We start from the raw sequence: 56779 nt of genomic DNA, 5'->3' as shown, positions 1-56779 counted from the left end.
GTTGGGCGCTGGGGGAAGAAATATGATCGTCACATCGTTGTTAGCTATTGCGTTATTATTTTCGCTAGCGGGTATCATCTATCCCTTCAAGCCTTTCAAGAGAAGGTGGCGCGCCTTGTTTTCTTCTATCCTTTGCTTTGTGCTTGTCGGTGTGTTTGCACCCAAACCAGATGAACCTGAAACACAGTCAGGAGAAGCCAAGAGAGAGCAATCGATAGGGCCTGAAAAGAATGAAAAATACTGGGTGGTCTCAAAGCGGTTGAACCGTAGAACATGTCCTTCAGTAGATTGCGGAGTAGTCGGTCAGTTCTATTTCCGTGAGGCAGCAATGGTTCTGGAAACGAAAAGTGGTTGGGCTCGAGTTACAGAACCTTATGATGCCTTCTGTGTTGATGGGCAGAGTAAGTATGTCGATGCGGGGAATGCTTTTTGCACTTCTTCAAATGGTATAACTGATGGTGCTTTCTCTGAATGGGTTTCTGCAGAATTCCTGTCTCAAGATCGCCCACCTGATCCTGCTGCGGATGCGTCGGGCGTCGAAAAGCTAGTTGCAGGTTCAGATGATTTTGCTCAGTACAGAACTATGTTCACAAAAGCTGCTCAATCCTTGATTGAGCAACGTCAATGCACGGAACAAGACTTTCAAGAAATGGGTGGATGGGTGAAGTCTTCAAACCATCGGGGAAAACCCATTTACTTCACTTATTGTGGGGGAGGTTCCGTCGCAAATCGGCTTTATCTCAATGCTACTTCGGGGGAAGTATTTCGCTAAACGAACCCCTCTGATCAACATAGCCTTGTAAATCCCTGCACCCGGCTCAAGAGGAGCTGGGTAGAGCCGGGTGCAGGTTGTCCTGATAAGGTGCGGGGGCTTATCAGGATTTAAGAGGAAGCCGCGCCGGGGTTCTTATATAGCCCGCGATGATCAATGGCCTTAGCAGCAAAATCATGCCGGGCCTTGAGCTCAATACCGTCGACCTCAAAGCCCGTTCGGGTTTCAGTAAAGACACCTTCCTGACCTTCCAGATAAGCGAATTCCACCGTATCAATGCGAGCTGGATCAGCTGTCAGGAACCAGGGATCCTGACCTGATGCCGGGATCAAACGGGGCTCTTCGATAGGCTCCAGGCGTCCAGCGTAAGCATTGACGTCTGAAGTGTTGGCCGGTGTGGTTGCGGTGATCTGCTTGCGCGCTTCTACCGAGCGGGGGCCAGGCGGGGTAATGATGTAGCGTGGCTGAACTGAGATCAGCCTGCCTTCCAGCCCCTTGTGCTGACCAAAGGCACGGTAGGCAGCGGTGAGGGAGGTTTCATCAATCTTGGCAGCAGCTCCCAGATTGTTATGCTTTGCATGGAACAACGCGGTGCCATCCTGCATGACCGGATTGTCCTTGAGGATGGCGTAAACGATATCGCTTTCAAGATCAGCAGCTGAGGCTCCAAAGGAGCGTGGGATGCGGGTGAAGGCATCCAGATCATCATTGATCAGAGCCTGCCGGGTGATGGCAATGATCTTGCCATAGGTGGCAAGCGCATAAATCTCTTTGCCTTCACCCATGGTGCCGTATTGGAATTCACCAGATTCCAACACTTTTTCAAGATCCGGCGCGCCGCCAAGCTGGGTGCGCTGTACCGGTTTAAAATCAACGATGGTCGTACGCCGTGCCCAGGGGCGGAAGGTGCGCGGGGTGCTGTCATAAGCATCACGCAAAGTTTTACCGGCTACATTGGCAAGGATCGCTGGGAAATCTGAGGTGGCGTGATAGCCGGCTGAACGCATGGCAAAGGCGGCGGTGGCCAGCTCCATCTTGCTCATGCCAAGCGTGCTTAGACCGCGTCGTTCCAAAGCATTGCGAGCCAACTCCAACAGCGTCATGCCGCGGAACTGTCTGGCCTCGTCACTGAGCTTGGTGAGATCGGGCGAGGCCCGGTGTTGCAAAGCATTGGTGAGTGCATCACGGTAAGAGACTTCGCGTGTGTCCTGACTGCGTGCCTCAGCAGGCGCAGGCTCCGTAGTTTTGCCTTTGAGGGGATCAGCCTCATAGATCTTGTCGAGGATTTCAGAACGGGCGGCTTCCAATGAGACACCGCGGGCAATCAGATCATCAGCAAAGCTATCTTCCAGTTTATGTCGCCGGCACAGTTGTGTGATGGTGCTGACACGGGTGCGTTCTTCAGTGCGCACTGCCTCCGCATTGGGCTCTTCCTCAGGAGGTGACGCTGATTGCTCTGGCGTTTTCGGAGGATCGGTTCTTACTGTATCTGTTGCAGGTTTGTCATTGGGCGTATCTGGCATCACGGACTCCTTGGAGGGCGACGAGAGGGTCAAGTTGCGAACAAGCGTGCAGGGACTGAACGAAGGCGCTATCTCATTTGAGCTTCGGGTTTGCGCACCCGGATCAGCGGGAATAGCAACTGCTGAGACTTCCAGAGGCTCCCAGTCGGTGGCACGCCAGAGTTCACGTTTGCCTTCTTGTGCTGTGATCTCATAAGTGTGGACGCGGTAGCCAACGGAAACACTGCGCACGGTGCCTTCCAGGATACGCTGGACAATGCCTGAGGCATCAGGTGCGTCTGTCAGCCGGATGGTGGCAAAGCCTTTCCCGTCTTGAAGACGCACGGAGCCTGGAACAACAGAACCCAGCACATTCTCCAGACGCCAGGCATTGTGGGAATTGAGGAACGGGGCACCGGCATCCAGCCTCCCCAGGCGAACGGACCTCTCATCCACCTGCAGCTCTTCATCGTATTCAACAAGCTCATCCCAACCTTCCCAGCGCATGCGCTGGACGGTGGCACCCGTGGTCCAGACAATCTCAATGGTGCGTGCCTCGCGGTCTACGCTATCTGCACGCACTTCTGCAGCCCGCCCCAAAAGCGGCAGGCCTAACGTTTGCTCTGGCATCAGGTTTCGTCTTTCGCTGTGCTGCTGGATGGTTCTGGTTTCGGACCCGTTTCGAGGTCAGCTTGTGCAAGGCCCGCGCGGGACATCTTGCGTGGATCGCTGTCGAGGACCAGACCGAGGTCATCGGTTTCCTTGAGGAACGCTGCTTGTTCTTCCACCACCTCGCGTGGATCATAGCCACGCTTGGCAATTTGCTGGGGCAGGGAGGTGAAGCCTGATCTGGTCTCGATAAGATCGGTTTCAGCATCCTGCTTGGGATTGACGCTTTCAAACTTAGGCGGTGCCCATTCAGCCGGGACGTCCGGGGTATCGATAAGACCTGCCGTGTAAGCGGCCTCAATAAACCAGGCCCAGATAGGCTCGCAGAACATCGGGATAATGATGTGCCATTGCACTTGATCCACCATACGGCGGAACTCGTTCAACCCGGCGCGGTTGGAGGAAAAGTTGGCCTGGCTTAAGTCTCCCGTCATCAGCGCATAAGGCACCCGAAAACCCGAGGCGATGATATGCATCTGCACCCGGTTCCATTCGGCAATGCCGCCTGAATGGCCTGGTGTGTTAAAGCGAATATCTTTGCCGCCCCGCGCATAGGCAATCATGCCGGGAGAGAACTGTTCGACTTGATTGCCGTCAGCATCTTCCACCGTGGGGGCAACAGAAGCCCCGCCATCACCATCTTCACCCAGTACCACACCCACAAGGCAGGCTTCGGTCTTCTTGCGCACCATTTCAGCAAGCTGCCAATCACCTAGATCTCGCAGCGCTGTCATGGCCGGCGTTCCCCAGGGCACGCCGCGAGACTGCACCCGCTGGCGCTCAAACAAGTGCGCTACCATGTCAGCAGGAATGCGAACCGATTCCAACCGGCGCGTGAAAGCTGAGGTGGTATCACCCGGATGATCTGGAAACATCCAGTAAGCGGTCCGCCTGCCGGATGTGTCGTATTCAATGCCCCGACGGATAGAATTGTCTTTGGCCTCGCTTAACCGGGCGGTATCCAGGTGATCGGCTTCTCGTAGCTCGATCTGCAACGGAACTTTGCCTTTGGAGCTACGCTGAGGGCGCTTGAGTGCAAAGACCTCACCGCCCTCAATCATCTCACGCACGGCCAGGCTCAAAAGCCCATGAAAGTCCGTGTGGCCATGAGCATCGCAAGCCTTTGCCCATTCGTTCCAAAGCTTGTCGATCTTCTTGTTGCGTGCCTTGCTCGCTGTTGCAGCCCGTGGCCGGATGCCGGGCCCAACCATGTTGTTGACCAGCACCTGAACCGCTTGCGCAGCCAGCGGGTTGTTGCGCACCAGATCCCGCATACGGTCGCGAAGAAGACCGCCTGCTCCTGCGATCTCGCTATCCGCAGCAGTGTTGCTGGAACGCCAGCCGTTGCTTAAGCGTCCTTTTTGCGCACCTTCATAAAGCCGGCGCAGATTGGCAAGGGTTGCCCGACTGGCATAACGCTTTGCAGCCCGCGTTGGAGAAAACAGTGCCAGCGCCCGATCACTCCAGGTGAAAGGAACGTGCACCGACTTCGTTCTCATCGGATCTCCCGGGTGAACCGAACAAAACCTGCCACTGGCTTTTTCTTACCATTTGAGGCGGAGATCTCAGCTTCAATGATGCGAATGCGGGTTAGCAGCTGGGCACCGCTGTCATACTCAACTGTCTTGCCTTCATAGGACACACGGGTGGCACCTGCTGCATAGGCCTTCTTCAGGGCAGCCAATTCTGCCGGTGTCCAGCTCATTTAAACCAGTTCCTTTGCTGTTTACCGAACCAGGTGCTTTGCTTGGCTTTGCGAAATCGTCTTTGTCGGCGTGGTTGGCCTGCTGGTTCTGGGGCAGCTTGCTGGGCCTGCTTGAGCTGCGCTTCCAGATCCTGCCAACGGCTTTCATCCCAGCGATCGATGCCCAGCAGCCAGGCCACAGCGCGGGCGTAGACCCGGCAATCCAATGCCTCGTTTCGTTCTCGGGTTTTGACCCATTCTGATTTGGCAAATCCGGTGCGTTTGTTCTTGCGCTGAACCAGCTGCTCGGCAGTTATCTGCTTGAACCATTCAGCGCTGACGCCCTGACCCACGTGGATGAAACCATCTGGATAGGTTTTGCCAAGAGCCAGATCCTCGTCGGTGGGCACATTCAAGCGGAAATAGCGATAGGTCTCCAGTTTGAAGACGGAAACCGCCACATTCCAAAGAGCCACTCCGCGGGAGATTTTGCGCCCGCCCTCAGTCACGTCCACATAGCTTGGCCCATCGACGGGCGCGATGCGATCAAACCCGCCACGGCCCTTCAAGGCGATCACCTGGCCGCGACCCATCTTGCGCACCCAGGCATAAACGGAATCCACCGTCATGCCATCGCCCGTATCAATGCCGACACGGGCAACGGACATGGGTACGCCGCTTGCATGCGGCCAGGTGCTGGCACAAAGCTCGGTAAGCTCAATCCAAACATCGTCTTTGCTGACATCACCATCCAGTGTGATGTGATCGATAAGCCAGCTTGTCCCACCTCGACCCCAGGCCCAGACATCCGCTTCCAACCGTCCAGCACGCTGAACATCAACGCCCATGGTGAGCACCAATCCGCCTTCCGGAACTGTGCCAAGCCTGAAGCTTTCGCGGCGCTCATAAAGCTTTTGCCAGTCGGGTGCTTCGCCTTGTTCTTCCCAGGTCTCGCCAAGGGTGGTGTTCTTGAACGCTTTGAGCAATGCGTCCTTGCCTTGCGCTGCTTCCCAGGAGCGGGCAATAGCCTCCCAGGACAGCCAGCCAATGGGAGAATAAAGCCCTGAGATATGAAACCCGACAATACCAGCCTCATGAGCTTTGTGGATCAGCTCCGGGTCTGCGGTTGGTTGCCAACACGCTCCGTTTTCAGGATCCATCATCCAGGTCTTAAAGCGTTCCTCGATTGGCTGGTCGCAATGCTCGCAAAGATATCGAACGGAACGCGGGGTGCCCCAATCCCATTTGAGGCGTTCGAATTTTAGAACCTGTAAGCCCAGACAATGGGGGCAGGGCACGAAGTAGCGGTTCTGGTCACTCAGCTCGAACTCTGCTTCGATGCGCGAGGCCCCTTTTATGGTTGGCGTAGACGAGATGTAGATCTTCTTGCGCCGGCCAAACGTATGGGTGCGTGCTTCAGCCAAGGTGACCGGATCGCCTTCCTCATCCAGATCATCTTTGTAAGCATCCACTTCATCCAGATGCACATAGCGGATTGGCATAGACCTGAGGCCTGCCGCTGAGTTGCCGCCGGCAATGAAGAGATGCCCGCCAGGATAGCTTTTCTCTAATTGTGTGTTGCCGCTGTCTCGCGACTTGGCCGGGGCCACAATCCCTCGTATCGTTGGTGTTGCCTCAATCATCGGATCCACCCGCTGACGGGAGAACCGCTTGGCAGTGGTCTCATTGGCTTGCACGGCTAAAAATGGAGCGGGCGCCACCTCCATGGTGTGCCCGATCCAGTTGATGCCGGCCTCCGTCGCGCCAACCTGAGCGGATTTGGCAAAGATGATCTTCTGAGCCCAGTGACTGGGCGAGAGCGCATCCATAATGGCGCGCATAAACGGGGTGCGGCTGCTTACATATTTGCCGGGCTCAGCTGCTCCTTTGGACGACAGGTAGCGTTTGGCATCCGCCCACTGGGTAACTGTAAGCGCCGGATCCGGGGCCAGTCCCGAAAGCCAGGCGGTTTGAATGTCACTTGTGCCCTGATACTCACCCACCGAGCTCTATCTTGATTTCAGAAAGCTGGGCTAAATGGTCGCGAATAACCTCATCAAGCAGCAACTCCATCTTATGGGCATCGACGCCCAGCTCAGCTGCCATATTGGCGGCAACACGAGCGGGTAGTTGCAGCCATGAATCTCGCTCTTTGCGGGCGAGGTCAAATACATGGTTTACAGCCGCACGACGATCAATGAGCTCACCCTTAAGCTGTTGCAGAAGCAGTTTGGAGCGCTGTGCCTTCAAAGCTTCATTGGCAGCCCGTGCCTTGGCGTAGGTGATGCCTTGGGAGGCACCTATGGGATCGGAACCTTCGGAAATGGCAGGAGCTGCCTTGGGTTCGGACGGACGTGTCCCTGAGCGCTTGGGCTGTCTGCGTTTCGCACTGTCTGTTGATGCTGCCCACTGCGCGTCTGCTTTGGCCGGATCGATACTGCCATCCGCTTCCAACGTGATCCTGCTGGACTGAATGGCTTTGCGAACGGCCATATCGGTCGCACCGGGTAAACCCAAAGCTTTGCGATGCTGCGCATATGCGCGCCGAGATAATCCCATGGGTCTGGTCCGTTGATTGGTCGTTTGGGCTGTATTGCTCACAGGCTTTAACCACTGACCAATGCTCTGATGTCATTAAAACAGCGGCCATCATCTGCAAGCGTTGCTTGTTTGCCGGTGTATTCCTGCCAGCGGGTGACGATCACATCGCAGTACTTGGGATCCAGTTCCATCAGACGCGCTTTTCGCCTTAGCTTCTCGCAGGCTATTAATGTGGAGCCGGAACCGCCAAACGGATCCAGCACGAGGTCACCTTGCTTGGTTGAATTCTCCAACATCTGCTGAATGAGGGAAACCGGCTTCATGGTTGGGTGCTCTGCGCTTCTGACCGGCTTGTCGTGATGGATAACCGTGCTATCGAGTGAGCGCATGGTCATGTTCTCACCTTCAACGACGACCACTTGATCACTCAGGTCGATCTGTAAGCTACCATCTGGCATCACCCGCAAGGATTTGCCATCGTCCTCGAATACAGTCGTGTTGGTGCGCCCGCCATACCAGCTATGAGAGGCTCCAAGTTTCCAGCCGTAGAGGATAGGTTCGTGGCGCCACTGATAGTCGGCGTGGCCAATAACGAGAGCAGGCTTAACCCAGATGAGGCAACTGGAGAGCTTGAAGCCGGCTTGGACAAAGGCTCGTCGGAAACTCAAGCCTTCAGTCTCTGAATGAGCTACATAGATGGGCGCTCCGGCACGCATGACCGAGGCAGTGCAGGAAAACGCATCCAGCAGGAACTTTCGAAAATCGCCACGGCTCAAATTGTCGTTCTTGATCTTTCCTGCGGCGCCTTCGTAATTGACGTTGTAGGGCGGGTCGGTCCAGACCGCATCGACCAGCTCTCCGTCGCACAGCGCGTTCATGTGGTCTGATGAGGTGCTGTCACTGCACATGAGGCGGTGCTCGCCCAAGAGCCAGATGGAACCGGGAACTGAAGCATGAACCGGTTCGGGAGAGGGAATATAGTCCACATCGCCAGGAGGAGGAGGAGGGGCGTTCTCACCTCCAAACCCCAGAATCTCGCCGAGTTCCTCATCAGAAAACCCGAGCACATCCAGATCGAAACTATCATCACTGAGCGCTGCCAGTTCCTCACGCAGCAAGGCTTCATCCCAACCTGCATTCTCGGCGATCTTATTATCGGTAATGATGAGTGCTCGGCGCTGCAGCTCGGATAGATGCGCAAGCCGGATGACGGGAACGTCAGGAAGTTCCAATCGCTGTGCTGCCAGTAAGCGCCCGTGGCCGGCGATGATGTCGTTGTCAGCACCAATCAGGATCGGGTTGGTAAATCCGAACTCAGCGATCGAGCTTGCAATCTGGGTAATCTGCCAATCGGGATGCGTTCTTGCATTGCCCGCATAAGGCACCAGTGCTGCGATAGACATCATCTCGACTTGCAAAGGTCAGCTCCTGTTGGCCTAGTGCGAACCATGGAATTCAGGGTGCGAACCCGCGAACCTTAAGTGCGAACCTAAGCTGCGAACCCAAAACTCTAGGTTCGCACCCTTGAGCTGATTTCGAAGTAAGAACGTCGTTGCAGAAATTCTTGATTCAACAGTGCCTTAATCAGGAATGTTGCAATGCAGCGCTTTCATTCGTTTCCGCCAGGTGCGAACCGCGAACCCAAAGTGCGAACCCAAATTTTTCCTCTGTAACTGGCGATCTGGTGCGCAAAGCCCCACCGCATACGATTGCGGCCCGGAAGGACCCAAAAGCCGGGGTAGGGGAAGCATGGTATGGGATTGCGAGGAGGATATTGCACGGCTTGACTGCGGCTGGAGGAGGAGACCACGGCACCGCCGAGCATAGCGATAAACTGCCCGAGAGAGCCCGATTCTGTCGCGCCAGAAGTACGGGGTCATTTGTAAGGGAGTGCGGCGCAATGCAGTTGAACCCAGATCAAAGTGGGTGCGAGACGATACCAGCCAGCAACAGGCGGCACGAGCACGTAAGACACCTCTTGTTTTAAAGCGCGCACCAGCCACACTTCGCAGGCGCCGATACACCCACAAAACCAACGGTATGGCACTTGTGAGCCCTTGATTGTACAGACTGGTATGGCATTGCGCGGTACCGGGAAAACCGAACTCAGGCCATGTGTAGGAGGCACAAGAGATAGAGAGGAGCAAGCGCCATGCACGTGAATTACATCTACATGGAACACCCCCAATGGGGTTCAGAAATCCTACGCTACACCAATGAAGAAATGCGTGAGGTTTTTGGCGACAAGAACGCCGAGGAGCTGTGGGCGGGTAAGATCATCCTACACCGCGGCGGTGCCTACTTGGACATGCTAGGCGCCGCCAGAGACAAGCTGGCAGCTGAACTGGAAAGCTAAGCCTATCACCTCACAAGAAGCCTGACCCCGCCAGTAGTGCGGGGTTGCGATCGTGAAGGCGGGCAGGGTGCCTGCTAAAGTGGAGGAAGTTCTATGAGAACCAGCACAATCAGAATTGCAGCACACGACATAGCCAAGGCAGGGTTTAACGCAAATCAGCCATATGAGGCCTGCGACCCGATTGCCCACGCACTCGACGACAAAGCCGCGGTCAAAGCGCGGGTCAATGCAGACAGCATGACACTCACGGTGGAAGTGAACACCAACCAGCTTCTTGATGCAGCAACCACACTGCGAGAACTCGGGCTGATTTGAGCCAGGCAGATTTCAGGATACGGATTGTACCCCGCCTCGTGCGGGGTTTGCCTTTTGGCAGGGTGGTTCAGCCAGAAGCCTGATCTGAGGCAATGGAGGCCAATACCCCTTCCGGGTCTCTAGTGATGCACCTTCCCGGTCTATGGATGAGCTTTCAAAACTCAGGTCAAACTCAAAAAGGCCTGAGAGGCACTGCGCCTCCCAAGCCAGAATATTCCATGAGAGGCAGAACCTCTCGGCATTCCAATGCTTTTTAGTCTTTTGAGACTTCCAGTGCGCAAGGTTCAAGCAGCTCGGATATCTTCTCGCTACTACCTTGTACGTCTTCAATGTGATTGCGCACAGTATCAAACAGCGTCAGCAACGCTTCATATTCCTGGGTATGCTCCATGCGTTCGCTCATCACCACGCTCATGGAATAGACTAGATTTTTGAGGTGGTTGGTTGATAATCGAAGCTGATCCACTTCATTGCGAAGGGACGTATGGGCACATTTCTCTTTACCAGTTTCAGTCATATCAAAGCCCTCTTCGTTGGCTTGTTGAACAAACCACTCAGCAGAAGACTTGTGACAACCCACTGGTGAGCGGGAGGTTCACAACCTGACGAAGACAGGCGGGTTTATTCCCCCGCGAAGGGGTATTGTATTCACCGCCCTCCCGCCCATAAGCGAGAGTTTGCGTAAGGAGAACTAACTCCAAACACAAAATGACCGACAATTAACGGCTGCGGTGACCGCTTCGTAGAGGTTGTGATGCCTCAAGATGACCATGCGATGAATGGCGCAAGGTGTCAATGCAAGGAAACTGAATTCCTCCACAAACCCATAGCATTAGCCGGTCCTGAGTACTGGTGGTAAGACAGGTTGGTCTATCAGCGTTGGCGACAAAGCGTGCGTTGTATCGTCAAAACAGCCGCCACAGCACGCCGGTGAGCGGTAGAACGGGTGAGCCCGACCTGAATGCAGATGGGTCGCCAGCGGAAACCTTCCGCCCGCATCCAAAGGATTTTCCGGTCATCAGGCTGAGGGACATATCGTAGCCAATCAATGGCGTCTTCCATGAGCTGAATGTCTTTGGCGCTGGGCACCGCCCGGATTTGGGTTTTGTTGTAGCCATAGGCTTCATGAACATCATGGATGACTTGTGGCCAGGTGTTGCCATCGCGCCGCGGTGTTGAGCGTGGTGGGTTGGGCAGCCGCCGTAACGTGCTGGCAGCAAGCTCCAGTCGGTCGACGATCTCTGTGGTGCTGAGTGTCATGAAACCTCCTCGGTAGTGGCCTCCTGCGCTTCCAGAACGCTGTGCAGCACGCGGATGTGGAAGTTGCGGGCTGCCATGATGGGCTCAGCCAGGGTGATCAGTTGGCCGGGTGTGGGAGCTATCGTTTTGCTGCTGCGTCGCCAAGCCTGACAGGCGGCAAAGATCACGTCTGTTGGATAGCTGCCCAAGTCCTGGATCCAGTCCTCGATGAGCTGAGTGATGGCCTCTGGTGAGAGCCGTTTCTGCGGGTAATGGTTGAGCAATTGTCCCACAGCGAGGCTCACCGGCTTTGCCCCTCCAGGAGCATTGGCCTGTGTGAGTGTGCTGAGGAGTTGCTCCAATTCCTCACTCTCCTGAGCTGTTCGTTGCGCCTGACGTCGTTCTGATCGCGTTGCTACCAGCTGCTGCAAGAGCCTCATCCCAGGCTCTCTGCCAAACATGGGAAATGGATTTTTTGCGCTGGGTGGGTTCATGGGATCGAACAGATTGCTCATGGGATTTCTCCTTGGCTGGCACTTTGGGTTTTGCCTGAAGTTGCTCACAGGCCGGGTTTTGGGGGATAGGGGGAAAAGGTTCTTTTGATGGTTCTAAGTGACGGTTCAAGGGGGGCACCACGTGCCGGTTGGTAGCGGCACCACATGCCGGTTGGTGCGGCACCACGTGCCGGTTGCTGGCAGGTCCTTCCGGCACACCATGCCGCTTGTGTGTTCTCGGTTTGGTCACCTCCAGATTTTCTAGCGCAGGATGGTCATTTTGATCGGGAATGGCCCTGCGTCCGTCAAAGCCAGTAAGGACGAAAATATCGGACCTGCGAGAGCCATTGGCACGGCGACGTTGGTAGCGGGTGATCAGCCCCAGCGCTTCCAGGTCATTCAGGCAGTTGCGCAGCTTGCGCTCCGAGCAGCAGCACGCCTCCTGCAGCGTGGCTTGCGAGGGCCAGCACAGGCCGTATTCATCTGCAAAGTTGGCGATGGTGATGAGTATAAACTTCTCGATTGGATCGGTGATGTCGCTCCGCCCATAAGCCCAGGTGATCGCTTGAACGCTCATAGGTTCGAAATCCTGTTCTCACGGATTTCCTTTTGCCTCAGCCACTCGGTGACAGAGGTGCGGCGATAAAATACCCGGCGCCCGGTACGCACACACGGTGGGCCAATGCGCATGGTCTGCCAGCGGCCCAGCGTATCAACACAAACGCCAAGCTCTTTGGCCAGCTCTGCGCGTGTCATCCAGCCATCAAGGATGGCCTTAGGTTCTGTTTGTTCAAGTTCCGGGGTAGGGACGTTGTCTTCCATGTGCTCCTCCAAAGCAGGACCGCTTGGGCTCAAACGGTTTGCGGAAAAGCTAAGCATGGAGAGCAAATGGGCGTATAGGCGTTCAAAGGCAGTGAAAGGCGTTCATAGGCGTTCAAACATTAAGGCAGCGCCTATTGAGGACAACTGGACTGTTTCTTAAGGCTGCTCCCCGGTAATCCAGCCGATGCATCGGAGGCCTCAAACCAAAGGCCGCAACTGCCCCTGTGAGTTCATGAAGATTTGGAATATCCCATAAATATCAATGGTCAATTTTAGAATTCGAGTTGCAGCAAAAACCTTCAGTATTTCAAACAGTTGATATTCTGGTCAAATCAACTCTGCTGGACGTGCTGATTTGAGAAACTGGCCTGTTGTAAGCCGGTAAAGGTATTAAGTTTTTCTGGAAATTGCCTGACCTAAACGGCAGGCTGGATGCGAACTACATGCGGTGATGTGTTCTTTGATGAGGCCCAATAGAAGCTGGATGCCACAGGAGTCTAAAACTGCCTAGGGCTTCACTAGCCAGTAGCAGGCCCGAGCGTTTGCCTCGTGCCTCAATTTTTCTTCATGATGTTTGGTGTGCGTGAGGAGGAAGACCAATGGCGCTGCCATCAAAGGAGTATTTTACAGTTTTTGAAGCTGAGGCGCGCTGGGGCGTGCCGCTTGCCACCATTGCAGGTTGGGCGGAAGCACGGCGGTTTCGCCTTGTCACCAGCACGCCATTGGTTGTGTGCGGGGCACAAAAAGTGTGTGGGATGGTGGAGCTGTGCGGATCGGACCTGTTCAAAATGCTGGGAACCGCGGGAGTGCCTGCACGCGCCTGCCTTGTGCACCGCGTGATCCCTTTGCGCAAGAAAGGTGCTGAACTGCTTTATGTCACCTGCCCAAGGCAAGGCCTGGCCGTGCAGCCCAATGAGCTATGGATTCCAGCGACTGATCTTTATCGGTTTGAAGAAAAGCATGGCCTTGGTCAGCGTGGTGGTCAAAGCGGTGATCGGGGTGGGCGTGAGCCCAAATATGACTGGGAAGGGATGTGGGCACCGCTGTGTGTCCATCTGTTTACACAAGGTGTTCCAAATACTTTGAATGAGCTCGCCAGTGCGATGCAGGACTGGTTTATTGAGGCCTCTGCAAGTGGAGAGGCGCCTGATATGAGTACCATCCGCCGCCGTATTCAGCCTCTTTGGCAGGCCCTGAAAACGGCGCGGGAGAACTAGCGTTTAAAGATGTTGCGGAAAGAACGGGCGGCGTTGAAGCAGGTAGTTGAGGTGGAAGCGAAGTAACCTGTTGTGTGTGTTGAGATGGTTTGGACTTTACATAGCCAGCGACTGCATTGACGCTTTCGCGTAAGGGAGACTCCATTAAGTGCGCATAGCGCTGAGTGGTGCTCATCTGAGTATGACCCAGAAGCTTGCCAATGACTTCCAATGAAGCTCCACCGGAGACAAGCAGGGAGGCAAAGGTGTGGCGCAGATCATGAATGCGCACATCACTGATATCTGCTTGCTTCAAGATACCTTGCCAGTAGCGGCGCATCTCATGAACAGGTTTGCCGGGCACATCACCTGGAAACAGCCAGAGGCAGTCCTTGGGCACAGCACTTTGACGGCGTCGTACAAGATCGGCCACCTCAAGTGATATGGGCAGGCGGTGCGTGCGGCGCTGTTTGGTGGCAGCAGCTGGTTTGAGCCATATGAGCAGGTCCAGGTTGAACTGTTCAAAGCGGGCATGGCGCACCTCGCCCAAGCGTGCCCCGGTGAGCAGACACAGACGGATGACATCAGCTCCGCGCGTATCCGTGCTGTTCTCCAACGCCGCAGACAGACGGTTGATCTCGTCCAAAGACAAGAACCGTTCACGAGCATTTTCTGGACGCTTGTGGAACCCATCTGCTGGATTGTCTTCCCGCATCTTCCACTGCACCGAAAGATTGAACATCTTGCGCAGGATCTCGCCCAGCCGATTGGCGCGGATCGGGGTAGGCTTGGGTTTGTCCTGGTGCTTTTGTTTACTTCGCTGCTTGTTCGTCCTGGCAGGCCGATGACGCCCGCTTGCCACCTGACACAGCAGCTTGTTGACATCTGCTGAACAGATGTCCCGTACGGGCCGGTTGCCCCATGTCGGCAGCACCAGCTTGGTCAGCATGGAGATCTGGTCTGCCTGATTACGTTCTGCCAGCTTGGGCAGATGCTCGTCCTTATAGCGCTCAATAAGATCGCTCACATGAGGGATAACCCGCTCTGCTTGCCGGTTGCCCAGCGGATCGCAGCTGAGTTCAATCTCCCGGCGAATGGTCTTGGCCCGTTCGCGGGCTGCCACAACACTCCAGGCAGGCCACTGGCCAATGGTGTAACGGCGCTGGCGGCCTCCCACCCGATAGGACACGTTAAACGCCTTGGTGCCGGATTTGTAAATCACCAGTGCAAAGCCGGGGACCACGCTGTCAAACAGTTGGTATTGGCGCACCGTGGGCTTTGCGTTGCGAGCAATCTTTTCTGTAAGGCGCTGACGACCTGGCACAATCCATTCCCCCTCACATGACATCCAAGTAATGCGTAGTGTGTCAGCCCTTGCAAGATCCAAGTCTCATGGTATGGCGCGCACACTTGCAGGAAGCGTAAGAGGAATAGGCTCTGGGCGTATAGGCGTTCATAGGCGCTCAAAGGCAATGAAAGGCGTTCAAAGGCAGTGAAAAATAGAAGGGGTGCACGCAGGACGCCAAATCAGGAGAAAAATAACCCCTGTGAAAGAACTGGAAGATGAGCGGCGATAGGCTGAGTTGCCAGCTCCAGTACAGATTGCATGTCAGGCATTACTCCTGAGCAGTATTCATCTGAAAGCAATTCCTCGCTGTCAAAGGTCACTATCTACTCTCCCAAGAGGAGCCGTTTGGGAGGTCATTTGAGGCCTGAAGCCCCCAAATTCAGCTCAAAAAGGACTTTGTCTTTGAGGTCTTATTCCGATTTTCCCTTATATTTCAGGGGTAAGCCAAAAACGGCTCGGGCTGGGCCAAAAATGGCCCGCTGATTTCTCATATTTTTCAATAGCATAACCGCCTTTTGGGGGCTTGTTAACTTTCTGGGCCAGAAGTGGCTCAAGTTTGCGCTGCGGCACTAAATTTGCAGTGCTGCGCCGCAAGGCAGCTTTGCGCGTGTTCTAAAATAAATTTCTCTTGTTATTTCAATAGGTAAATCCGATCAGGTGTGTTCTCTTCTTCTATTTTCTCTTTCTGGCATGCAAGTTGCAATTGTGTTGGCACGCTGTCGCAGACTGGGGTCTGGGGCTGTGGCCCATTCTCATCAAATGGGGTTCATTTATTTGTTTTGCTGCGTCTGTCCGCACACGGAGGGCGCTCACCAGGAGCATACTATGCCAACACCCGCTTATATCACCATTGAAGGGTCAACTCAGGGTCCAATCACTCAAGGCGCGTTTACTGAAGATTCCGTCGGTAACGTGTGGCAGGAAGGCCATGAAGACGAGATCATGGTGCAGGCCATTGATCACACGGTCATCATTCCTCGTGATATCCAGTCCGGCCAGCCAGCTGGTCAGCGCGTGCACACTCCGTTCAAGTTCACCTGCTCCATGAACAAGTCCATCCCGCTGCTTTATAATGCGCTGGTCTCTGGTGAGATGCTGCCGAAGTGTGAAGTCAAATGGTACCGCACCAATTCTTCCGGCAAGCAGGAGCATTTCTTCACCACCTCCTTTGAAGATGCGCTGATCACCAACATCGAGTGTGGCCTGCCACATTGTCAGGATCCGAAGAACGCTGACTTCACTCAGCTGATCACCATTGAACTGTCTTACCGCAAGATCATGTGGGAGCACACAGTCTCCGGCACGTCTGGTGCTGATGACTGGCGCGCGCCTGCAGCTTAAGTCTCCATTCTCAATAAGAATGGAAGTCAGATCCGGGCCAGCTTTGGCCCGGACACTGCCTATGGGCGAGTTAAACGATAGGCAGCATTTGATTTGGGCCTGATCTGCGGAGTTGGAATATGCAACCTGTCTCTGGCAAAGCCTCAGAGAAGCGCGGTTACTTGCGCAGCTTCTTTCGCGCCCTGTTGTGGCGGCGGCGCAAGGTAGAGGCGATTGCAGAAGCTGCACCGAAAGAGTGCGATCCGGCAGGAACTGCGCATGTGGTCTTGCAAGGCCGTGACCGGCCTGAACGCTCGTCAGATGCACTGCACGAAGATCTGTCGGAAGAGCTGGAGATCCGGGGCTTTCTGGATCAGTTTCCCGGCCACCGCTTGATGGTCAAACCCGGGGAACAGCCGCACAAGGAGATATTCTGATGGTCTATCCGCTGGCGGAACAACGCATGGCAGCAGAGCTTATCAATCCACGCCAGGAAGAAGCTGTCGTGATGGATATGGAGCTCTTTGCGCAAGCCGTAGTAGACGCCCATCAAAGCCTTGGCGCAACAACCGGCGGGGCTCTGGATCTGGCGAGCCTTCCAGTGCTGCTACGCGATATGAAGGGTGGTCAAACACTCCTAAAGGAAATCGGCCTGCAGGGGCGCTATTACACAAAGGTAGTGAACGGCAAGACATACGTGGTGTTTAAGGGATACTCCGCCTTGCGTGAGACCTTAAAGGGCACACGGTATCTGTCCACATCTCCCAAAGTCGTTGCCTTTGGCATAGGCCCGGAGGCACTTAAGTCAGCTGGACGCTCCAACGCAGTCATCATGATCACCTGTTATGTAGTGCTCAATGTGATGCAGTTCATCATGAGTGATGAGAAGCTCTATCATGAGCTGTTTGCTAACATCATTACAGATGTTGCCATTGGCACCGTGGCTTTGGCTGCAGGGACGCTGGCGGCTGGTTTGCTGGCTGGACTAACTGTGATCGCGCTTCCCGCCCTTGCAGTTGCTGGAGGAGCCATAGCCGTTGGAATGATCGCAGGTATAGCTTTAGCCGAACTCGACAAGGCATTTGGTATCCGGGAAAAACTTGGTCAAGCTTTGTACTGGACGGGTAAGGCAATTGCCCATGGAATTCAGGAGACTGGGCAGATTATTCGTGAAGCACAAGTTTCCATGCGCCAGAAAGTGGAAGAGTTTGAACGCCGCAGCAATAGTTTTTTGTACCGGCTAGAGCGTGAGATCATTTGGCACTTTGGCGGTTCAGATCTGTATAACCAGATCTACCGGAGGTAGCGATGTTTGACTGGTGTTTTGACCGCATTGAGAAATCCGCAAATTGGCTTGCTGCTGATCTCAAACGGACACATGTCGCAATGCTGTTTTTGGATTGTCTGGTTATCTTTCTGTGCTGGATCATCCTCTCTGACATCTTTCTTTTATTCGGACAGACACAGGACCTTCTGATTGTCCCACGCGGAAAGACCCAATGGGTTCTTGGAGGGCTTTGTCTTCCTGTTCTCCACTACGCTCTTACCCCTTGGGGCCAAAGATGGGTCAAGAGCTCGGTTAAAAGCTTTTCGGTCGTGTTCTTAACCGTTGCTGTTGGCGGGGTCTTTCTTGGGGTTGTGCTCACCGACTACGCCCGTACTCAGGCTATCGCAGCTGGATACCGCTCCTGTGACCAAACTTTCCTGAATGACTTTCAGCGCAAGAACGAAGTACTGGTTGCTCCCGGTGTGTTGTGTCCGCCAACCTCTGCTGCTGGAAAACCCTATCCGCCGCCGGGGTGAAGCCCTAACGAAGCCCGCCAGACCACTTTCAATTCTTGTACGTCCTTTGTTTTTCCTTTTGCCAGTGAGTTTGTTATGAATGCTATTGTCCAAATCCCGCAGCTCTTCCAGGAACAAGATCTGGCCTTCACCTTTGCAGCTCCTGCGCAGCCCAATGCGGAGTTGCTGGTCACCGGGTTCTCGGCAACTGAGCGCCTTAACGGGCTCACGCAGATCCAGATTGAGCTTGCCAGTCCCGACAACGCGCTCGACCTGCATAGCCTGCTGGACACGCCCGCTACGCTGACCATCCATCATAAATACGAGGGCCTGCGCCATCTCTCCGGGGTGATCGCCGAGATTGCCCGGGGCAATGAAGGTCATCATCGCACCAGTTACTCACTCACGCTGCTGCCCAGCCTGCACCGTTTAGCCCATGGCTCTGACTGCCGGATCTTCCAGAAGAAAAGCGTGCCCGAGATCGTCAAGATCCTGCTGAAAGAACACGGCGTAGAGGATGTGAAGTGGGATTTGACTGAGCCTCATGAGGCCCGCGAATACTGCGTGCAGTACCGGGAAAGTCACTTAAGCTTTTTAGATCGCATCACCGCAGAAGAAGGCATCTGGTACTACTTCACCTATGGTGCCAATGGCCAGCATACGCTGCAGTTCATTGATAACCCGCAGATTGTCTCGCAGCTCCCGGACCAGCCCAAGCTGGAATACAACGCCATGGCGGGCGGGGCGGTCAAAGGCGTCTATTGCTCCAGCTTTGTCCTGCGCGAGCAGCTGCGCGCCACCAGCTTCATGCAGCGTGATTATTCGTTCAAGAACCCGCCCTACAACCAGCAACACGCCCATCAGCGCGGTGAAGACAACGGTTCAGCCGGAGACTATGCGCTCTATGAGTATCCGGGGCGCTACAAGGCCGATGGTGTTGGCAAGCCGTTCACAAAACACCGGCTGGAAGCTGCCCGTGTTGAGGCCACCACAGGTCGTGGCGCGACCAATGCCATTCACCTGATAGCCGGTCATCAGTTTGCCCTCACAGACCACCCGAACAGCGATTACAACATCAAGTATCATTTGCTTACCGTCTCGCATCAGGGCAGTCAGCCGCAGGCCGTGGCTGAGGAAGCCGGCAGCGGTACCACCACTTACAGTGCCGGGTTTGAGGTCATGCCCGCCCGCCTGCCATACCGGCCCAAACTGCTCAAAAAGCCATTAGTGGACGGCCCGCAGATCGCCCATGTCACCGGACCGGAAGGCGAAGAGATTTACTGCGACGAACATGGCCGGGTGAAAGTCTGGTTCCCGTGGGATCGCCACGGCAAGAAGAATGACACCTCCTCCTGCTGGATCCGTGTGTCCTCCAACTGGGCCGGCGCCAGCTGGGGCCACATCGCCATCCCCCGCATCGGTCACGAGGTCATCGTAGACTTCCTCGAAGGCGACCCAGACCAGCCGATCATCACAGGCAGAACCTACCACAACAACAATCGTACGCCGAACAAGCTTCCTGACTTCAAAACCCGCATGGTCTTAAAGTCTGACAGTCACAAGGCGACAGGGTCCAATGAGCTTCGCTTTGAGGATGAGGGCGGACAAGAGGAAATCTGGTTCCACGCCCAGAAGTTCCACAACGGCGTTGTTGAGAACAATGAGACCTGGAAGGTGGGTGCTAACCGCCATAAACGGATTGATGGCTCTCAGTCTGAATCTATAGGCGGATCGAAGGATATCGAAGTGGAAGGCTCACACAGAGAAACCATCTCCGGTGTAAAAGATCTTCATGTGAAAGCGGTTCGCCGCACGCAGGTTGACGCTGCTGACAACGAAAGCATTGCTGATGATAAAACGCTGCAGGTTGGTGGAAACTATACCACCAAGGTGAATCGTAACATTCGCATGGAAAGTCTGGCACACCAGCATTACACCGCACCTGGTACCATCTTTGTTGATGGCGGTGATCAGGTGGTTGTTCGTGCAGGATCTGCGATCTCTCTCAACGTGGGTGGCAACTTCATTCGCATCGATGCAAGTGGCATCAAGATTGAAGGCACTGTCGTGAATGTCAATTGCGGCGCAGGGGCCCCTGCGACAGGCAAGGATGTTCCATTCATAGAACCATCTGCACCAGAAGATTATCAAGGTCCTCATGCTGAGCGCTATGCCCGCTCCTTTGAGAAATAGGAGAGGTCTATGTCAGGAAAACCCGCAGCTCGTTTAGGTGACATTGGCTCTGGCCATGATTGTCACTTTCCGCCAACACCTGCCATTGCCGGAAGTCCAAATATCTTCATTAACAACCGGCCTGCTGTAAGGCAGGGGGATGCTTATGCGCCCCATGGCTGTTCACCATGCCCATCTCCCTCTCATGGCAGAGCATTGGCGGCTGGTAGCCCCACGGTGAATTTCAACAACAAGCAAGCAGGCCGTGTTGGCGATCCGATAGATTGTGGTGGTGCTGATGTCTCGGGAAGCGCCAATGTATTCATCGGCGCTGCGTCCCCTCCAGGGACACGCAAGCCGTTCGCCGAGGAATGTCCATTTGCTAAGGATGCTTCATGACACAGGCAGTTTTATCTATTGATGTAGAGCCAGATACGCTCATCGCGGACAGTGTGAAGGCAAGCCTGTTTGCCAAAGTCACTGAGGACATTGCCGCTTATGCGATTATCGATGGACAATGGTGTGAAGATATCTATGGTCGTTTACTGGGGGACGAGAATGCCGACTGGTGCAGTCTGATTGCTGGAGAACTGGCGCAGGAACTGGCCCTGACGGCTCCTTATCTGGTGCGGTTGGAGCAGGATAGCGATCTCACCAATTGGCTGATTCAAGAAGGCTGGGGCAAGGGCTGGGGCATTTACTTCTTAGCTTCAAAGTCAAAGGCCAAAGAGCTTTACAGAACCCCGCCCCCAGAAAGTCTAAAGCAGCAGGTAGAGCGCGGCGCCTTTGTTGCTTCGCCAGATATCTCTGAGGACGAAGCCACGGATGTAGTGCTTCTGCGACGGCACTTCCGGCGTTATTTGCGCGTTGAGTTTGAAAGTGATGGCCGGTTGGTGCGGTTCCGGTTTTTTGATCCAGCTGTTCTGCGCGTCTGGTTGCTCTCTACAAACCCAACGGAGACGCAGGCATTCTTCGGGCCAATTACTGACTTCATTGCTGAGGATTGGTGTGAGGAGCCCAGCCTGTGCAATGCCCATCAGCTTTGGCATTTTGGAGCACCTGCATCGGGGCAGCATTGCAAAGCAGGCCGCTTTAACATGCAAACACGTCAACTCGCACCCATGACACCATTTGCAGAAAGCTCCACACAAACCAACGAACGCCCCAAGAGCCACATCACCCTCATCCGCAAGGCTCAGGAAAAAGCGTTTGAGGACATGCAGTGGGAGTTGTTTGTAGCAAAGGTCATCCATCATGCCTCGCAAATGTACAACGGAAAAGTATCGGCTGGCACAAATATGCAGAGCTTAAATTCGTCCATTAGAAAGTTACTTGAGATTGGCCGAGACAATGGATTAGCAACACAGCAAGACCTTTTTGCATATGTCATTGAAGAAATGAAATTAGAGTATCCGATGTTAGATGGTGAGGCATAAGTTGAATATGAATAGTATGTTAAAATTATTGATGCAAATTCTGTTGGTGTTTCTAATTTTATTATTTCCATTCGGAAATAATGTCTTCGGTTGGCCTAGTATTTATAATATGCATACTATCATAGATATGGTTCATAGCAATATTGGGCCATCATATAGTAATTATTCCGATTTTTCTATATCTAGGATTGCTGTTCTAGCGTTTAACTTATTTCTTTTATTGTTGTTAGTAATTCAATATATAATATCGATAAAAATTAAAAATTATAAATTTAAGAATATTTATCTCGTTGTAATCTTTGTGTTTATTCCATACGTCTTCTTTATGGATTTTTATACTAGATTTACTCTAACTAATCATTCGTATTAGTTTGATTATCAAAATGCTGTGGATGTAAAATGAAATCAGATTTCCCCAATAAACCTATAAGTAGCTGTGAAGTTTGTGAGTATGTGCTCAGAATTGGTGTGTTTTTTGATGGAACTCTAAATAATGCTCAGAATATAGCTTATTATAACAAATTACCAAATAGTAAAAAGCGTAATGTTCCCGATAGTTATAAAAGCGACTACACTAATATTTGGAAGTTACACCAAATATACCCTCAATCACACTCTCAGGGAGAATTAAATGATGAGAGGGTAATATTTGGAAGTGTTTATGTAGAAGGTGTTGGTACAAATACACTTAAAGATGATGAGAAATTCTTGACTGGAGGGGCTGCGACAGGAACAGGCTTTACAGGAGTGATTGCTAAGTCTGAAAAAGGGGCTCAAGCTGCTTGGGAGTTTGTTGATACTTATGCCAATTATAACATTACCCGAATTGAAATTGATATCTTCGGGTTTTCTCGTGGGGCTGCAACTGCACGTCACTTCGCCAACTTGATAAGCGAAACTAGCGGCATCTATTCACGTTTCCGACACAAAGCAAAAAATTATGGCCGCAGACCAAAGCGATGGGAAAGGGCGCTGGTTCCTGTTGATGGTATGCTTGGACCGAAGCGGACTTCCAAGAGACATAAAGGAACTTTGTATAGTGTATTTACAGGTATACCTACACAGATAAATTTTATTGGATTATTTGATACAGTTCCCTCCATAACTGCTCTATTAAGGGGCGACTTTAGCGCCATGAATGATAGGAATGCCCCGGTTATAACCAGCCTTCCCCCCGGTATTGCTAAAGAAAAGATAGTGCAGCTTGCGGCTATTAATGAACGCAGAGAAAATTTTGGTCTTAAATCTATTCTTTCGAAACCGGTTAGCTGCAAAACCCCTGAAATAAAAACCGAAGGAAATCACATTGAAGAGTGCATGTATGGCGCTCATTCGGATATAGGAGGTGGTTATGTATCTAAAGGTTATGATGTCGATTTAGGAACTGATGAAGGAGCGGCGGCGCAAGCAATTGAAGAGGGAAGAATTGGTGATATTCAGGACGTAGACATTACCAGAAGTGGATCAGAGGAAGTATGGGTCTATAAAGGTGAAACAGGTCGTATAGTTCGTACTATTGAGAAGGAAAATATTCTGTGGCCCGGTCCCACCAAAGAGTATCATACAACAATGGAGCGCAAGTATGTCGACGGAGCATATTCCCGTATCGCTTTGCATAAAATGCATGATTATGCTGTTGCTAGTCAGGTTCCCTTTATCGCACTAGATCATGAGGATGGTGAAGGCTCTAAGGAAGCTAATCCTATTTCTGAGCTAACTAATATTCCAGATGAACTGAAATTCATTGATGAGAAAATACACAAGGGCGAACCTTTGTCAGATGATGAACTGAAGCTTTTGAAGAAAAAGTACCTTCATCACTCTGATAATTATGAGGGTATTGGGCACGACCCACATGAGAGCGGACAACGCCTGATTTTTCCAAACTAAGGCAATACTGTGTTTGGAGCATCGTTCGACTCATAATGGCTAATCTTCTGGAAGCAGGAATTGAGAATTTTGCGTCAACACTACGTCAACCGCCCTACGCATTTCAAGCTGTACATAGCGCCGTTTGTTGTCGTATATTTCGTTGAAGTGCTGTGAAAGTTGCTAAGCGGTATCAGTTGCTTGTGAGCTAACTTATTGAAAAATAATAATAGTAGAGTTTGCTACATTAGAGGCTCATAACCTGAAGGTCGTAAGTTCAAATCTTACCCCCGCAACCAAAATTCGATCAATAGATCAAACATATAACAAAAGCCCTGAACCTCTGGTTCAGGGCTTTTTGCGTTCGCGTCAACACAACGTCAACAAAAGACACGTTCGCCAGCACCTTACTCAGTAGATGTGGGGGGGGAAATGACAGTCGCAGTCGCGGATCAGTGCAGGTGAGGGCCTCCAGGGTAGGCGTAGTGACACAGCTGCTGCAAAGCGCCAGTTAGCAAGCTGAGAGCTACTCAGCGACGCCCATTTTCCTTAGGACTATTCCTGCTTGATGAGGAACTCGGGACCATTAACTTAACGTTCGCTTTAATGTTTGATCACTGCGGTGAAGGCGTGGTTTCTACTTATAGCTGTCCATGCGTTTATGAGTGTGAAACAAAACAAGCTGTTTATTTGATGTCGATTGTTTTCGTTTCCTAGCAAACAATCCTCTCAAAGCTCAAGCAAATGAACAGGCAAAGCCATAATTCTCGTTAATTTATAGTCTATGCGCGACCTCAACTCACAGCAAAACGTCGCTTACACGATTATTTTACGCTTTGACTGTGAATGCCTCAAAAGCGGCTAGAGTTTCTTCGCTGACGTGGTGTTCGATACCTTCTGCATCATGTTCTGCAATGGCTTCATTGATGCCAAGGGCTTTGAGGAAGTTGACCACGATCCGATGACGTTTTCTGCAGATATCTGCTAGTTCTTTGCCTTCGTCTGTCAGAAAAACAGATCGATAAGGCGCATGTATAACTAAACCGTCACGTTTTAACCGTGCAAGATTTTTGGTCACTGTCGGCTGAGAGACGCCCAAATGCTCGGCAATTTCGACAGGTCGTGCTTCCCCGCGCTCTGCAATGAGTTCAGCGATGAGCTCCACGTAATCCTCTGCCATTTCACTTTGATGGGCGCGGCGAACAGATTCAAACCGCTCGGCCTGAGAACAAGGCGCATTCTCTACTTTTTCGTTACTTCCAGCAGGGCTTAAGGAGCTGGGAGATTCTGCCGTTTCTTTGGTCATGCACTACTAAACTTTAAAAGTGTTTTTCTCCAATGCACTATATCGGTTCCTTTTGCGCTTGACAATTTCATAGCCATAGCAACAATACTTAGCCATTGCTAACAATATAAGACTCAGGATATTTTATAGAATGCGCTCCCTTGTGTTTGCTTTATGGCTGAGCCTCCTTCCGGGGTTGGTTCATGCAACAGCTTTGGAAGAAGCACCATGGCTTCCCGAAGCAGCGGCCTACCGACTTTCGCTCTTTATGGGCAATTTGGCCCCGGTACCGTGGCAAAAATTGAGAGATAACTGGGAAAATCCAGCACCAGGCGCAGCCCCCTCCGTGCCAGCTTTTGATTTTTTAAGCGAAGAGCAACTCAACACTGTACGTGCAGCACTCAAAGCAACCGACAAGCAGGCTTTGTTTGAAGCGACCACTCGAGTCGTCGCTGAACGTATGCTGGAGAGTCTGGATAAGGCCGAGGAGACACTTGGCACAGCGCAAGCACGCCAGCATCTCCTTCGGGCCCAAGGGCTCTACCGTGCTTTTGCCGATGGCATACAAGCTGGAGACAAAAGAGCATTTACATCGCTTGGGTTGGCTTGGTTGGAGATGACTTCCTCCCTGGGCTCAAACGGTGTGTTGGGCGCTGGTAAAAGTTCATCTGAAGAAAGCACTTTTTCAAAGGCCAAAACTGTTGTTGCCACTTATGTGAAGGCAAACTACGCCCTCCAGAGTTTCTCTGAGCGTATAAAGCTAAGTCCGGTTCCGGAGAGTATCGCGAAATCCGGTAAGCAAGTCACTCTCCCTACAACCTTGCCGCCAGGTTCCAACATTGCAGACCAGAAACAGCTGCCAATGCTGATACTGCAGTTTGAAGAGGCAGGCGGAGATGAGGCTTTGCTGCCGCTTGTTGCCTATGGCGATATGCTATTTGATAGCCCCGAGATTTTTGGTGGCCCTGCCCGCGACTTGGGCATCACTTGCTCCACCTGTCATAATCGCAGCGATGTGAACCGTGAGTTCTTCATTCCCGGTCTTAGCAGTCATGCAGGTGGGATGGACGTGGACGGATCCTTCTTCAATCCCATGTTCAATGACCGGAAAGACGACCACCTTGATACGCCTAGCCTGCGTGGTATTCGCTTCACCGCTCCTTATGGGCGCGATGGCCGCGAAGCAAGTCTGCGCCGTTTCACACGCAATGTGATCGTGACGGAATTTGCGGGAGCAGAACCAACTCCGTTCATGTTGGACGCATTGATGGCCTATATGCGCGAATTTGATTTTCTACCAAACAACAAGGTTGACCGCGAAGGCCGTCTGACCCAACACGCTTCAGCTGCCGCAAAGCGTGGCGAGAATCTGTTCAATCAGCCATTCGAGGGTATGAATGGTAAGTCTTGCGCCAGCTGCCATGTACCAGACCAGAATTTCCGAAATGGCCAAGCCTATGACATTGGTTCATCTGAACCATCATTCCCAGGTGGAACTGCGAGCACATTTGATGTGCCAACACTGCGCAGTGCCAAATTTTCTGCGCCTTACTTCCATGATGGGTCTCTTCCAACGCTGGGAAGCGTCGTTGACTGGTTCAACACTACAAAGAACTTGGGACTGGATGCAGAAGCTCGTGCAGACCTGACAGCCTATATTGAAGCCGTGGGAGATGCTGAAGAACCTTATCAGGTATTTGAAGGTAGAGAGACGGAATTCCGCCTTGCCTTTGATGAACTGACCACATTTGCAACCACACTCAACACACTGTTGCCCCTTCAGGATAAAGCCAACATTGAGGTACTTGTGAACACCGTCGCACCAGACCTCAAGGCAGATGCCTCTACTATGAAGAACCTTTCCGCAAAATCAGAAGTCTACCAACTGGCCAGCCTTCTCCAGGCAGTTGGCGATGCGGTTGCTAATGACAAATGGTCTGAAGCAAGCAAAAACTGGCAGGCATTCCAAGCACTGCAGAATGAAATTGATGAGAGGATGTACTAATGGGAACCCGTCGTAATCTGTTTAAAGGCGCGGTTGCTGCCCTCCTCCTGATCACCAGTTCTTTTTCAGGAATGTTGGTTGCAGCAGAGCAATCGCAAGCCGAAGATCTCAAACTGGCATTCATCCCGCAGGAAAACCCGGATAAGCTTCTTGGCGACATTGAAGTCATCACCAAATGGCTGAGCGATCGAACAGGCCTTGAGGTGAAGGGCTTTGTCACCATAGATCATGCAGCCGCGGTTGAAGCACTGCGTAACGGAGATGCAGATATTTCCTTTATGGGCGCTCTGCCATTTGTTCTGGCGGAGAAGGAAATTGGAGCCAAACCTCTTCTTTCAGAAGTTTACAAAGGTGCACCAAGTTACACTGGCCGGATCTTTGTACGCAAAGACAGTGGCATCACATCCCTTGAAGGTCTGAAGGGTAAAACGATTGCGTTTGCTGATCCTATTTCTGAATCTGGCTACATGTACCCGCTCAATTTGTTCATCGAGGCAGGCCTTTTTGACAAGCCTGGTAAAGCCGATAACTTCTTTGATCGCAGTTTCTTTGCCGGAGGCTACCAGCAAAGCATGCAAGCGATGGCAACAGGTCTTGTTGATGCAGCCGGTTCCAGCCAATACGCGGATCTACTTCTGACACCAGAACAGCAATCCGAAGTGATCTCAATTGCTAAATCTGAGCCGATCCCAAGCCATATGGTTATTGCACGCCAAGGGCTGGACTCCGCGGTAGAGGCCAAGTTTGTTGACGCTATGCTTGCCCTGAACAAGCCGGAAAACAAACAATACCTTGCCTATATTTATGGTCCAGAAGGTTACGTTAAATCTGACACCGCAAATTATGATGGGGTCCGAGCACTCGCCCGCCGCTATGGGCTGATTAAATGACCTTTAAAAACAGGCAGCATCCAGCAATTTCTCTCTCCTGCGTGTCGCACCAATATCCAGGTGCAGCACAAAAGACGCTGGATGCTGTCACCTTAACAATTCCAACGAAAGAGCGAGTTGCATTGATTGGACCATCTGGGGCTGGCAAATCCAGTCTGCTTGCCCTCTTGGATGGTCGCCTCACAAGCTGGAATGGGAATGCAGCTGTTCTTGGCAATGGTATCCAGCCTGGTCAACGACAAGCCAGACAACACCGAGCTGATATCGGCTTCATTTTTCAAGAGTTTGCGCTGATAGATCGAGCAACAGTTCGGCAGAACGTTTTGAACGGACGTCTGGGCCGTATCAATTTGCTATCATCTCTTCTTGGTAATATTAGCGCAGACGATGAAAGAGCCGTTTCGCAAGCTCTTGAAGACGTTGATCTGATGGGGCTGGCAGACCGGCGTACCGATCAACTCTCCGGCGGACAACGCCAGCGTGTTGCTATCGCACGCTGTCTCGCTCAAGAACCAAAACTTATTCTTGCAGACGAGCCAATCAGCAATCTTGATCCGATCCGTGCAGAGGCGGTCCTGCAGTTGCTCACATCCCTTGCTGCCAAACGAGACATAACAGTGATCTTCAGTAGCCACCAACCAGAACTTGCAAGCAAATTTTCTGACCGGATCCTTAGCCTCTCAAACGGAAAAATTATTGTAGACCGTCAAACAAACCAACTTACCTCATTGGATATGCGGGTTCTTTATCAGGCTAGTGAGGAACTTGAGCCCCTAAGGAAAATTGGTTGATGCGTAGGTTCCCTTTAGTGCTTACACTTGCTGCAGTAGTAGTGTGGTCCGGTATGAGCGCAGATATAGACCTCAGCAAACTGGCAAGTTCCGGTGCTCGCATGGGCGACTTTTTAAGCCGTATGTACCCACCAAATCTATCAGTTTGGCCAGAGGTTCAAAAAGGCCTGCTGGAGACATTGCGGATTGCTATTCTCGGCACCCTTGGTTCTGTTTTTCTTTCCGCATTTCTGGGCATTCTGGCAGCAGAAACCTTGATGCCTGCGGCAGTTTATAGACCCGTACGCAGCCTGTTAGCTCTTATCAGGTCCATTCCGCTGATCCTTGTTGCTATGTTGATGGTAGGTGCTGTTGGCCTTGGCCCTTTGCCTGGCATTCTGGCAATCACATTCCATGCAACAGGCATGTTGGCAAAATTTTATGCTGAGGCCATCGATGATGTACAAGCCACGCCAGTGTTAGCACTGGACAGCCTGGGAGCTTCTGGATTGCAGCGGTTGAAGTTTGGTATCTGGCCGCAAATGGCACCGGTTATTCTGCGTGACACCATCTTCCGCTTTGAGCTGAACCTGCGCGAAAGCCTTGTGCTTGGCGTGGTCGGTGCTGGTGGAGTTGGTTTCTACATCCAAACCTACGTCCGCTCTTTCCAATATGATAAAGCCGCTACAGTCGCAATCGTGATTGCGGTTTTGATTGTTATGATCGAGATCATCAACTCAACAATCCGCCGGAAGTTTTCGTGAGACAACGTGCGATAGCGATAAATTGAGACAACCAGAGCCTCTTCCTGCAGTAGCCCAACTTCCGCTATGGGCTATGCAAAATAGCAAAAAGCACCAGTTCGCAAATAGTGGTTCTTGCAATAAATGAAATCGCTGGGGTTCGCTATTGGCCCCTACTGTTGAAAAAGGTCGGTGTCTCGTTGGTGAAAGTATCGAAGCGTAATCGACTCGTTATTTAAGAGAGCGAGGGAATACTTCGATGATGGGAACTCAGAATACTTCGGCACAGCTTTTTTACGATTTTTGTCTTGAAGAACGCGTTTCTGCAGATCACTTACCGCGCAAGCTCGATCACTTCCTCGACTTTAATAACATTCGGGAGTAGCTAAGACCGTTCTATAGCCAGATAGGTCGTGCTTCCATTGATCTTGTGATCATGGTGCGGGTGCTGAATAATGGTTATTGTATGGGGATCATGTGTGGCGAGTTCCATCTCAATCTAATCATCGCCGATTCTGCCGTCTTGGTCTTGAAGGTAAAGTTCCCAATCACTCCGCGTTCTCCCGCAACCGGTATGGCCGTTTTCGGCAAAGTACTTTGCTGCGGATGGTGTTTGCGGCCAGCGAACTGCCTATAGCACGACTTCGCCGTTGAAGTGGCGGCCTTTGAATGCACTCATGAAGTCACAAAAGCAATGTTGAAAGCTATCTCTTTGTAGAGCCCGCTGATTTTTGCAACAGCGCCACTTATTCAACCTGCGCTAATGTCCCAAAGCAACTTTCCGTTCGGACAAGGCCCAGTCAGAGAAAATGTCGATATGTGCTTGCATGGATGACGGGACACGTTTGGATCTGATGAGGTAGTAATCTGACCCGTAGGTCATTCGACGATCTGAGAGCTGAACTAGGGCTCCTATCTCCAGATCCGGCTGTACCATCGCAAGCGGGCAAAGAGCGACGCCTTGTGCCGATAATACGGCGGCCCTGAGTAGGTTGAAATCTTCGTAAGTTGTCCCCTGCAAGGGGCCGGGATCTTCGTTCCCGTTGAGATCAAACCAGCGTTGCCAGCCCCATGTATCGCCGTCATGCAGCAAACCAAGACTGTGCAAATCCGAGATGTGATCCATAGATGCTCCGTGCTGTTCCAATAGGGCTGGGCAGCATACCGGAAGGCTGTCACCACTCAGGAAGAATGTCGCGTCAATATCTGCCCCCTGTGGTTCACTCGGCAGAAAGGCGAAAGCGATATGTACGTCTGAATAGTCGATCTCATAGCCGTGGATCGCATAGATAATCCGCGTCTCGACACCTGGATGGGCCTCTTTGAAATTGGCAAGCCGAGGTATGAGCCAGCACATGGCAACGGATGGGATTGCGGCAATGACCAGTTCGTTGCGGCCATTGTCCGAACGGGCGCGGTGACATGCGGCGTCGATCTCAGTCAGAGAAAGAGAAAGAGAAAGAGAATTTGCCAGCTCAATGCCATGCTGCAACAAGATTGCACGGTTACCCTCACGATGAAATAGCGGTGCTTCCAACCAGGTTTCGAAGTTCTTCACTTGATGGCTTATCGCAGATTGGGTGACAAAAAGTGCGTCAGCTGCGGCTTTGAAAGAGCCTAGTCGTGCAACTGCTTCAAAGGCACGAAGGGCGTTCAACGGAGGCAAGCTCATGATATTCCTTCTTCATTAGAAAAACTAAACCTATCCTGAAATAACATCGTTTGACGAAATCGTGCAACTTCCGGTTCATGTAGTTAGTTTTTAACCGCTTTTGGCGATATCAAAATTAGGAAGCCCCTCATGGAACGCGAACGTCTACAGAACTACGTCGGTAATGGCGACAAGGCTCCCGGCACTTTCTCAGACGTCGAAATGCAACGTCGCCTGGACGCCATCCGTGCACATATGGCGAAGGAAAGCATCGATGCGGCTCTCTTCACCAGTTATCATTGTGTGAACTACTACTCCGATTTCATCTATTGTCAGTTTGGGCGCCGTTACGGGTTTCTCGTTGACCACAACATCGCAACGTCCATCAGTGCGGGTATTGATGGCGGTCAGCCCTGGCGCCGCACCTTTGGCGGTAAAAACATCACTTATACCGACTGGCAGAAAGACAATTATTTTCATGCCATTCGCCCCCTGATAGGTGGCGTCAAGCGTCTGGGAATTGAGTTCGATCACATCACCATCGACACGCTAAACCTGCTCAAGGCCGAGTTTCAGAACGTTGAACTCGTCGATATCTCAGCAGCTGCCATGCGCTTGCGTATGATTAAGTCTTTCGAAGAAATAGCGCATACTGAAAAGATGACACGTATTGCAGACATTGGCGGCACAGCTTGTGTGGAAGCAACTGCGGTTGGTGTACCTGAGCATGAGGTAGCGCTGCACTCAACGGCAACTATGGTTCGCGAGATTGCCAAGGTCTGGCCTCATGGCGAACTTTTAGATACCTGGACCTGGTTCCAGTCCGGCGTGAACACCGATGGGGCACATAACCCAGTCACCAGCCGCAAGATCCAGCGCGGTGATGTCTTGTCCCTCAACTGCTTCCCTATGGTCGCAGGCTACTACGTAGCGCTTGAACGTACGCTGTTTGCCGAGCATGCGAGCGATGAGCACATCAAGATGTGGGAATTGAACTGCAAGGTCCACGATCGCGGCAAGGAGCTGCTGGTGCCAGGGGCGAAATGCTCCGACATCGCTAAAGAACTGAATGAGATTTACGCCGAGGATGATCTGCTACAATACCGTAGCTTCGGTTACGGCCATTCCTTTGGGGTGCTTAGCCACTACTATGGTCGCGAGGCAGGTCTGGAGCTGCGCGAAGATTGCGAGAAGATTCTGGAAAAAGGCATGGTAGTGTCTATGGAGCCGATGATCACCATCCCTGAGAACATGCCCGGCGCGGGTGGCTACCGCGAACACGACATCATCGTGATCGAGGACGAAGGCAATCGCAACATCACTAACTTCCCCTACGGACCCGAGAATTTGATCGTCAAATCAGTGCCAAAAGCGGCCTGATCTAAATGAAACGCCCCGACCTGCGCATGGTCGGGGCGTTTCTACATCTGGAGACATTTTAATCTGGGAGGAGCATATGTTTCTGAATTCATGGGTACTTGATTGGTTTGTCATCCTGAGTATGGCCACCATCGCCGTCGCGCTTGTGGCTTGGCTACTAGATCGCGTTCGCAAATACGACTGACCCCAAAGACCCGTTCCGCAACAGAAGGCGGTGCATCACTTACCAAATCTGGAGGAGGAGATCATGGAAAGTATTCCGTGGATCAACTGGCTGATCATGGCGATGTCCTTTATCGCGTTAATCTGGCTGGGTTGGAAATCAAGCAAGGTTGTGCATTTCAACAACGATGACGAAAGCGGCTTTCTAGTCGCGGGCCGGTCGCTTGGCCCGTTTGTGGGTGCAGCGACGATTGTAGCGACGGGTTATTCCGGTTGGGGCTTCATGGGCTCACCCGGTGTAGCTTACGAGTTCAGCGCCATTGAAATTCTAGGCAACTTCATGTTTGCACCTGCGATGGTGATAGCTGTACTTTTCTTTGCCAAGTTCCTGTCGCGTCGCGCAGCGTCCATGGGCAGCAATACGATCCCGGAATATGTGGCCAATCTGCATAGCGCCGGTGGGCTCGCCCGTCTGGTTCAAGGCATTGCAGCGATTATCACAATTGTCTTACTACTCGTATTCCTAACTAGTCAAATCAAGGCGGTTGGCATACTCGCGTCAGGGTGGCTTGATCTGCCGCAGGTCTGGGGCGCTATGGTGATGATCTCAATCATCATCCTGTATACCGTTCTAGGTGGTCTGACGGCGGTCGCTTGGACTGACACGCTGATGCTGATAGGCATGTTGATTGCCGCGGTTATCGTGTGTGTTCAGATGTTCAGCGACATTCCACTGATGCAGATGGTCACTCAGCTGAATAAGATCGACCCTAATCTCGTGAACCCTGTGTCTTCTGACCCTTACGGCCAGGCCAAAGGTGCAGTCTATCTGGTTTTGCCCTACGCGTTCATGTTCTCCGCTGTCCTACCCTACATGGCAGTGCGCTTTCTGGCGTTTCGAGCCGACGTGAAGTTCTCGACTGTTGCGCTCTATGTGGCGCCTTTTGCGTGCATCCTGTCGCTGATCCCCATCGTCGGTCTCTACATGCGGCTCAAGATGCCGGATCTCGCTGAGGCCGATCAGGCCATGCCGGTCTATTTGGAGACGTTCCTGCACCCAGTTCTAGGCGGCTTCATTACGCTCTGCATCCTGTTTGCCATGCAGTCCACGGCAAACTCGCTGCTGCACACGGTCGCCTCTGCCGCATCTCACGATCTGCGTCGAGCGCTGTTCCCGGGTCATGAAAACCCCAAGACAGTTTTGTTCATCAACCGAACGGCCGTGGTGGTGTTTGGATTGGTCGGCTTGTTGATGATGATCTACGCGCCACCGTTCTTCCTGTCCTGGTTAGGTATTCTTGGTACAGGCACTCTGCTTGCTGCTTTGGTTGGTCCGGTCTTCGTTTCAGCGTTCTGGCGCGGAAACGCATACGGCGCACTAGCTGCTATGGTTGGAGGCTTCTGCATTTCGGGCTACCTGTTGATCTGGGGTGCTACTGGATGGGTGGTAGGGCCTTTGGTTGGATGCGTAGTTTCATCAGTCTTGTATGTCGGTGTGAGCATTCTGACATTCGGACTAGACAAGCGGGTTGCAACCGCCTGATCATAATGCATTGCCAATGTGGAGGGCAGGGCTTTGGACCCACCCTCCACATTGAAGGTTGTCGAGAGCCGCTAAATGACTAGTTCTATAAAATGTGGGGCAACAAGACTGCGAGCTAGTGGAGTGCCTTGTTTTGTGTTTCAGCTTTCATGCCGGGGTACCGTTCTTCAAACTTTTGCTTGAATGTTCCGCCCAGCGCTCGCATACGAGCTTGCAGCAGAAGGTGAGTACCTGATTTCAACCAGCGCATTTGCTGGAGATTGCAAAATCGCTTGCCGACAACCGTATAAACTGTGCTTTCGACAGAACCGGACTTTGTAATGCCTATGTTCCACATAGTTCGGGATCATGTCGGCATTAGTATTAATGTAGTTCTGGAATTCGGCTGCGGCCCTCTGGAGGACTTTGATACCATCATAACTGGTTTCAATCTTTTCTAGCTCAAATTTTAGATCATCAATTACTAACTTCCCCTAATAAAGATTGCCGTTCCAAAAATAGCAATTGATCGGTCCTGTTGCAAATCCGGCGGGCTCTGTGATGAGATAGCTTTCAACATCGCTTTGGTGATTTCAAGAGTGCATTCAAAGGCCGCCATTTCAACGGCAAAGTTGTGCTGGCAATGGTGTCCGCCAGCCTCCTGAAGTTGGCAGGTTGATGGGACCTACATCAAGGTTCCGGAGAATGGGCGTATCTCTATCTGACCGTCGACAAGTTCGAAAACGCCATCGGCTTCTAACTCTCCCCCACCCGGAAAACCAAGCTGCGAAACGATTCCTGGGGAAACCTTGAAGGGCCTGAAGGATTGGGGAAAGCCGCAGATAATCAACACCAATAAGGCCCCAGCATATGGCGCTGCTATATCAGCTGACAGTGGAGGGTAAATATCCTGAAGCAACGGAACATCGCCAAGTGAAGTACTTTAACAATGTTGTTGAGGCCGACTATGGCAAGCTGAAACAGCTCATCAGGCTAGTACGTGGGTTCAAAACCATGAAGTCGGCTTACGCCATAATCAAGGGCTTTGAAGTGATGCGAGCTCTACGTAAAGGGCAGGCTGGCACTTAAATGTCTCCAATGATGTGCTGGTTGAGGCTTGCTTCGTCGAGAAGGCTTTCTCGCTTTCGGCGGAGTAATCTAGCAGCACGCTTGCCTCCGGAGCTCAAACGCGCATGCCGCTGATAGTGGAAAGTTCAAACCAGATGTTATCGGCATAAAGGACCGCCTCTTTCCTAGCTGTCAACCTACTCGCCTATGGCTAGAGTATTGATGATGTAAACAGTGCTCTTATGAGGGCCATTTGTAGGTGTTAAGCGCATGATAACTAAGGTCAATTTAAGAGAGCTTGACAACTATATGTACTTCTGATCATGATTTAGTGAAATATTACTATGGCAACGAAGCCCTTACTCTGCGGACAGAAATCATCCGCAGAGTAAGGGCTTTTTTGTTTTCAATGGCCAGAGTTGTCTGTCTCCGGGAGGGGGAATGAAACAAGTAATTCGAGTGGGGATTTTATTATCCACGAGTGGGACAGATCAAGTTATCGGCAAAGCAGCTCTGAACGGGGCATTGCTTGCGTTTGAGGAGATTAACACTGATCTTGGATATGAGTTCGAGTTGGAACCTGTAATTCGTGACCCGGGAGATTCGCTGGAAAAGTTCTCTGCTTATGCAGAGGAGTTACTGGCTGAGGAAGGATGCCAGCAGATCATTGGCACGGCGACTTCGTCCAGCCGGAAGGAAGTTATACCCGCCATTGAAAAACATGATGCGCTTCTTTGGTATTGCTTCCCCTACGAAGGTTTCGAAAGCTGCGAGAATATCGTTTATATCGGTGCCACGCCTAATCAACATATCGTTCCTTTATTCCGGCATATTATTCCACGCTACGGCAGAAATGCCTATCTAACTGGTTCCAATTATATCTGGGGGTGGGAGACTAACAGAGTTGCTCGCGAACTGCTGATGGCAGTTGGTGGGCAGGTTCTTGGAGAGAAGTACGTACCGATCAATTCGCCCGACATTGCGCACTTAATTGATGAGATCGCTGCTAAGAAGCCTGATTTCATCCTGAATAATCTGATCGGTCTTTCTAGCTATGAATTTTATAAGGCCTACGAGGATTTAGGGCGCAGCAACCCACTGTTTGATCCGGCGAACTGCCCCATTATCAGTTGTAATGTTACTGAATGTGAGATTGAGACGATCAGCCCATCTGCTCTGCACGGCCATTACACAACATCAATATACTTTGAAAACGAACATGCTGAGTTGAACAGATCCTTTGTCACTTCCTTACGGGAAATGCTAGGACCACATTGTCATAGCTCTGCTTTTATGGCTTCAGCATACTCGGCTGTGCATATGCTGGCAGATGCGATCCGTGATTGTGGCTCTGAGGATGTTAAATCTGTTCGGAAGAGTCTTTACGTTCGTTGCTTTGATAGCGTGCTGGGCCCAATTCAGATTGATCAAATCACTAATCACGCTGCATTGCTGCCGCAAGTTGCAAAGTTTGATCAAACGCAGCGCTTTTGCATCGTCGCGACAAGCACGCAGCCAGTAGAAGCAGACCCGTATTTCGTCAAGTTTGATGCAGAAGCCTTCACGTGTGACATTAACCAGCATTTCGCTAGGCAAGCCAGTTCTGATTTTCGAAATCTAAGGGTGGTGAAGTAATATGTTTAAGACACCCAACTTTCGTGGCTGGGCGGCTCTTGTCGCGCATCGTCCCAGTGATAATATCAGCCGACTTATACAACAACTTGAGCGATTGGGGATGTATGTTGATTTGGTCTGGCCGACTATCGACCCAGCCTCCATGCATGCAGATGTAGTTTTCTTCGATGGTGATAACTCTTTTGATGAGTTGTTTCCTTGGTCGCCAGGGAATGCACCCGTTCCCTTGATTGCTCTATTAGCTACCGAAGCCCCAGGTCGCCTGGAATGGGTACTCCAGCAAGGTGTTTCGGCGCATTTGTTGAAACCAATTGGTTCAGGTGGGGTGTTTTCGACACTTGTTATCGCCTCAGCCAATTTTGCACGCCAACAAACTTTGAATACGGAAATTTCAGAACTGAAAAAACGTGTGCAGTTGCGGCCTGTGGTCTTGCGGGCAGTCTTCGCAGTTATGTCAGAATTGCAATTGAATGATGATCAAGCGTTTAGCCTGATACGTCAGGAGGCAATGCGGCGCCGGCAGTCAGTTGAGGCCTTTTGTCAGGCCCTTACCGTCAATGGAAGTCCCCGTTTAAGCGGTGTGCTTTGTCAGGGAGTGCCGCAGAGAAAGGTGCCGTAGCATGCTATTTTTTCTCGAACTTGTGCGCCGACCATTATCACTAACGGGCTTGATTATTGTGAGCCTTACGATTTTTCTGGCACTGAGCGCATCGTGGATTGCCCCGTTTCGGCCAGACGAACAGATGTTTGACGGTCTCACACTGGAAGGTGCGCCTCTACCTCCGAACGAAATGTTTTGGATGGGAACCGATTTGCTGGGGCGGGACCTATTTTCACGGCTGTTATATGGCGCTCAAACTTCTTTAGTTATCGGTATCATTGCTAATGGAACTGCGGTTTGCATTGGCGCGCTTATTGGTATTACGGCAGGTTTTTTGCGTGGATGGATTGGTACGGTCCTGATGCGTTTCACTGACCTGATGATGGCGTTTCCTGCACTACTTCTTGCAATCGTTCTCGCGGCTCTTTTCAAACCCAGCCTTTGGATTGTCGCTCTTGTGATTGCTATGGTGAATTGGGTACAGGTCGCACGGGTTACTTATACAGAAACAACATCTCTAGCTGAGCGTGATTTCATCGTTGCTGAGCGCAGCATTGGGGCGTCTTCAACTCGCATCTTGTTCCGCCATCTATTGCCACACTTACTTCCAACACTAATGGTGTGGGCCACATTAGGCATTGCAACAACCGTGCTTTTAGAAGCGACACTGAGCTACTTGGGCATCGGTGTGCAGCCTCCAACACCAAGTTGGGGCAATATCATCTTTGAAAATCAGACCTATTTCACCTCTGCACCGTGGTTGGTTTTCTTTCCCGGCGGAGCGATTTTGCTCCTTGCTCTTGGCTTCAACCTCCTAGGGGATGCGCTGCGCGACATTTTGGACCCAACTTTGAAGGGGAAAGGTTGAGATGTACGTTTATTTTGCACGCCGCATCCTTCAGGCCCTTCTTATCTTGCTAGGGGTTAGCTTCATTACATTCATCCTGCTGTATTTGGTCCCCGCAGATCCGGCCAGACAGATCGCTGGCAGGTCAGCCACTGCGGCGACTGTTAGCAACATTCGCAGTCAGTTGGGTTTGGACCTTCCATTTTATGAGCAATACAGTCGGTACCTGTTTAACCTATTGCAAGGTGATTTCGGTCGTTCTTACTTGCAAAAATCAGAGGTAGGAGAGCTAATTGCAGCACGTTTGCCAGCAAGTCTGCTGTTGATGTTCGCCGCCATAACAGCTGAAGTCGTTTTTGGAGTGACCATAGGGATTATTGCTGCGGTGAAACGTAATAGCATCGTCGATAAGTTTCTGATGATCATGAGCTTCGTTGGCGTTTCTGCACCTCAGTTTGTGGTTGGAATACTCCTGCTATACGTGTTTGCAGTTCAACTTGCCTGGCTTCCTATTGGTGGTTATGGCGAAGCCAAACACTTGATCTTGCCAAGCCTGACGCTCGGAATTCTTGGAGCAGGTTGGTATTCTCGCCTGATGCGTTCTGCTCTGATTGATGTTTTGCAGCAAGATTACGTTCGCACCGCACGAGCGAAGGGAATGCCTGCTTATCGGATTTTATTGCGTCACGCACTACCCAACGCGTTGCTGCCTGTGATTGCGCTCATCGGCATTGACATCGGCTTTCTCATGAGCGGCATTGTTGTTGTTGAATCTGTTTTCGGTTGGCCCGGCATTGGTCAACTAACGTGGCAGGCAATCCAACGTGTTGATATTCCGATCATTATGGGCGTCACGCTAGTTTCAGCCTGCGCTATCGTACTCGGTAATTTAATCGCGGATCTGATTACACCACTCGTCGATCCACGGATCAAACTTAGATGAGATGACACTTAATTCGTAGCCTACGTGGGAGGAAGCTATGTATATGGAAAAAGCACTACTTACGGGTGTAGCTAGTCTTGTAATTGCAGTGACAGCAACTTTGGCGAATGCAGCCGAACAAGAAGGAGGGGCAATCACCGTCACGTATAAAGATGATGTATCTACACTAGATCCAGCAATTGGGTATGACTGGCAAAATTGGTCTATGATCAAAAGTCTGTTTGATGGGCTGATGGATTATAAACCTGGTACTACAAATCTGGTGCCCGATCTGGCTGAAACCTATAGCATTTCTGAGGATGGTCTTACTTATACGTTTAAGCTACGCTCAGGGGTGAAGTTTCACAATGGGCGTACCTTAGCAGCCTCTGACGTCAAGTATTCTCTGGACCGCGTTGTTAATCCTGAAACCCAAAGTCCAGGCGCAGGGTTCTTCACTTCTATTGAAGGCTTTGAAGAAGCTTCCGCAGGTAAAGCTGATGGATTAAGCGGTGTTTCAACACCATCTAATGACACAGTGGTCATTCAGCTTTCCCGACCTGACGCTACATTTTTACATGTGATGGCGATTAACTTTGCGCATATTGTGCCGAAAGAGGCGATTGAGCAGTATGGGCAAGATTTCGGGAAACATCCGGTAGGCACTGGGGCATTTAAGATGTCCGAATGGACAATCGGCCAGCGCGTCGTTTTCGAACGTAATCCAGAATATTATCACGCGGATCTGCCAAAATTAGACAGGATTACGTTTGAAGTCGGGCAGGAGCCTATCGTGGCGCTGCTTAGACTTGAGCGTGGTGAGATTGACATCGCTGGCGACGGTATCCCACCAGCGAAGTTTCTTGAAGTAACAAAAAGCCCGAAATTTGAAGGGATGGTCGAACGTGGTAGTCAACTTCATACAGGCTACATCTCGTTGAATACACAAATGGCGCCTTTTGATAATGTAAAAGTTCGCCGTGCAATAAATATTGCGATCAATAAACAGCGTGTTCTTCGTATCATTAATGGTCGTGCTGTCGCTGCTAATCAGCCGCTACCTCCACTTATGCCGGGCTATAATCACAATTACAAAGGCGCTGGATACAATGTTGAAGGCGCAAAAGCTCTGCTTACTGAAGCGGGCTTTTCAGATGGTTTTACAACTGAGCTTTATGTTGCAAACGTAGATCCTCAACCGCGTATCGCGCAGGCAATTCAACAGGATCTGGCAAAGGTTGGCATTCAGGCTGAAATCAAGTCACTTGCGCAAGCCAACGTAATTGCTGCGGGTGGAGAAGAAGATCAAGCGCCAATGATCTGGTCTGGTGGTATGGCTTGGATCGCTGATTTCCCAGATCCATCAAACTTCTATGGTCCGATTTTGGGTTGTGGTGGCGCTGTTGCCGGTGGGTGGAACTGGTCGTGGTATTGCAATGAAGAGCTTGACGCCCGTGCGCAGAAGGCCGATGCGATGGTTGGTGCTGATCAGGCGGAAGCACGCGTTAATGAGTGGCGTGAAATCTTCATGAAGGTTCAGGAAGATGCACCGTGGGTGCCAATTTTCAACGAGCAACGTTTCACCATTCGTTCAGAAAAGCTGGCTGGTCCTGAAGGCATTTTTGTGGACCCTGTTCATATCCCTGTTCACTACGATCATGTCTATCTCAACGAAGCTAATTAAAGGCAGCGTATATGTGTAATGCACCAGATTATACCATCCACCGGCATCAACATCATTTTGGATGGGACAATTCAATTACACCTATTGAGAGTGTCTCTCCCGGAAGTGCTCTTGAGTTTGTTTGCATGGACTCTTCAGGAGGGCAGATAACCAGATATAGCGCAGCTGCGGATCTTTCTGCGTTAGACTTTGAACGTGTCAATCCAGTTAACGGTCCCATCTTTATTGATGGGGCAGAGCCTGGAGACATCATCAAAGTAACTATTGAGCACTTCAAGCCTTCAGGTTTCGGATGGACCGCTAATATCCCTGGCTTCGGTCTGCTTGCCGATCAATTCAAAGATCCAGCTCTCGTGCTATGGGATTACGATCCACATGGCATGACACCGGCAGCATTTGGGCAGCATGGGGCAGTGCCTCTCAAGCCATTTGCAGGAACAATTGGCCTTGCTCCTGTTGAACAGGGCTTACATTCAGTTGTGCCACCTCGCGCGATGGGGGGGAATTTGGATATTCGAGACCTATCCCTTGGATCTGAATTATATCTTCCGGTCCAGGTCGACGGGGGATTGTTCTCGATAGGTGACACCCACGCCGCACAAGGTGACGGGGAAGTATGCGGCACGGCCATTGAAAGCCAGATGGATGTTACGGTTAAACTGGATCTGATCAAGCAAACGCCTTTGACGACGCCACGCTTTACTACTCCCGGCCCGGTGACACGTCACCTTGATGCAAAAGGATATGATGTAACCACCGGCATTGGCAAAGACCTGATGGCTGGGGCGAAAGCTGCGGTCTCCAATATGGTCGATTTGCTAAGTGCCAGACATAACCTCAATTCAGTAGAGGCTTATATGCTTTGCTCAACCTGTGGTGATCTGCGCATTTCAGAAATTGTCGATATGCCTAACTGGGTGGTGTCGTTTTACTTTCCTCGGATCGTTTTTGAATGAAGTTCATGCCTTTTCATCAGCCTATGACAACATCTGGATTTTTAAGGTTGTTTATATGAAGACGCATAAAATCCCGGCATTAGATGTCAGAGATCTCTCTATTTCTGTTCGAACAGAGAATGGATTGAAGCCTGTCGTCCATGATTTTTCTTATAGTGTGCATGCCTCTGAGACTTTGTGTATTGCAGGTGAAACTGGATCAGGCAAATCCATCACATCACTCGGTGTGATGGGTTTGTTGCCCAAAGAAAGTGCGGTTATCACCAATGGCACCGCATTATTGGGCGATGAAGATTTATTGCATGCCACACAAAAAAAATTGGATGATCTACGGGGCAACACCATTTCGATGATCTTTCAGGAACCGATGACATCATTGAACCCAGTGATGACTATCGGCGATCAGCTGCGAGAAGTCTTATTGTTCCATAAGCATGCGGAAGGGCGGTTGGCTAAACGCCAAGCGTTGGCCATGTTGGATGCTGTTCGCCTATCTGAGGCTAAAAAGCGTTTTTCACAATATCCTCACGAGCTCTCTGGAGGAATGCGGCAACGTGTGATGATTGCCATGTCTCTTTTATGCAAACCTCGTGTTCTGATAGCGGATGAGCCCACCACGGCCTTAGATGTGACTATTCAAGCTCAAATTCTGACATTGATGAAGGAGTTACAGCAGGAATTCCATATGGCACTCGTTTTGATCACACACGATATGGGCGTGGTCGCTGAAATGGCAGACCGGGTTTTGGTCGTTCAACATGGAAAGATGATGGAGCAAGGCTCCGTTGAGGAGATTTTCTATGCACCTCAGCGAGAGTACACCAGAAAGCTAATCAGAGACTCTCCTAAACTAGGAAGTATTAAAAGAGATCGGCTCCAGCCTGTGAGTGCTCCACCCCGAAAACAATGCTCGCAGGCACCTGCTTCGAGGTCATTTGCCTCGAAGCAGGTTCTTTCATCGTCACAACCATTATTGTCGGTCAAGGACTTGACTGTCGGTTTCGATATTGCGGGAGGGCTTCTTCGTCGTCCAATGAAGCGCGTGCATGCAGTTGAAAAAGTATCATTTGATTTGTTCGAAGGTGAAACCGTAGCGCTTGTCGGAGAAAGTGGATGTGGTAAGTCGACAATAGGAAGAGCGCTTCTCAATTTGGTCGATTGGCAAGGGCAGGTCAGTATAAACGGAAAGGACATTCGCGCTAGATATCGCGAGGATCCTTTGGTCGCGCGCCGTCATATACAAATGATCTTTCAAGACCCGTATGCCTCGCTGAACCCACGGATGAACGTTGGAGATCTAGTAAGTGAACCACTCGACATTCATCGTATTGGTTCTAAGGCGGAACGCCGTGAAAAAGTTGCGTATCTGTTCGAGCGGGTTGGATTAAGCAGGGATCACATGAAGCGGTACCCCCATGAGTTTTCAGGTGGACAGCGACAACGTATTTGCATCGCCCGCGCTCTAACTCTTAATCCGAAAATCATCGTAGCGGATGAAAGTGTCTCCGCGCTAGATGTCACAGTGCAAGCGCGCGTTCTCGAACTAATGGGTGAGCTGCAGCAAGAAATGGGCCTTTCTTATCTCTTCATTTCGCATGATCTTGCTGTCGTTGAGCAGATTAGCCACCGGGTTGCCGTAATGTATCTAGGGCAAATTATAGAAATTGGGAGTCGTGAGGAAATTTTCGAGACACCTACCCACCCTTATACCAAAGCATTGATAGATGCAGTTCCTGTACCTGATCCAAGGCAGCGAAAAAAACACCGCCAACGCAATACAGATGAAATTGCAAGCCCTGTCTACGATATTGGAACCGGTCCGAAACCAGTTGTGCTAGAACAGCGGACCAAGACGCACGCCCACTCTCCATTTTAGATTTTCTTTTGATGGCTTATTCACGCTCGTTGCTAGGAAAAGTAGAGCATTAGTTAGCTGGTGGTTGAATATATTTATGATTGCATTCCAAATTTTGCAGCATTGTGAGAATTATAAAGTAAATTATATTATATAAAGTAATCGTGATTCTATTTATTATCAAATTAAGTGTCATTGTAGCGCTGTAATTTACTTTCAAATTGGTTTGTGGATTTATATTGTGTATTCAACCATAACTCAATGACATCAAATAGAAAATTAAAATAAATATGCATTATTACCTCTGCGTCATTAGTATTTTTTTCCTTAATTGTTGACAGATTTCTAAAAGGAATTAGGCTCTTTTTGTACCAATTTTAATTTGGTTTAGGGAGAGGTTTTTTATGGCTACTATAACGAGCCGCTCGACAATACCTAGTTCGCCCATTTTTTCAGTTTCAGATCTCAAAATGAGAATAATCGGGAGTTCAACTGATCTGGTTGAAAACCTCTCGCTTGAAGTGTTTCCCGGGCAAACCCTTTGCATCGTGGGTGAATCTGGTTGCGGGAAAAGTATTACTGCTTTGGCGCTGATGGGGCTTCTTTCGCCAACAGAGGTCGACATTCTCAGTGGTACAATTTGGTTTGAGGGCCACGAATATCTTGTTTCAGAAGCTCGTCGTGCTCGACATCTGCGTGGTGATCGAATTGCAATGATTTTTCAGGAGCCGATGACTTCCCTAAACCCGTCCTTCAAGGTTGGTGAACAGATTACTGAAGCAATCACGTGCCATCATATCTGCTCACCTGCAGACGCAAGAAGCCACACAATCGAAATGCTGGCTAAAGTCGGTATTCCCGCGCCAGATGTCCGCTTCAATGAATATCCTCACCAATTGTCTGGAGGTATGCGCCAACGTGTCATGATTGCAATTGCTCTGGTTAATAACCCATCGCTGCTGATAGCCGATGAACCGACCACCGCTTTGGATGTGACCATTCAAGCGCAGATCATTGAACTCATTCGTGACTTACAAAAAGAAACTAGCATGGGAACAATCATGATCACCCATGATTTAGGTGTGGTTGCTAAGCTGGCAACGGATGTCGCCGTGATGTATGCAGGTCAAATCGTGGAGAAGGGGCCGGTTGAGGCTATCTTCAACGATCCGCAGCACCCTTACACAATTGGCCTGCTTTCCTCCATACCCAAGCTAACGGGGCAAAGAGAGCGCCTCGCCACAATTCCCGGCAGTGTGCCGACCATTCAATCCATGCCATCAGGCTGCAGGTTTAGCAGCCGTTGTCCGTTTGCTGCAGCGGTGTGCAGCGAAAAACCCGTGGCCCAACTCTTCAAAAATAACCACGCTGTATCCTGCCATTTTGCTCCGCTGAACATGACATTGGAACTGAGTGCATGAGCGATTTTATTTTGGAAGCTCGCAACCTCAAAAAATACTACGAAGTCAATCAAGGCCTTTTCTGTGTTGATGTTCTTGTGAAGGCTGTTGATGGTGTTTCCTTTGATATCTATCGTGGAGAAACCTTTGCCATCGTTGGCGAATCCGGTTGCGGGAAGTCCACTCTTGGGCGTGTGCTGAATCACTTAATAACGCCAACTGAAGGTGAAGTCATTTTTGAAGGTGAGGATATCAGTAAGCATAGTGGCAAAGAACTCTCAGCATTCCGAAAAGAGGTGCAGTTTATTTTTCAAGATCCGTTCTCGTCATTAAATCCCCGGATGACCGTTGGGAGGCTGATCAGTGAACCTCTCGAAATTCATCGATCAGGTTTGAGTGCTAAACAGCGCGAGGACAAAGTGAAACAGCTTTTGGAGCAGGTTGGGTTAAGAGTGGAGCACGCCAATCGCTATCCCCATGAGTTCTCCGGTGGTCAACGACAACGCATTGGGATTGCCCGAGCTTTGGCAAGTGGTCCTAAACTGATTATTGGTGATGAGCCTGTTTCCGCACTGGATGTTTCTGTGCAGGCGCAAGTTGTTAATCTGCTTGATGATTTGCGAGATGAGCTAAATCTGACTCTTATTGTTATTGCGCATGACCTATCGATTGTCCGGCACATGAGTGATCGTGTTGCGGTCATGTATCTAGGCAAGATTGTCGAGATGGGACCCGTTGATGAGGTTTTTTCTAACCCCTGTCACCCCTACACGCTTTCGTTGCTTTCAGCTGTGCCGGAACCTGTTGTCGACCAAGAAAAGCCTATTATTTCACTTTCAGGAGAGACACCAAGCCCAACTGTCTCAATTACTGGTTGTCGACTTAACAATAGGTGCCAATTCGCTCGTGATATCTGTTGGAAAATTGAACCTGAAATATCAATGGTTGAAACTTGCAGTGAGCACACGATTGCTTGTCACTTTTGGCACGAAGTCGTTGAGGAAGTTTCAGCGAAGACAACGAGTGCTTTTGACGTGTGTAATGAACAAGTTGAAATGCGTCTTAAACTATATCAAGCCGCTCTAAAGGGAAAGAAGGCGGTTCTTAGAAAACGTAATGCAGTCAAACCGGAGGAATTGACGTGAAATTTACCCGCAATGCCCTTTTATTATCAGCCTTAACTATGACAACTATGTCTGCGAATGCGCAAGATTTACGCATCGGCTTGCAGTCTGACGCAGACGTTCTGGACCCGGATCAGTCACGGAGCTTTGTTGGCCGGATTGTGTATGCATCTCTTTGCGATAAGCTTGTCGACATCACACCAGATCTTGAAATCATTCCGCAACTCGCCACTAGTTGGTCATGGACTGATGGTGGTAAGAAATTGACCTTCAAATTGCGTGAAGACGTCATTTTTCATGACGGTACTCCATTCAACGCTCAAGCAGTTGCTCGCAATATTACGCGTAGCCAAACACTGCCAGAATCTCGCAGGAAATCTGAAGTCTCATCTATTGAAAGCACCTCTGTTTTGAGCGAATACGAGATCGCTATCAATCTGAAGAAGCCAGATTCTACCTTGCTGGCCCAGCTGGCAGATCGTTCTGGAATGATGGTTTCTCCTGATGCTGCAGAAGCCAGAGGTACGGATTTCGGGCTAAAGCCTGTTTGTTCTGGTGCATTCGAATTTGTAGAGCGCGTGGCTCAAGATCGTATTGTTCTGAAGAAGTTTGACAGCTATTGGAACAAGGATGCGATTAACTTTGATACAGTGACGTATCTACCGATCCCAGATAATACCGTACGTCTCGCGAACTTATTATCAGGTGATATTCATATTCTTGACCGGCTTGCTGCTACTGATTTGAAGCAAGCAGAGCAGAGCACTGCGGTTAACGTAAACAGCGCAGTATCTCTTGGATATCAAGGCCTGACGATGAATGTGGGCAATGGTGAACGGGCAAATACGCCATGGGGTCAAGATAAGCGTGTTCGCCAGGCTCTTAGTTATTCTATTGACCGGCATGTCTTAAACAACGTTGTTTTTAACGGTGCTTTTGCTGCAGGCAATCAGGCGTTCCCACCAAACTCTCCCTGGTATGATAACAGCCATCCAATTCCTGAACGTGATGTTGCCAAGGCAAAAGCATTGCTGGCAGAAGCTGGTTATACGAATGGGCTTGAACTCGAAATTTCCGTGCCCAACACGAATGTTCCAACGCAGGTGACGCAAGTTATTCAGGCTATGGCAGCTGAAGCGGGTATCAACGTTAAGTTGGTTACTAAAGAATTCGCAACACTGCTGGCTGATGACTCTGCTGGAAATTATCAGGCCAGTCAGATCGGCTGGTCCGGGCGTGTCGACCCTGACGGCAACATCCATCAGTTTGTAACAATTGGTGGTGGTATCAACGACTCTGGTTATTCTAATGCCAAGGTAGATGAGCTCCTTAATTTGGCAAGACAATCTGCGGACCAAGAAGAACGTAAGCTAAGCTACATCGCTGCGAATAAGATCTTACAAGATGAATTACCTATCATTTACTTGTATCACCAGACTTGGATTTGGGGGCTAACTTCAAATCTCAAAGGCTTTGCAGCCTATCCAGATGGAATGATCCGTCTGGAAGGTGTGAGTTTCCAAGAATAGAAAACATACTTTCAGCGCGGCAGTTATTGTCGCGCTAGCCTTCCTGCAATCTTGAAAGTCTAAGTGATGCTAAACTTTGTTCTGCGTCGTCTGGTGATTGCTATCCCGACAATAATACTAATATCCATATTTGTATTTACTTTGCAGAAGTTGCTGCCAGGTGATCCTGTTTTGGCAATGGCGGGGGAAGAGCGTGATCCTGAAGTGCTTGAGTATCTACGTAACAAGTATCGCCTGAACGACCCGATCTTTATCCAGTACATCAACTGGATTGGGAACGCCGTTGCTGGAGATTTAGGCATCTCCTTGCGTACTAACCAGCCTGTTTTCGAGCTGATAATGGAAAAGCTGCCAGTCACAGTTCAACTGGCCATCATGGCAATTTTCATCGCGTTAGTCATAGGCATTCCAACCGGTATTTTATCAGCAGTGAAAAAAGGCAGTGTGATCGACTATTGCGCTAACGTGATTGCCTTATCGGGCCTATCGATACCTAATTTTTGGCTTGGTATCATGCTGATCCTGTTGGTTTCGGTAAAGTGGCAGTTGTTGCCAGCTTCTGGATACGTGCCTTTCTTTGATGACCCATTGGCATCAATAAGCGTGATGATTATGCCTGCCTTTGTTCTTGGAACCGCAATAGCTGCAACGTTAATGCGCCACACTCGCTCAGCCATGCTTGATGTATTAAAATCAGACTATATTCGCACGGCTCGAGCAAAGGGGCTCAAAGAGCGAACAGTTATTCTCAAGCATGCTTTCAGAAATGCTGCCACCCCTATTGTCACTTTAACAGCCTTGCTGTTTGGCGAGTTGATCGCTGGCGCTGTTCTGACGGAACAAATCTTTACTATTCCTGGTTTTGGAAAGCTCATTGTCGATGCTGTGTTCAATCGCGACTATGCAGTGGTGCAAGGTGTGGTGCTGGTTACAGCAGTTGGGTTCATTCTGATGAACCTTGTCGCTGACATTGCCTATGTTTTCCTGAATCCAAGGCTTCGGAGTCTGCCATGACACATGCAACCGGGCCCATCTTCAATGAAGATCCAGTTCTTACCACCAAGTACGAAAACAGAGTTTGGAAGAAATTCAAAACTCATAACAGTGCCATGGTTGGTGGTGCGCTTGCGACATTCTTCATCTTAATCGCGATGTTTGCTCCCTTGCTACCAGTGGTGGACCCTACTGCAACAGACTGGTTGTCTGTGCGCAAAGCACCTTCTTGGGTTCATCCTTTTGGAACAGACGAAATAGGCCGTGATGTCCTGTCGCGCATGGTTTGGGGTGCTCAGGCGTCGCTTCTGGCTGGTGTAGTTTCCGTCGCCATTGCCATAGGCCTCGGCGTACCTCTTGGTATACTTGCAGGTTACTTCTCCGGCTGGACAGATGCCATTATCTCCCGCTGCACAGAAGCATTGCTCGCGGCACCATTCTTGGTGCTGGCTATTACTCTTGCTGCTTTCCTCGGGCCAAGCCTTACTAATGCGATGATAGCCATCGGCATATCTGCGACACCCATTTTCATTCGGCTCACCCGTGGGCAAGTGCTCTCGATCAAAGCTGAAGACTATGTCGAAAGTGCTAGAGCAGTGGGCCTGCCCACCTACAAAATTCTGAGTAGATATATTCTGCCAAACATCCTCCCTCCAATCCTTGTGCAGGCAACCCTGTCCGTTGCTGCTGCGATTATTGCTGAGGCTTCCTTGAGCTTCCTTGGTCTGGGACAACAAGCGCCGGATCCAAGTTGGGGCCAAATGCTCAACATAGCAAAGAACTTTCTTCATCAAGCTCCTTGGATGGCTTTATGGCCCGGCATAGCGATTTTTCTGGTTGTCCTCGGCTTTAATCTTCTGGGTGACGGACTGCGCGATGCATTAGACCCGCGCGAAAAATAAGCGAATAAACTATGACATTTACGACACGTCCTGAAATCCGTGGCACCTTCGGTGTCGTCACTTCTACCCATTGGATTGCGTCAAGCGTTGGGTTTGGAATCCTAGAAAAAGGCGGTAATGCATTTGATGCAGCCGTTGCTACTGGCATTGTTCTGCAAGTTGTTGAGCCACATCTAAATGGTCCAGCTGGAGACCTGCCTGCTATCCTTTACGATGTCTCCAAAGGCAAACCGGAAGTTCTTTGCGCTCAAGGTGTTGCCCCGGCTGCTGCCTCTATTGAACATTTTAGGGGACTCGGATTAAATCTTATTCCAGGTTCTGGGTTGCTTGCAACCGTTGTCCCAGGCGCTTTCGATGGCTGGATGTTAATGCTGCAAGATTATGGAATGCTGTCTTTGCGGGACGTGTTGCAGCCTGCTATAGACTATGCGAAAAATGGTCATCCTGTGTTACCTCGCGTTGCCCATACCATCGCAAGTCTGAAAGAATTCTTTGCTGAGGAATGGCCCAGCTCTGCTGAAGTTTGGGCACCAGACGGCGAAGTACCAGAACCAAACACGAACTTCAAGAATCCAGACCTGGCGAATACCTACCAGCGTATTCTGGCGGAGGCGGAAGCTAAATGCGGTGATCGTGAGGGGCAAATTGCAGCTGCTCGTGAAATCTGGAGAAATGGTTTCGTCGCAGACGCTATCGGTGATTATCTCAGCGAAGCATCGGTCATGGATGTTTCAGAACAGAAGAATAGTGGGATACTGACACGCGAAGATTTGGCGAACTGGCAAGCCTTTACCGAAGAAACTGTTTCCTTAAATTATCACGGCTGGCAAGTGCACAAAACGCTGCCCTGGAGTCAGGGGCCAGTCATGCTTCAAGCCCTATCAATCTTGAAAAAGTTCGACCTTGGCGCGATGGATCCCAACGGTGATGAGTTCATCCATACCGTGATCGAAGTGATGAAGCTCGCCTATGCTGATCGAGAAACTTATTATGGAGATCCAGAGTTCAGCGATATACCGCTGGGTTATTTACTTTCAGATGACTATGCCGCTGAACGCAGTCAGCTGGTTGTTGAAAAAGCCTCTTTTGAGCAAAGACCTGGCCGACTGTTAGGGCTGGAACATCTAGCCGACGGATACATCGCAAGAGCTCAACAAGATTTTGGTGTGACCTGCGGGGTAAGCGCTGGCGAACCGACGATGGCGCATCTTACCGAAAAACGAGGAGATACAGTACATTTGGATATCATTGACCGGTGGGGCAATATGGTTGCAGCAACGCCATCAGGTGGTTGGTTGCAAAGCTCACCGGTTGTGCCGGGATTAGGGTTTCCCTTGAACTCTCGTGCCCAGATGTTTTGGCTAGAGGAAGGTGTGCCTAATGCACTTGCGCCACGTAAGCGACCACGTACAACTCTTACCCCAAGTTTTGCGGAAAAAAATGGTACTCAACTTGTATTTGGTACACCGGGCGGAGATCAGCAAGATCAATGGCAGCTAATCTGGTTTTTGCGCTTTGTTCATCACGGTTTGGATTTACAAGAGGGGATGGATTATCCGCTCTTTCATACCGACCACTTTCAGGGATCATTTTTCCCTAGAGAAGCTAAGCCTGGTGAGATGATGATTGAACCGGCTGTGGGACAAAATACCATCGATGGTTTGCGTGCTCGAGGTCATATTGTGACTGTTGCAGAGCCGTGGTCGATTGGACGTCTTACCGCAGCGCTCCGACATCCTTGCGGGACATTGCAAGCAGCGGCGACACCTCGCCTGATGCAAGCGTACGCTATTGGCCGGTAAGAGCAACAGCTCGATATGGGAGACCAAAGTTGAGGAGTACCTATGGAATATTGGGGGCTGACGAGTATTGCCACAATGGTCACAATTTCTATTGCAGCCGACGTGCTGGGGGGCATACTAGCGGGTTTACTTGGTGTGGGTGGCGGAATTGTTATCGTTCCTGCCTTGTATATAACTCTAACGCAAATTGCTCAAGTAAATGCAAACCTAGCAATGCAAGTTGCTGTTGCGACGTCATTGCTGACGATTGTTTTCACTTCTCTTTCTTCTGGTATAGGGCACCACAAACGCGGGGCAATTGATTTTACACTTCTCAAATTGTGGACACCCTCAATTATTGTTGGAGTGGTTGGCGGTGCGCTGCTTGGTAGTATTGTTTCGGGTTATATCTTAATTGGAATATTTTCCTGCGTTGCTGCTCTTGTTGCTATCGACATGATTTTTCGAAAGACTTCCTCAGAGGTCAGGCAACGTAGTTTTTCCAAACCTACCTGGACAAGTTTAGGTGTTCTTGCAGGCACGATATCTTCCATGATGGGTATTGGAGGAGGCACAGTGTGTGTGCCGCTGCTGAACTTCTTAGGCTATGATATTCGCAGAGCTGTTGGAACCTCTGCGGCAATAGGTTTCGTTATCAGCCTGCCGAGTGCTGCGGTTTATGCCATTAGTGGGCTAGGGCAGGAAGGGCTGCCACCATTTTCTCTGGGCTACATAAATTTGCTCGCTGCTGCTATCATCATTCCGCTGAGTACATCATTTGCCCGTATCGGGGTGAAGATCGCGCATAGCATTCCCAGAGGAACCTTGCGCCTTGTTTTTGGTATGTTTTTAGCTATAACCTCGATGCGCATGTTTACCGACTTAGTTGGAAGCTAGAAGTATAATGGGATCAAGCAATAAGCATCCAGAACAGACACTATTGGATGCGATTGAAAACCGAGAAGATAACAAAGAATTCATCTCTGGAGGAAGATTGCTTCCTGAGCGCACACTTGCATTGAAACTGGGTATTAGCCGGGCGCGACTAAGACAAGTATTAGGTGAACTAGAGCAATCAGGTTCCGTTTTTCGCCGACAGGGACAAGGCACTTTTGTAGCACCTCCTCCAGCAGCTGATGCAGGACGCATACGCATTCTCGCGGGCCGAATTACTCCTCGTGATGTGATGGAAGTCCGTCTGGAAATTGAGCCAGCCCTTGCGGCACTGGCAGCAGAGCGTGCATCTGTTGATGAGTTGAAATTGTTAGGGCAACTCATGCAAGCGACTTTAGATGCGCGTGATACAACAACCTATGAAACGGCCGATGAAATATTCCATTACAAAATTGCAGAGATTGCTCATAATCCGCTCTTCTTAAACATTTATAATGAAATTCGGGAGGTTCGAAAGCAGGCTTCTTGGACGCAGGAACGTAAGAGTGCATATTCTAAAGAGACAATCTTCCAACTTGGATCTCAACATAAAGACTTGATGGAAAACATCGCCTCCCGCAATAGTGAAGCCGCAGCTTCTGTTATGCGCATTCATTTATTGACCGTTTCAAACACCCTCTTGCGCCATCGCCACTATGAATCCTCATAATGAGGGCTATTGCGGGTATAGTTGCAGAGCTGCAATGGAAGGCATCTAGCAAGAACTTGCGCATTGCATCATGACGCATCGCCCCCGCGCATAGTATAGAGCTCACCGACAGCCAGTTAGAGGTGATAACTGAGGTGTGCCACATCAACTGGTATTACTTGTGCGGATTAGTATCAGGTGTTGGAAAGCGTCTTTGTTGCCAGAAACCTGTGATGACTTTCGCTGCCAAGTTCAAAAGTTTGCCAAACGCCTCATCGGACAAAGCAACATATCTAGATCAAGGAAGCTGTCTTTGAGCTCTAGCTTTTTTGCTGCTAGCAGGCGCCCGCGACCCGCAATGATGTCGTTGTCAGCACCAACTAATATTGGATTGGTAAAACCAAACTCAGCAATGGAACTTGCAATCTGGGTAATCTGCTAATCGGGATGTGTTCTTGCGTTGCGAGCATAAGGCACGAGCGTTGTGATAGACATCATCTCGACTTGCAAAGGGAAGCTCCTGTTGATTGGGTGCGAACCTTGGAATTCAGAGTGCGAACCGTGAACCTAAGGTGCGAACCTGAAGTGCGAACTCAAAATTCTAGGTTCGCACCCTTGGGTTGTTTTCGAAGTAAGAGCGTCACCGCTAAATTGATTGATGCAACAATATCTTAATCAGGAGTGTTGCGATGCGGTGCTTTCTTTCGTTTCCGCTAGGTGCGAACCGCGAACCCAAAGTGCGAACCCAAAATTTCTGTCTGTAACTGGCGATCTGGTGCGCAAAGCCCCACCGCATACGATTGCGGCCCGGAAGGACCCAAAAGCCGGACTAGGGGAAGCTTGGTATGGGATTGCGAGGAGGATATTGCGCGGCTTGACTGCGGGTGGAGGAGGGGACGCAGCTTAGCCGAGCATAGCGGCAATGTGCCCGAAACAGCCCACTTATGTCGCGCCAGAAGTGCAGGGTCATTTGTCGGGGAGTGCGGCGCAAGGCAGCTCAACACAGCCCAACGCGAGTGCGAGACGATAGCAGGCGGGACTGAGCGGCACCAGCAAGCAAGACGCCTCTTGTTTTGAAGCGCACACCAGCCAAACTTCGCAGACACTGACACATCCGCGAAACCAATGGTATGTCACCTATAAGCCCCTAATTGTGCAGGTGGGTATGGCATTGCGCGGTACCGAGAAAAATAAACTCAAGCCATGTGTAAAGAGCACAAGCGACAAGAGGAGCAAGCGCCATGCACGTGAACTACATCTATACAGAGCACCCCCAATGGGGGACGGAAATCCTACGCTACACCAACGAAGAGATGCGCGAGGTCTTCGGCGATAAGAACGCCGAGGAGCTGTGGGCCGGCAAGATCATCCTACACAAAGGCGGCGCCTACCTGGACATGCTAAGCGCCGCCAGAGACAAGCTAGCCGCTGAACTCGACGCCTAATCCTACTAGGCCCGCAAAGAGAACAGACCCCGCCAGCGGTGCGGGGTTGCGATCGTGAAGGCGGGCAGGGGGCTCGGTGGCAATAGAGGGAAGGTCTATGAGAACCAGCACAATCAGGATTGCAGCACAGGACTTAGCCAAGGCGGGGTTTAACGCCAATCGACCATACGAGGCGTGTGACCCGATCGCCCACGCACTCGATGACAAGGCAGCGGTTAAGGCTCGGGTCAACGCAGACAATATGACGCTAACGATCGAAATGAACACCAACCAGCTCCTCGATGCAGCAAATACACTCAGAGAACTCGGTCTGATTTGAGTTAAGCAGATGTCCGGGTATGGATTGCAACCCCGCGCTCAGCGGAGTTTATTGTTGGTGAGGTTGGTTTAGGTGGATGACACGCGCATGGGAACCGCAGCCAGTGCACCCTTCCGGGTCTCTAATGAAGCCCCTTCCCGGTCTATGGGTGAGCTTTCAAAACTCAGCTCAAACTCAAATAGGCCTGAGAGGCACTGCGCCTCCCAAGCCAGAATATTCCATGAGAGGCAGAACCTCTCAGCATTCCAATGCTTTTTAGTCTTTTGAGACTTCCAGTGCGCAAGGATCAAGCAGATCGGAGATCCTTTCGCTACTTGCCTGCGCATTTTCTATGTGATTGCGCACAGTATCAAACAGCGTCAGCAACGCTTCATATTCCTGGGTATGCTCCATGCGTTCGCTCATCACCACGCTCATGGAATAGACTATATTTTTGAGGTGGTTGGTTGATAATCGAAGCTGATCCACTTCATTGCGAAGGGACGTATGGGCACATTTCTCTTTACCAGTTTCTGTCATTTCAAGCCCTCTACTTTGGGTGTTGAACAACCACTCAGCAGAAGGCATTCGACAACCCACTGGCGAGCGGGAGGTTCGAAACCTGCAAGTAGACAGGCGGGTTTATTCCCCCCGCGAAGGGGTATTATATTCACCGCCCTCCCGCCCATAAGCGAGAGTTTGCGTAAGGAGGGCTAACTCCAAACACAAATTGACCGCCGAATAACGGCAGCGGTGACCGCTACTTGTGAGAGGTTTCGACGCCTCAAGATGACCATGCGATGAATGGTGCAAGGTGTCAATGCAAGGAAACCGAATTCCTCCACAAACCCATGGCATTAGCCGGTCCTGAATGTAGAGGGTAGAGGTGTATGTGGCTTCACCTTCATCTGTTTATGGCGCGCTGTATGGCTAAAACAGCGGCCATAGCACGGTGATGGGCGGTAGAACGGGTGAGCCCGACCTGAATGCAGATGGGCCGCCAGCGGTAACCTTCTGCCCGCATCCAAAGGATTTTCCTATCATCAGTGCGTGGAACATGGCGCAGCCAGTTGATCGTCTCTTCCATGAAAGCAATATCGCGCGCGCTGGGCACAGCTCGTAGCTGAGGCTTGTTGTAACCATAGGCCTCATGAACATCATGGATAACCTGCGGCCATGTGTTTCCATCACGCCGTGGTGTAGACCTTGGCGGATTGGGCAGCCGTCGCAGGGTGCTGGCAGCCAGCTCCAGACGATCAACGATCTGGGTGGTGGTGAGCATCATGAGGTGTCCTGAGTGCTGGCGACTTGCGCTTCCAAAACGCTGTTCAGCACACGGATGTGGAAGCTGCGGGCTGCCATGATGGGGTCAGCAAAAGCGATAAGCTGACCAGGCGTGGGGGCAACGGTCTTGCTGCTGCGTCGCCAGGCCTGACAGGTGGCGAAGATCACATCGGTTGGATAGCCGCTCAGATCCTGGATCCAATCTTCAATCAGCTGTGTGATGGCCTCTGGTGAGAGCCGCTTTTGCGGATAGTGATTGAGAAGCTGTCCCACTGCCAGACTCACTGGTTTTGACCCACCGGGTGCGTTGGTCTGCGTGAGTGTGCTGAGCAGTTGCTCCAGTTCCTCAATCTCTTGAGCTGATCGTGGTGCCTGCCTTCGTTCTGGCCGGGATGCTATCAGCTGCTGCAAGAGCCTCATCCCAGGCTCTCTGCCAAACATGGGAAATGGAATTTTTGCGCTTGGAGGGTTCATGGGATCGAACAGATTGCTCATGGGATTTCTCCTTGGCTTGAAGACCTGCCTGTGCTTGAGGTTTTGCCCAATGTTGCTCACAGACCGGGTTTTGGGGGTAAGGGGGAAAAGGTTCTTTTGATGGTTCTAAATGACGGTTCAAGGGGGGCACCACGTGCCGGTTGGTAGCGGCACCACATGCCGGTTGGTGCGGCACCACGTGCCGGGTGCTGGCAGGGCCTACCGGCACACCATGCCGGTTGTTATCAGGCTCATCCGGCACGTGGTGCCGATTGGATGTTCCGGGTTTGATCGCTGGCAAGTTTTCCAGAGCAGGATGGTCATTTTGATCGGGGATAGGCCTTCGCCCGTCAAAGCCAGTAAGGACGAAAATATCGGACCTGCGAGAGCCATTGGCACGGCGACGCTGATAGCGGGTGATCAGCCCCAATGCTTCCAGGTCATTCAGGCAGTTGCGCAGCTTGCGCTCCGAGC

55 protein-coding genes and 2 pseudogenes (1 of these 57 cut by a window edge) are annotated in these 56779 nt (G+C 50.9%); 38 read left to right on the top strand and 19 right to left on the bottom strand.

Features of this window, described 5'->3' with window-relative positions:
• Positions 1–772, top strand: the 3' portion of a protein-coding gene (locus PsAD26_RS16875; RefSeq protein ID WP_063311394.1) for an SH3 domain-containing protein. 56 nt of this gene lie to the left of the window's left edge; 772 of the gene's 828 nt are visible here — the last part of the coding sequence; its start codon lies beyond the left edge, outside the window; the stop codon is at positions 770–772.
• Between the two features lie 110 nt (positions 773–882).
• On the opposite strand, the gene PsAD26_RS16870 is transcribed toward PsAD26_RS16875, so the two are convergent.
• The 6 genes from PsAD26_RS16870 to PsAD26_RS16845 are packed head-to-tail and all read right to left on the bottom strand — an operon-like array spanning position 883 to position 8586.
• On the bottom strand, positions 883–2904 hold the full coding sequence (locus PsAD26_RS16870; RefSeq protein WP_063311393.1) for a prohead protease/major capsid protein fusion protein: 2022 nt from the start codon (positions 2902–2904) through the stop codon (positions 883–885).
• Positions 2904–4442 carry a phage portal protein gene (locus PsAD26_RS16865; protein WP_063311392.1) on the bottom strand — a complete coding sequence of 513 codons (1539 nt, stop codon included), beginning with the start codon at positions 4440–4442 and terminating at the stop codon, positions 2904–2906. The genes PsAD26_RS16870 and PsAD26_RS16865 overlap by 1 nt, the downstream gene beginning before the upstream one ends.
• Complete coding sequence (locus PsAD26_RS16860; RefSeq protein ID WP_063311391.1) at positions 4439–4648, bottom strand: hypothetical protein; 210 nt, start codon at positions 4646–4648, stop codon at positions 4439–4441. The genes PsAD26_RS16865 and PsAD26_RS16860 overlap by 4 nt, the downstream gene beginning before the upstream one ends.
• Positions 4645–6630 (bottom strand): phage terminase large subunit family protein, encoded by a 1986-nt coding sequence (locus tag PsAD26_RS16855; protein ID WP_206600014.1) that lies wholly within the window; start codon positions 6628–6630, stop codon positions 4645–4647. Before PsAD26_RS16855 ends, PsAD26_RS16860 begins: the two co-directional genes overlap by 4 nt.
• On the bottom strand, positions 6623–7186 hold the full coding sequence (locus PsAD26_RS16850) for a hypothetical protein (protein WP_063311390.1): 564 nt from the start codon (positions 7184–7186) through the stop codon (positions 6623–6625). Before PsAD26_RS16850 ends, PsAD26_RS16855 begins: the two co-directional genes overlap by 8 nt.
• Before the next feature lie 47 nt (positions 7187–7233).
• Positions 7234–8586: a site-specific DNA-methyltransferase gene (locus PsAD26_RS16845; RefSeq protein WP_153041523.1), complete on the bottom strand. Its 1353-nt coding sequence runs from the start codon at positions 8584–8586 to the stop codon at positions 7234–7236.
• Between the two features lie 734 nt (positions 8587–9320).
• Between PsAD26_RS16845 and PsAD26_RS16840 the strand changes: the two genes are divergently transcribed.
• On the top strand, positions 9321–9524 hold the full coding sequence (locus PsAD26_RS16840) for a hypothetical protein (protein ID WP_063311388.1): 204 nt from the start codon (positions 9321–9323) through the stop codon (positions 9522–9524).
• Between the two features lie 93 nt (positions 9525–9617).
• Positions 9618–9839, top strand: a complete 222-nt coding sequence (locus PsAD26_RS16835; RefSeq protein ID WP_063311387.1) for a hypothetical protein — start codon at positions 9618–9620, stop codon at positions 9837–9839.
• 253 nt (positions 9840–10092) lie between these two features.
• Here PsAD26_RS16835 and PsAD26_RS16830 read toward each other — a convergent pair whose 3' ends face one another.
• The 5 genes from PsAD26_RS16830 to PsAD26_RS16810 form a co-directional block, all read right to left on the bottom strand.
• Positions 10093–10356 carry a hypothetical protein gene (locus PsAD26_RS16830; RefSeq protein WP_063311401.1) on the bottom strand — a complete coding sequence of 88 codons (264 nt, stop codon included), beginning with the start codon at positions 10354–10356 and terminating at the stop codon, positions 10093–10095.
• 356 nt (positions 10357–10712) lie between these two features.
• A complete protein-coding gene (locus PsAD26_RS16825) occupies positions 10713–11099 on the bottom strand; it encodes a DUF6362 family protein (protein ID WP_063311386.1) in 387 nt (128 codons plus the stop codon).
• Positions 11096–11509, bottom strand: a complete 414-nt coding sequence (locus PsAD26_RS16820; protein ID WP_153041522.1) for a hypothetical protein — start codon at positions 11507–11509, stop codon at positions 11096–11098. The genes PsAD26_RS16825 and PsAD26_RS16820 overlap by 4 nt, the downstream gene beginning before the upstream one ends.
• The gene (locus PsAD26_RS16815; RefSeq protein ID WP_063311384.1) at positions 11445–12149 is read right to left on the bottom strand and encodes a helix-turn-helix domain-containing protein; all 705 of its coding nucleotides are present in this window, start codon (positions 12147–12149) and stop codon (positions 11445–11447) included. Before PsAD26_RS16815 ends, PsAD26_RS16820 begins: the two co-directional genes overlap by 65 nt.
• Positions 12146–12394, bottom strand: a complete 249-nt coding sequence (locus tag PsAD26_RS16810; protein WP_063311383.1) for a helix-turn-helix domain-containing protein — start codon at positions 12392–12394, stop codon at positions 12146–12148. Before PsAD26_RS16810 ends, PsAD26_RS16815 begins: the two co-directional genes overlap by 4 nt.
• Before the next feature lie 599 nt (positions 12395–12993).
• Here PsAD26_RS16810 and PsAD26_RS29405 point away from each other — a divergent pair.
• A complete protein-coding gene (locus PsAD26_RS29405; RefSeq protein WP_063299999.1) occupies positions 12994–13611 on the top strand; it encodes a hypothetical protein in 618 nt (205 codons plus the stop codon).
• Here the strand turns inward: PsAD26_RS29405 and PsAD26_RS16805 are convergent.
• On the bottom strand, positions 13511–14914 hold the full coding sequence (locus PsAD26_RS16805) for a tyrosine-type recombinase/integrase (protein WP_153041521.1): 1404 nt from the start codon (positions 14912–14914) through the stop codon (positions 13511–13513). The two genes, PsAD26_RS29405 and PsAD26_RS16805, sit on opposite strands and share 101 nt — an antisense overlap.
• Before the next feature lie 849 nt (positions 14915–15763).
• On the opposite strand from PsAD26_RS16805, the gene PsAD26_RS16800 reads away from it, so the two are divergent.
• From PsAD26_RS16800 to PsAD26_RS16760, 8 genes are all read left to right on the top strand, one after another.
• Positions 15764–16279 (top strand): Hcp family type VI secretion system effector, encoded by a 516-nt coding sequence (locus PsAD26_RS16800; protein WP_057465969.1) that lies wholly within the window; start codon positions 15764–15766, stop codon positions 16277–16279.
• A gap of 119 nt (positions 16280–16398) precedes the next feature.
• A complete protein-coding gene (locus tag PsAD26_RS16795; RefSeq protein WP_063311382.1) occupies positions 16399–16695 on the top strand; it encodes a hypothetical protein in 297 nt (98 codons plus the stop codon).
• On the top strand, positions 16695–17564 hold the full coding sequence (locus PsAD26_RS16790; RefSeq protein ID WP_063311381.1) for a hypothetical protein: 870 nt from the start codon (positions 16695–16697) through the stop codon (positions 17562–17564). The genes PsAD26_RS16795 and PsAD26_RS16790 overlap by 1 nt, the downstream gene beginning before the upstream one ends.
• A gap of 2 nt (positions 17565–17566) precedes the next feature.
• Positions 17567–18061 (top strand): hypothetical protein, encoded by a 495-nt coding sequence (locus PsAD26_RS16785; RefSeq protein ID WP_063311380.1) that lies wholly within the window; start codon positions 17567–17569, stop codon positions 18059–18061.
• A gap of 75 nt (positions 18062–18136) precedes the next feature.
• On the top strand, positions 18137–20233 hold the full coding sequence (gene tssI / locus PsAD26_RS16780; RefSeq protein ID WP_063311379.1) for a type VI secretion system tip protein TssI/VgrG: 2097 nt from the start codon (positions 18137–18139) through the stop codon (positions 20231–20233).
• A 9-nt stretch (positions 20234–20242) separates the two neighbouring features.
• The gene (locus PsAD26_RS16775) at positions 20243–20611 is read left to right on the top strand and encodes a PAAR domain-containing protein (protein ID WP_082596416.1); all 369 of its coding nucleotides are present in this window, start codon (positions 20243–20245) and stop codon (positions 20609–20611) included.
• The gene (locus PsAD26_RS16770; RefSeq protein ID WP_063311378.1) at positions 20608–21648 is read left to right on the top strand and encodes a DUF4123 domain-containing protein; all 1041 of its coding nucleotides are present in this window, start codon (positions 20608–20610) and stop codon (positions 21646–21648) included. Before PsAD26_RS16775 ends, PsAD26_RS16770 begins: the two co-directional genes overlap by 4 nt.
• Positions 21649–22047: 399 nt before the next feature.
• On the top strand, positions 22048–23538 hold the full coding sequence (locus tag PsAD26_RS16760) for a DUF2235 domain-containing protein (RefSeq protein ID WP_063311376.1): 1491 nt from the start codon (positions 22048–22050) through the stop codon (positions 23536–23538).
• 808 nt (positions 23539–24346) lie between these two features.
• Here the strand turns inward: PsAD26_RS16760 and mntR are convergent.
• Positions 24347–24823 (bottom strand): manganese-binding transcriptional regulator MntR, encoded by a 477-nt coding sequence (mntR, locus tag PsAD26_RS16755; RefSeq protein WP_063311375.1) that lies wholly within the window; start codon positions 24821–24823, stop codon positions 24347–24349.
• 130 nt (positions 24824–24953) lie between these two features.
• Between mntR and PsAD26_RS16750 the strand changes: the two genes are divergently transcribed.
• From PsAD26_RS16750 to PsAD26_RS30220, 5 genes and pseudogenes are all read left to right on the top strand, one after another.
• Positions 24954–26807, top strand: a complete 1854-nt coding sequence (locus tag PsAD26_RS16750; protein ID WP_063311374.1) for a cytochrome c peroxidase — start codon at positions 24954–24956, stop codon at positions 26805–26807.
• Entirely contained in the window at positions 26807–27697 is an 891-nt protein-coding gene (locus tag PsAD26_RS16745; RefSeq protein ID WP_063311373.1) for a phosphate/phosphite/phosphonate ABC transporter substrate-binding protein, read from the top strand. Before PsAD26_RS16750 ends, PsAD26_RS16745 begins: the two co-directional genes overlap by 1 nt.
• Complete coding sequence (locus tag PsAD26_RS16740; RefSeq protein WP_063311372.1) at positions 27694–28488, top strand: ATP-binding cassette domain-containing protein; 795 nt, start codon at positions 27694–27696, stop codon at positions 28486–28488. The genes PsAD26_RS16745 and PsAD26_RS16740 overlap by 4 nt, the downstream gene beginning before the upstream one ends.
• Complete coding sequence (gene phnE, locus PsAD26_RS16735; RefSeq protein WP_063311371.1) at positions 28488–29231, top strand: phosphonate ABC transporter, permease protein PhnE; 744 nt, start codon at positions 28488–28490, stop codon at positions 29229–29231. Before PsAD26_RS16740 ends, phnE begins: the two co-directional genes overlap by 1 nt.
• A gap of 238 nt (positions 29232–29469) precedes the next feature.
• Positions 29470–29825, top strand: a pseudogene (locus tag PsAD26_RS30220) (transposase); the annotation flags it as partial.
• A gap of 145 nt (positions 29826–29970) precedes the next feature.
• On the opposite strand, the gene PsAD26_RS16730 reads toward PsAD26_RS30220, so the two are convergent.
• Positions 29971–30882 (bottom strand): LysR family transcriptional regulator, encoded by a 912-nt coding sequence (locus PsAD26_RS16730; protein ID WP_063311370.1) that lies wholly within the window; start codon positions 30880–30882, stop codon positions 29971–29973.
• A 129-nt stretch (positions 30883–31011) separates the two neighbouring features.
• Between PsAD26_RS16730 and PsAD26_RS16725 the strand changes: the two genes are divergently transcribed.
• Positions 31012–32241, top strand: coding sequence for an aminopeptidase P family protein (locus PsAD26_RS16725; protein ID WP_063311369.1), 1230 nt, complete (start codon positions 31012–31014; stop codon positions 32239–32241).
• Positions 32242–32488: 247 nt separating this feature from the next.
• On the top strand, positions 32489–33946 hold the full coding sequence (locus tag PsAD26_RS16720) for a sodium:solute symporter family protein (RefSeq protein ID WP_063311368.1): 1458 nt from the start codon (positions 32489–32491) through the stop codon (positions 33944–33946).
• A 115-nt stretch (positions 33947–34061) separates the two neighbouring features.
• Here the strand turns inward: PsAD26_RS16720 and PsAD26_RS16715 are convergent, their stop codons facing one another.
• Complete coding sequence (locus PsAD26_RS16715) at positions 34062–34283, bottom strand: hypothetical protein (protein WP_063311367.1); 222 nt, start codon at positions 34281–34283, stop codon at positions 34062–34064.
• A gap of 271 nt (positions 34284–34554) precedes the next feature.
• Here PsAD26_RS16715 and PsAD26_RS28905 point away from each other — a divergent pair.
• From PsAD26_RS28905 to PsAD26_RS16635, 16 genes and pseudogenes are all read left to right on the top strand, one after another.
• A pseudogene (locus PsAD26_RS28905) lies at positions 34555–35070 on the top strand (IS6 family transposase); the annotation flags it as partial.
• Positions 35071–35434: 364 nt separating this feature from the next.
• Positions 35435–36628 (top strand): transporter substrate-binding domain-containing protein, encoded by a 1194-nt coding sequence (locus PsAD26_RS16705; RefSeq protein ID WP_063311365.1) that lies wholly within the window; start codon positions 35435–35437, stop codon positions 36626–36628.
• Position 36629: 1 nt separating this feature from the next.
• Positions 36630–37247: an ANTAR domain-containing protein gene (locus tag PsAD26_RS16700; protein ID WP_063311364.1), complete on the top strand. Its 618-nt coding sequence runs from the start codon at positions 36630–36632 to the stop codon at positions 37245–37247.
• Between the two features lies 1 nt (position 37248).
• Entirely contained in the window at positions 37249–38097 is an 849-nt protein-coding gene (locus tag PsAD26_RS16695; RefSeq protein ID WP_063311363.1) for an ABC transporter permease, read from the top strand.
• A 1-nt stretch (position 38098) separates the two neighbouring features.
• The gene (locus PsAD26_RS16690; RefSeq protein WP_063311362.1) at positions 38099–39019 is read left to right on the top strand and encodes an ABC transporter permease; all 921 of its coding nucleotides are present in this window, start codon (positions 38099–38101) and stop codon (positions 39017–39019) included.
• Positions 39020–39062: 43 nt separating this feature from the next.
• Complete coding sequence (locus PsAD26_RS16685; protein WP_063311400.1) at positions 39063–40682, top strand: ABC transporter substrate-binding protein; 1620 nt, start codon at positions 39063–39065, stop codon at positions 40680–40682.
• Between the two features lie 11 nt (positions 40683–40693).
• Positions 40694–41638: an acetamidase/formamidase family protein gene (locus PsAD26_RS16680; RefSeq protein WP_063311361.1), complete on the top strand. Its 945-nt coding sequence runs from the start codon at positions 40694–40696 to the stop codon at positions 41636–41638.
• On the top strand, positions 41631–43514 hold the full coding sequence (locus PsAD26_RS16675) for an ABC transporter ATP-binding protein (RefSeq protein ID WP_244278258.1): 1884 nt from the start codon (positions 41631–41633) through the stop codon (positions 43512–43514). The genes PsAD26_RS16680 and PsAD26_RS16675 overlap by 8 nt, the downstream gene beginning before the upstream one ends.
• A gap of 383 nt (positions 43515–43897) precedes the next feature.
• Positions 43898–44914 (top strand): ABC transporter ATP-binding protein, encoded by a 1017-nt coding sequence (locus tag PsAD26_RS16670; RefSeq protein WP_063311360.1) that lies wholly within the window; start codon positions 43898–43900, stop codon positions 44912–44914.
• Entirely contained in the window at positions 44911–46038 is a 1128-nt protein-coding gene (locus PsAD26_RS16665) for a dipeptide ABC transporter ATP-binding protein (RefSeq protein WP_084403711.1), read from the top strand. The genes PsAD26_RS16670 and PsAD26_RS16665 overlap by 4 nt, the downstream gene beginning before the upstream one ends.
• Positions 46039–46076: 38 nt before the next feature.
• Positions 46077–47546, top strand: coding sequence for an ABC transporter substrate-binding protein (locus PsAD26_RS16660; RefSeq protein WP_063311359.1), 1470 nt, complete (start codon positions 46077–46079; stop codon positions 47544–47546).
• Between the two features lie 66 nt (positions 47547–47612).
• Complete coding sequence (locus PsAD26_RS16655) at positions 47613–48560, top strand: ABC transporter permease (RefSeq protein WP_063311358.1); 948 nt, start codon at positions 47613–47615, stop codon at positions 48558–48560.
• Entirely contained in the window at positions 48557–49441 is an 885-nt protein-coding gene (locus PsAD26_RS16650; RefSeq protein WP_063311357.1) for an ABC transporter permease, read from the top strand. Before PsAD26_RS16655 ends, PsAD26_RS16650 begins: the two co-directional genes overlap by 4 nt.
• Positions 49442–49452: 11 nt before the next feature.
• Positions 49453–51243 carry a gamma-glutamyltransferase family protein gene (locus PsAD26_RS16645; RefSeq protein WP_063311356.1) on the top strand — a complete coding sequence of 597 codons (1791 nt, stop codon included), beginning with the start codon at positions 49453–49455 and terminating at the stop codon, positions 51241–51243.
• A 42-nt stretch (positions 51244–51285) separates the two neighbouring features.
• Positions 51286–52119 carry a sulfite exporter TauE/SafE family protein gene (locus PsAD26_RS16640; protein ID WP_063311355.1) on the top strand — a complete coding sequence of 278 codons (834 nt, stop codon included), beginning with the start codon at positions 51286–51288 and terminating at the stop codon, positions 52117–52119.
• Positions 52120–52126: 7 nt separating this feature from the next.
• Entirely contained in the window at positions 52127–52825 is a 699-nt protein-coding gene (locus PsAD26_RS16635; protein ID WP_063311354.1) for an FCD domain-containing protein, read from the top strand.
• 231 nt (positions 52826–53056) lie between these two features.
• On the opposite strand, the gene PsAD26_RS30215 is transcribed toward PsAD26_RS16635, so the two are convergent.
• Positions 53057–53230, bottom strand: a complete 174-nt coding sequence (locus tag PsAD26_RS30215; RefSeq protein ID WP_275507203.1) for a ParB N-terminal domain-containing protein — start codon at positions 53228–53230, stop codon at positions 53057–53059.
• A gap of 815 nt (positions 53231–54045) precedes the next feature.
• On the opposite strand from PsAD26_RS30215, the gene PsAD26_RS16630 reads away from it, so the two are divergent.
• The gene (locus PsAD26_RS16630; RefSeq protein WP_063311353.1) at positions 54046–54249 is read left to right on the top strand and encodes a hypothetical protein; all 204 of its coding nucleotides are present in this window, start codon (positions 54046–54048) and stop codon (positions 54247–54249) included.
• 97 nt (positions 54250–54346) lie between these two features.
• Positions 54347–54568 (top strand): hypothetical protein, encoded by a 222-nt coding sequence (locus PsAD26_RS16625; RefSeq protein ID WP_063311352.1) that lies wholly within the window; start codon positions 54347–54349, stop codon positions 54566–54568.
• Between the two features lie 255 nt (positions 54569–54823).
• Here PsAD26_RS16625 and PsAD26_RS16620 read toward each other — a convergent pair whose 3' ends face one another.
• The 3 genes from PsAD26_RS16620 to PsAD26_RS16610 all read right to left on the bottom strand — a co-directional run bounded on the left by PsAD26_RS16620 (position 54824) and on the right by PsAD26_RS16610 (position 56326).
• Complete coding sequence (locus tag PsAD26_RS16620; RefSeq protein WP_063311351.1) at positions 54824–55087, bottom strand: hypothetical protein; 264 nt, start codon at positions 55085–55087, stop codon at positions 54824–54826.
• Between the two features lie 364 nt (positions 55088–55451).
• Positions 55452–55832, bottom strand: a complete 381-nt coding sequence (locus PsAD26_RS16615) for a DUF6362 family protein (RefSeq protein ID WP_063311350.1) — start codon at positions 55830–55832, stop codon at positions 55452–55454.
• The gene (locus PsAD26_RS16610; RefSeq protein ID WP_063311349.1) at positions 55829–56326 is read right to left on the bottom strand and encodes a hypothetical protein; all 498 of its coding nucleotides are present in this window, start codon (positions 56324–56326) and stop codon (positions 55829–55831) included. The genes PsAD26_RS16615 and PsAD26_RS16610 overlap by 4 nt, the downstream gene beginning before the upstream one ends.
• Before the next feature lie 109 nt (positions 56327–56435).
• On the opposite strand from PsAD26_RS16610, the gene PsAD26_RS16605 reads away from it, so the two are divergent.
• Positions 56436–56779, top strand: a 344-nt coding sequence (locus PsAD26_RS16605; RefSeq protein ID WP_153041520.1) for a hypothetical protein, incomplete at its 3' end; no start/stop codon positions are given.

Origin of the sequence: Pseudovibrio sp. Ad26 (assembly GCF_001623285.1) — a bacterium.
GTDB lineage: Bacteria > Pseudomonadota > Alphaproteobacteria > Rhizobiales > Stappiaceae > Pseudovibrio > Pseudovibrio ascidiaceicola.
This window is presented reverse-complemented; position numbering and strand designations above follow the sequence as displayed.

Coding starts and splice junctions, on each gene's coding strand:
- PsAD26_RS16870 (WP_063311393.1), bottom strand. CDS start 2,904: ATGCCAGAGCAAACGTTAGGCCTGCCGCTTTTGGGGCGGGCTGCAGAA.
- PsAD26_RS16865 (WP_063311392.1), bottom strand. CDS start 4,442: ATGAGAACGAAGTCGGTGCACGTTCCTTTCACCTGGAGTGATCGGGCG.
- PsAD26_RS16860 (WP_063311391.1), bottom strand. CDS start 4,648: ATGAGCTGGACACCGGCAGAATTGGCTGCCCTGAAGAAGGCCTATGCA.
- PsAD26_RS16850 (WP_063311390.1), bottom strand. CDS start 7,186: ATGGGATTATCTCGGCGCGCATATGCGCAGCATCGCAAAGCTTTGGGT.
- PsAD26_RS16840 (WP_063311388.1), top strand. CDS start 9,321: ATGCACGTGAATTACATCTACATGGAACACCCCCAATGGGGTTCAGAA.
- PsAD26_RS16835 (WP_063311387.1), top strand. CDS start 9,618: ATGAGAACCAGCACAATCAGAATTGCAGCACACGACATAGCCAAGGCA.
- PsAD26_RS16830 (WP_063311401.1), bottom strand. CDS start 10,356: ATGACTGAAACTGGTAAAGAGAAATGTGCCCATACGTCCCTTCGCAAT.
- PsAD26_RS16825 (WP_063311386.1), bottom strand. CDS start 11,099: ATGACACTCAGCACCACAGAGATCGTCGACCGACTGGAGCTTGCTGCC.
- PsAD26_RS16815 (WP_063311384.1), bottom strand. CDS start 12,149: ATGAGCGTTCAAGCGATCACCTGGGCTTATGGGCGGAGCGACATCACC.
- PsAD26_RS16810 (WP_063311383.1), bottom strand. CDS start 12,394: ATGGAAGACAACGTCCCTACCCCGGAACTTGAACAAACAGAACCTAAG.
- PsAD26_RS29405 (WP_063299999.1), top strand. CDS start 12,994: ATGGCGCTGCCATCAAAGGAGTATTTTACAGTTTTTGAAGCTGAGGCG.
- PsAD26_RS16800 (WP_057465969.1), top strand. CDS start 15,764: ATGCCAACACCCGCTTATATCACCATTGAAGGGTCAACTCAGGGTCCA.
- PsAD26_RS16795 (WP_063311382.1), top strand. CDS start 16,399: ATGCAACCTGTCTCTGGCAAAGCCTCAGAGAAGCGCGGTTACTTGCGC.
- PsAD26_RS16790 (WP_063311381.1), top strand. CDS start 16,695: ATGGTCTATCCGCTGGCGGAACAACGCATGGCAGCAGAGCTTATCAAT.
- PsAD26_RS16785 (WP_063311380.1), top strand. CDS start 17,567: ATGTTTGACTGGTGTTTTGACCGCATTGAGAAATCCGCAAATTGGCTT.
- tssI (WP_063311379.1), top strand. CDS start 18,137: ATGAATGCTATTGTCCAAATCCCGCAGCTCTTCCAGGAACAAGATCTG.
- PsAD26_RS16775 (WP_082596416.1), top strand. CDS start 20,243: ATGTCAGGAAAACCCGCAGCTCGTTTAGGTGACATTGGCTCTGGCCAT.
- PsAD26_RS16770 (WP_063311378.1), top strand. CDS start 20,608: ATGACACAGGCAGTTTTATCTATTGATGTAGAGCCAGATACGCTCATC.
- PsAD26_RS16760 (WP_063311376.1), top strand. CDS start 22,048: ATGAAATCAGATTTCCCCAATAAACCTATAAGTAGCTGTGAAGTTTGT.
- mntR (WP_063311375.1), bottom strand. CDS start 24,823: ATGACCAAAGAAACGGCAGAATCTCCCAGCTCCTTAAGCCCTGCTGGA.
- PsAD26_RS16750 (WP_063311374.1), top strand. CDS start 24,954: ATGCGCTCCCTTGTGTTTGCTTTATGGCTGAGCCTCCTTCCGGGGTTG.
- PsAD26_RS16745 (WP_063311373.1), top strand. CDS start 26,807: ATGGGAACCCGTCGTAATCTGTTTAAAGGCGCGGTTGCTGCCCTCCTC.
- PsAD26_RS16740 (WP_063311372.1), top strand. CDS start 27,694: ATGACCTTTAAAAACAGGCAGCATCCAGCAATTTCTCTCTCCTGCGTG.
- phnE (WP_063311371.1), top strand. CDS start 28,488: ATGCGTAGGTTCCCTTTAGTGCTTACACTTGCTGCAGTAGTAGTGTGG.
- PsAD26_RS16730 (WP_063311370.1), bottom strand. CDS start 30,882: ATGAGCTTGCCTCCGTTGAACGCCCTTCGTGCCTTTGAAGCAGTTGCA.
- PsAD26_RS16725 (WP_063311369.1), top strand. CDS start 31,012: ATGGAACGCGAACGTCTACAGAACTACGTCGGTAATGGCGACAAGGCT.
- PsAD26_RS16720 (WP_063311368.1), top strand. CDS start 32,489: ATGGAAAGTATTCCGTGGATCAACTGGCTGATCATGGCGATGTCCTTT.
- PsAD26_RS16715 (WP_063311367.1), bottom strand. CDS start 34,283: ATGTGGAACATAGGCATTACAAAGTCCGGTTCTGTCGAAAGCACAGTT.
- PsAD26_RS16705 (WP_063311365.1), top strand. CDS start 35,435: ATGAAACAAGTAATTCGAGTGGGGATTTTATTATCCACGAGTGGGACA.
- PsAD26_RS16700 (WP_063311364.1), top strand. CDS start 36,630: ATGTTTAAGACACCCAACTTTCGTGGCTGGGCGGCTCTTGTCGCGCAT.
- PsAD26_RS16695 (WP_063311363.1), top strand. CDS start 37,249: ATGCTATTTTTTCTCGAACTTGTGCGCCGACCATTATCACTAACGGGC.
- PsAD26_RS16690 (WP_063311362.1), top strand. CDS start 38,099: ATGTACGTTTATTTTGCACGCCGCATCCTTCAGGCCCTTCTTATCTTG.
- PsAD26_RS16685 (WP_063311400.1), top strand. CDS start 39,063: ATGGAAAAAGCACTACTTACGGGTGTAGCTAGTCTTGTAATTGCAGTG.
- PsAD26_RS16680 (WP_063311361.1), top strand. CDS start 40,694: ATGTGTAATGCACCAGATTATACCATCCACCGGCATCAACATCATTTT.
- PsAD26_RS16670 (WP_063311360.1), top strand. CDS start 43,898: ATGGCTACTATAACGAGCCGCTCGACAATACCTAGTTCGCCCATTTTT.
- PsAD26_RS16665 (WP_084403711.1), top strand. CDS start 44,911: ATGAGCGATTTTATTTTGGAAGCTCGCAACCTCAAAAAATACTACGAA.
- PsAD26_RS16660 (WP_063311359.1), top strand. CDS start 46,077: ATGACAACTATGTCTGCGAATGCGCAAGATTTACGCATCGGCTTGCAG.
- PsAD26_RS16655 (WP_063311358.1), top strand. CDS start 47,613: ATGCTAAACTTTGTTCTGCGTCGTCTGGTGATTGCTATCCCGACAATA.
- PsAD26_RS16650 (WP_063311357.1), top strand. CDS start 48,557: ATGACACATGCAACCGGGCCCATCTTCAATGAAGATCCAGTTCTTACC.
- PsAD26_RS16645 (WP_063311356.1), top strand. CDS start 49,453: ATGACATTTACGACACGTCCTGAAATCCGTGGCACCTTCGGTGTCGTC.
- PsAD26_RS16640 (WP_063311355.1), top strand. CDS start 51,286: ATGGAATATTGGGGGCTGACGAGTATTGCCACAATGGTCACAATTTCT.
- PsAD26_RS16635 (WP_063311354.1), top strand. CDS start 52,127: ATGGGATCAAGCAATAAGCATCCAGAACAGACACTATTGGATGCGATT.
- PsAD26_RS16630 (WP_063311353.1), top strand. CDS start 54,046: ATGCACGTGAACTACATCTATACAGAGCACCCCCAATGGGGGACGGAA.
- PsAD26_RS16625 (WP_063311352.1), top strand. CDS start 54,347: ATGAGAACCAGCACAATCAGGATTGCAGCACAGGACTTAGCCAAGGCG.
- PsAD26_RS16620 (WP_063311351.1), bottom strand. CDS start 55,087: ATGACAGAAACTGGTAAAGAGAAATGTGCCCATACGTCCCTTCGCAAT.
- PsAD26_RS16615 (WP_063311350.1), bottom strand. CDS start 55,832: ATGATGCTCACCACCACCCAGATCGTTGATCGTCTGGAGCTGGCTGCC.
- PsAD26_RS16610 (WP_063311349.1), bottom strand. CDS start 56,326: ATGAGCAATCTGTTCGATCCCATGAACCCTCCAAGCGCAAAAATTCCA.